Below are 50,380 nucleotides of genomic sequence, written 5' to 3'. Positions count from 1 at the left end.
TCACCACCGTGCCATGGCCGCTCGCCCCTCAGAGCAAGCCCCGTTCTCTCTCCAAAACTTTTTGCAGAACCTTCAGCACACTATCCACTTCGGAATGGTGTCCAACCCGGACCCATAGGTAACAGCATCTCTCATCGCGCCGGTAATGGCTTAAGATCGCGGGCCTATGCAGCCTTCCGCCACAATTGGCTCACGCTCAGCCACACCGCCGAAACAAGGAAGTAGAGGGCGCCTACTGCGGCATAGCCGGCCACGTTGGTGATCGATGGCGGCATCGGCATCCGCGCCTGCGCGATGAAAAACGTGCCTGCCAGTGCTGATTGCCCTCCGCTCAGGACCATCGCCCACTGCGCACCAGAGCTCTTCCAACGGCGGACGGCGGTGCCGAGTTGAAGCAGGCCGGACAGGATCGCCCATAGGCCGAACACGCCCAGCACCCAATTCATGCTCATCTTCAGCGCAACAACGACCGCGAGCGTTGTCGCCACACTGACCACGACGTTGATGGCCTGGGTGCGATTCTGTCCCAATCCTCCGCTGCGCGATGCGTCGACAAAATTGGCCAGGGCATCCCACGCAGGATAAGCCACGAGTAACACCGCCGCGACCACCCCGGAATTCTGTCCCACCGTAAAGGCAGCCGCCACCCAGGCAGCCGAGAACGCCGTCCGAGCGAAGTAATAGAGCTTGAGCCATTGTTCCTGGCTGGCGCGGGAAAGATCGCCATTGTGAACCGTCATTGGATCGTCCTTTCGACTAGTAGGTAGGGACTCTCGACGAACGTCGCAGAGTCGTTACGCCTATGGTTAGTTGAGGTCTTAGGGTCGTATCTGGAGGGAACGCAGAGCGAGCCGCTCCAGGAGCGGGCCTGTCACGACGCCGAATATCTTCGGATCGTCATAGGCCCGTGCTGAAAGCATCGCGCCGTGAACGGTCGCCATGAACGCTTCAGCCTCGGCACGAGGGGTACTCATCAGTCGAAATTGGCCGTGCCGCGCACCGCGCTCCATCACCGATGTCAGCCAAGCCGACAGCGAGCGGAAATGCGCCCGGACCTCAAGGCCAACTTCCTTGGGCAGCACGGGGAGCTCGCTTGCCAACAGCGCGCAGATACAAAACGGGGCGCTGGCGTTCGCGATGCAGGCTTCCCAATACCCGGCATAGATCCGCAACTGTTCGAGCGGATCGGATTCGTGAAGTTCGACATTTGCCATCCCCGCTTCAGTTTCTTCGCGATACCGCGCAACCAGCGTCCGAACCAGATCGACCTTGCTTGGGAAATGGTGATGGATGCTCGCCTTACGGATCCCGACCACTTCAGCAATGTCGGCATAACTGAAACCGTTGTAGCCGCCAGCGACGATCAGTGAGCGTGCACAAGCCAGGATGTCATCAGAGGTGGTAGACAAGTTGCTCATGCTTTTACCTACCTTCTGGTAGGATGGCAGTCAAGCCTCCTTGCAACGCGAGTAGCGTGAAATTGCGTGGCTATGGCGTAGACGTCATTCGATCTTCATTGTTTTCGGCCCGCCATCCATTCAGAAAGCTCCGGGTGTTTGTCGATCGAGGTAGCCATCCCACTTCGAGGACGAGGCAACAGCCTCCGGCCGACCGGACCACCGCTAATCGCCGTGCAGCACTAGGCGTTTGCACCGACTGCGCTATCTCCCCATCGTTAGCTTGTTCTATCGCTGGTTGAAGACTGGGAGGTTTCCATGGATCGGCGACTATTTTTGACAGGAATGTTTGGCATTGCCGGGGCCGCGGCCCTTGCAAGCACAGTTCGGCCAATCAACGCAGTGGCCGGCGTTCCAACTGCCAGAAGCGGCATTCTCGATGAACTCGAGGCGCCGGATGTCGAGACCTTCGACGACGACGAAACTCAAGCAGAGTTGCAACCAGTCTATCATCGCCGGTGGCACCGGCCGCGCCGGCGCCGCCGGCGCGCTTGGAGAAGGGTCTGTCGCGTTTACTGGCGAAATGGCTATCGGCGCAGGCGGTGCTTCCGCAGGCGCGTTTGGGTCTGGTTTCGATTCTAGCAACTGGCCGGCTTGAACCCTGGCCATCGCGGCCGGGGTTTTCGCCTCAGGCGGCCGTTAGCGCCCTTAGGGAGCTTTCCTAAGGGCGCGGAGGAGGCTGACGGTGTTTGCAGGTTTCAGAGCCACCAGCCTACGACTGGACGATACGACGATTTTCGCAAGGGTCGGAGGCACCGGTCCGCCGCTGCTGCTTCTTCACGGTTTTCCAGAAACGCATCTGATGTGGAGGGATATCGCCGCAGCCTTGGCGCCCCGCTTCACGGTGGTCGCCGCCGACCTTCGAGGCTATGGGCAAAGCGGATGTCCGATTTCCTCTGCCGATCATAGCCCATACGCCAAACGCGCCATGGCCGGCGACATGGTTCAGGCCATGAAGCAAGTGGGGTTTGAGCGGTTCATGGTTGCCGGGCATGATCGTGGCGGGCGGGTTGCCTATCGCCTGGCGCTGGACCATCCCGACAAAGTGCTCAAGATCGCCGTCCTCGACATCATCCCCACCGCCGCAACATGGGATCGGGCGGATGCCAGACTGGCGCTTGGCTTCTGGCCCTGGAGCCTTCTTGCCCAGCCGGAGCCCCTGCCGGAGCGTCTGATCGGCGCGGCTCCCGATGCCGTCGTCGACGATGCAATAACGCAGTGGGGATCGTCAGCGAAAATGGTCTCCAAAGAGGTCAGGAACGCCTATGTTGATGCGCTTCGCGATCCCGCGCATATTCATGCCATCTGCGAAGAGTATCGCGCCGCTGCGACGATCGATCGTGAACATGACGCGTTGGACCACGCAAACGGTCGTCACATCGACTGTCCGCTACTGGCGCTATGGAGTGGCGAAGGCGCCCTGGAGAACTGGTATGCGCAAGAAGGCGGGCCGCTGGCCATCTGGAGGAAATGGGCCGACAGAGTGGCAGGACGCGCTGTCCAAGGCGGGCACTTTTTCCCGGAAGAGCACCCCGACAAGACGGCAGCGGCTCTCTCGGAATTCTTTGAAGACAAACAGGTCGGTCAGCACAGAGTATTGTAGAGGTCACATGCTTCAGTTACGCGGAACCTCGGGAGCGCTTCGCGGCCTGAGATCGAGAACCCTCCGGAAATCCGCCTGTCCGGCATCAACGTGCTTGATAAGGGAATGAAGGCGATCTCCACGGCCGCGCCTCTGATATGCAGCCTCATGTTTGTCGGAAGTTGCGCATCGCCTTTGCCGGCATCCTTTGATGCTGCGAAATACGACAAGATGAGTTGCGTCGAGCTCAACGTGGCGATGGGCGCTGTCGCCGACGAAATGTCGGCGACAGCCATCGCTCGTGGCAAAGTCGTCCACACCAACATTCCGGGCTGGCTGTTGGGAGGGCAGCGTGTCGCCTCGACCGTAGCTGCCCGCCAGAGTGCGAAGATCGAGCGCTTGCGGCAGCAGGAGGCTGCGATTGCCGCAGCGAGACGAAGCCGGTGCTAATCGTCTCTTAGCCGTTCGATAAAACGCCTCTTATGGATATGCCGATCGCGGATCGCCTGCAGCCTGCGAGCAAAATCGTGGGTCGTGCCACATTCCTCGGCGATTGCCTTGAGGTCGAGCAGAAGGCTGGCGGCCTCATCGTAGCCGGGAGGGTTGCGGCGTTCGATCTCGCTCTCCACCTCACGCCAGACGCTTTCGCCGCGCCGCGAGAGCGCATCGAGCCGAATACGGCGGGCGCGCGCCTCTTCCGCCGCCTGCCGTTTTCTTTCAGCCTCTCGTTGCTCCTCCTGCGCGCGCTCGCGGGCCTGACGGATCGCCTCGGCACGGGCTCGCAGTTCGCCGGCCGAGCGCGGAACAGTGGCCATGGGGCTTCCAACAGAGACTTTCAACATCGAGCGATTCCGGACGAACGCCCGAAGCTCGTTTTCAACATGCCGATCGCCGTCGACGAGACGAACGAGCAGCGTCGTCTTTTCATGATCGGACAAGGCGCCGACTGAACGCCGGACCATATCCGGCGACAATTCCGTTCTCGTGCCGGCGGGACGCTCGGCCGCCGCAGCGACGAGGTCGGCGTCGAGCTGAAAGAAGCGCGCGAAAGCGTCGAGCGCGGGCGTCATCGGGCCGATCCCCGGCAAAGGCTCCGCCTCGTCCGGCTTGACGGAACCGATCTCGGCCGCCTTCAGCCACAGCAGGTAGAAAAGCCTCAGATCGCCGCCGAGCACGTCGGCGCGCAGCGGCGCCAGTGCTTCGAGCCAGTGCGAGTCGTCGTCCCAATTATCCCAATCGTCCGCAGGTTCCAGTTCTTCGCACAGGATGTCGACGATCAGGTTCTCGCCGGACGTGCTGATCTCGAGGCAATCGCCCGCATGCAGGAATCCCTCGAGACGCTGCCGGTCGATTAATCGCGCTGGAAACCGGATCATCAGCCGGTGGGTGCCCCAATTCGCCAAATAGAGATGAAGATCGAACCAACGCCGCATCAACGCGACCGGATCGCCTTTGAAGTCGCCCCACTCGTAGAAATTCGTGAAGCTCGTGGCCGTAATCCGCGCCCGCGTCGACAAATCGCGCAAGTCCCGGCGATCCGCTTCGCTGAGTGGGCGGTCGACCGCCCGAAACTCGTAGTATTGATATTCGCTCATGGTTGCTTGGCTGCTGGCCGATCCTCGTCCCACAGGTCAGTTCAGGATAGAGCTGTGTCGAGATCGAACTTGCCCCGTCTGGCACTTTCTGCACAGGAATTTGCCGTTTGTGCGGACGAACTGTTGAAAGGCAGCCGGCCTGTCGTAGATTTGGCAAGCGCGAACGGCAGCGAGGATGCCATGAAGAAGGAAGAACTGGACTCCGTCCTTGGCCGGGGCAAGCCCGGCTTCGATCTCGGTCCGATAGAAGATCAACTACATGCCGTGGCAAACGAGCAGCAATTGCCGGATGTCGCAATCATTCACTGCATAGCGAGGATTGAAGAATCGGCTCCCGCGCTGCGTGCCGTCGTCACAAGAGCGGCCGAAGGAGAGGCTCTGTCGCGGGATGATCAGATGCTGCTCTTGCGAGGCATCTACATTCTGGGCGGCGCTCGCGACACTAGAACGTTCGGGCCCTTGTTGCGCCTGCTGCGCCGGCCGGGACGCGACCTCGATGACCTGCTCGGCGACGTGGTGACCGAGAGCATGGCGCGTATCGTCGCCGGCGTATTTGATGGCGACGCCGACGCTTTGTTCAGCTTGATCAGCGACCGCTCCGTCGATGAATTCGTCCGCGATGCAGTTTTGGGCGCAGCGACCTTCCTGACCTGGGAAGGCCGCATCAAGCGTGACCGAATGCGAGATTTTCTCGAGCGATTCCACACCGAGAGGCTGGCCGATGACGACGATTTCGCCTGGATCGCCTGGCTGGGGGCGATCGCCCTGCTTGGCTTGCGCGATCTGGCGTCACTTGTTCACAGCGCATGGAACGACGGCCGCATCCCCGAAGGGGTAATCGACCGCCGCGATTTCGAAGACGATCTCCTGGCCGCCGAGCAAAGCCCAAACGACATCGATCGATTCGAGCGCGCCGCTCTCGGCTATATCGACGACGTGCTTGAAGCGTTGGAATGGACCAGCCACCTTGAGTATTTTGGCGAGGAAGATTGGCAATCGCCCTTGCCGGAACAAACTTGGCTCGACGAGTTGTCGAGATTGACAGCGCCGGTCACAAATCCTTGGCGCCATGTCGGACGCAATGATCCGTGTCCCTGTGGAAGCGGCAAGAAAGCAAAGAAATGCTGCCTGGCAAACTAACCTGTTGCAGTGTCGCGCAATTGCGAGTTTGATTTTTGGCTACCCTCACGCCGATCCACCGGATTGATGCGCAGCGATCGCGCCGAGGAATATCTCGCCGAAATCCTTGAGCTTGGCGGCGCCGACGCCGTTGACCGCGGCGAAGGCGTCCAGATCACGCGGGCAGCGTTCGGCCATATCGATCAGTGTACGATCCGAAAAGATCACGAAGGCCGGCACCTGGCGTTCCCGGGCAAGACGCAGCCGCACAGCCTTGAGCGCGGCCAGCAGCGCCGAATCCAGACCTTCCGTGCCCGCTGCGGCATCCTCAGGACGTATCTTGCCTCGCAATGACTGGCGCGCGTCCACGCGATACCGGAACGAGGCCTCGCCCCGAGCCAGCGCACGGCCCTTCTCGGCAATGGCGAGGCCGCCATGGCCGGCTGGGTCCAATGTCAGGAACCCTCCCGCGACGAGTTGGCGGAGCAGCGACAGCAAGAAACTCTTTTTATGCGCCACACCGGTGCCGAAGCTGGCAAGCCTGTGGTGGTTCCTGGCCAGGACCTTCTCGGTCTCATGGCCGAGCAGGACATCGACGACATGGGCGACGCCGAAGCGCTCGCCGGTCTGTGCGATCGCCGCCAGGATGAGCCGTGCCTCCGCCTCACCATCCGCATGCGGCGCCTGGTCGAGGCAGTTGTCGCAATTGCCGCAAGGCGAAGCACTTTCGCCGAAATAGCCAAGCAGGATCTGACGGCGGCACTGCGTCGTCTCGCAATAACCGATCAGCGTATCGAGTCGGCCATGCGCGCGCCTTTTGTGCTCAGCCGGCGCATCCTCGTCTTCGATGAAAAGCCGGCGCATGCGTATATCGCCGAGACCGAAGAGCATATGTGCCTCGGCCGCCCGCCCGTCGCGGCCCGCCCGCCCGATTTCCTGATAATAGGCCTCCAAGCTGCCCGGCAGGTCGGTGTGGAAGACATAGGCGACGTCCGGCTTGTCGATCCCCATGCCGAAGGCGATGGTCGCCACCATCACCACGCCGGACAAGGTCATGAAAGCATTTTGATTCGCTTCACGCGCGTCCTTGCTCATGCCGGCATGATAGGCGAGCGCGCGTACGCCGTTCCGCTCGAGGAACGCCGCCATCTCTTCGGTCTTTTTGCGTGACAGGCAATAGACGATCCCGCTGCGGCCCGCATGGCGCTGCACGAAGCCGAGCAGTTGGCGCTTGCTGTCCTGCTTGGGCTCAATGCTTAGCTTGATGTTCGGCCGGTCGAAGCCGAGCACCACGGTATCGACGCGCCCGTCGAACAGTTGCGCGGCAATGTCGGTGCGCGTCGTCTCGTCCGCCGTCGCCGTCAACGCAATGATCGGCACTTTCGGGAAGATATCACGTAGTCTCGACAATTCTTCGTATTCGCGCCGGAACGCCGGTCCCCATTGGGAGATGCAATGTGCCTCGTCGATGGCGATCAGCCGGACATCGAGCTTGGTCAACGCCTCGAGCATTCGCACCGTCATTAGCCGCTCCGGTGCAAGATAGAGCAGGCGCGTCTGGCCTGCCGCGACACGGCGCCATGCAGCGACATTGGCGTCGCGGTCGAGCGAGGAATTGATCGTATCGGCCGCCACGCCGGCAAGGCGCAATGCGGCGACCTGATCCTGCATCAGGGCCACCAGCGGCGAAACGACAATGGTGAGCCCGCCCAGCACCAGCGCCGGGACCTGGTAGCAGAGCGATTTGCCGGCGCCGGTCGGCATGACAGCCAGCACATGATGCCCGGCCAGCAGCGCCTCCATCACGGCCGCCTGGCCGAGACGAAAATCATCGAAGCCGAATACATCCTTCAGGACGCGCCGCTTGGAATCCTCTGCCGGGATGCTCGCTGCTACCTGCATTACAGAACTTTCGGGGATACGACCTGCCGAAATTCCCCGGCGAATCGCCAGGTGATTGCCTGGACAGCAGATTCGAACATTTATCGACCCCTCTGGTCCTGTCCGCGGCACCGCCTGAGGCGAACTTCTCTCTCATTGGCCGATATCAGACCGTCGTTCCAGCCCCTATTCGCTTTGGCTGTGAATATCGCACCGCCTCGGAGCGGTTAATCCTATCTTCACTATCATTCGGCAGGTTCAGGTTCTGCGGTGATGTTTTGAGTACCGCGGCGCCACAAGCGCCCAGGCAACACGCCCGCGTCTCTCCGGAGGCGCGGGTTTTTTTCTGAGAACCGGCTGCCTGATCTTCGGGCCCGCAGCTCAGTCGAGGAAATCGGCGCGGTGTGGCGTGAAGCTGTCGACCAGCCGTCCCGCCTGCAGCGCCTTGACGCCATGGACAAGGTTGGAAGGAACGATGAAGCTGCTGCCGGTTTCCAGGACCTCGGTCCTGCCGTCGATGGTGACTTCGAAGCGACCTTCGGCGACGTAGCTCGCCTGGACATGCGGGTGCGAGTGCAATGCACCGACACCACCCTTGTCGAAACCGAATTCGACCATCATCAGTTCATCCGTGTGCAGGAGCACGCGCCTGCGGTTGCCATCCGGCGTCGGCGTCCACGCAGCCTCGCCGGCATGCGAGAAGATTTTGGTTCCGGTCATCGCCAAACTCTCACCTTTTGTTGTTCATCGTGCCAGCCAGCCGCCGTCCACCGGCACCACCGCGCCGTGCATGTAGTTGGACGCTGGCGCCAGCAGGAAGACGGCTGCGTCGCCGATGTCTTCCGGCGCGCCCCAGCGGCCGGCCGGAATGCGCGCCAGGATCGAAGCGCTGCGGTCGGGATCGGTGCGCAGCGCCTCGGTGTTGTTGGTCTCGATATAGCCGGGCGCAATGCCGTTGACGTTGATCCCCTTTGCAGCCCATTCGCACGCCAGCAGCCGTGTGATGCCGAGCACGCCATGTTTGGAGGCGGTGTAGGAGGCGACGCGGATGCCGCCCTGGAAACTCAGCACCGAAGCTATGTTGACGATCTTGCCGCGCCGTCCAGATTCGGCAAGCACGCGCCTGGCAAAACTCTGGCTGAGGAAGAACACCGTCTTCAGATTGACGCCGATGACGTCATCCCAGTCGGCTTCGGTGAGGTCGACCGCATCGGCACGCCGGATGATGCCCGCATTGTTGACCAGGCCGTCGAGCGGCCCGGTGTCGTCCCAGACGCGGTCAAGCATCGCCTGGGCGGCGGCATCGTCGCCAAGGTCGCAGCGGACCGCCTCGAAGCGCCCGCCGGCCGCTTCAATCCTCTCCGCCGTCTCGTCCATCGCCGACCGGCCGACGCCGACCACCGCGCCACCGGCGCGCGCGATCGACACGGCGATGCCCTGGCCGATGCCGGTATTGGCGCCGGTAACGAGGATGCGCTTGCCGGCAAGGCTGAACGCAGAGAGGTCGCTCACTTGAGCTCCTCCATCGCCACCAGGTCGACATCGGTATAGTCGACATTGTCGCCGGCCATCGCCCAGATGAAGGCGTAGTTCGAGGTGCCGGCGCCCGAATGGATCGACCATCCCGGCGACAGCACCGCCTCCTCGTTGCGCATGACGAGATGGCGCGTTTCGTCCGGTTCGCCCATGAAGTGAAACACCCGCGCCGCCTCCGGCAGGTCGAAATAGAGATAGGCCTCCATGCGCCGGTCATGCACATGGCATGGCATGGTGTTCCAGACGGAACCGGGGGCAAGCTGCGTCATGCCGACGACAAGCTGACAGGTCTTTACGCCATCGGCATGGATGAACTGGAAGATCGAGCGCTCGTTGGAAGTCGCCTGGCTGCCGAGATCGAGCCGCTTGGCATCGCCGATGCGGATCAGCCGGTTGGGGTGGCCCTGATGCGCCGGCGCGCTGAGCAGGTAGAACTTAGCCGGCTCAGCCGGATTGGTCGCAGCGAACGACACCTCATCGGTGCCCATGCCGAGATAGAGCATGTCGCGCGCCTGCAGCTCGTAGGATTGGCCGCCGGCTTTCACGACGCCTGCACCGGCGATGTTGACGATGATCATCTCACGGCGGTCGAGAAAATTCTTGGTCCCGGTCGGCTTGATCGCCTGCAGCGGCAGCGGTGCGCCGGCGGGCATGGCGCCGCCGATGATCATGCGGTCGTAATGGGTGTAGGTCAGGCTGATGCTGCCGGGCCGGAACAGGCCTTCGATGAGAAAATTGTGACGGAGCTCGTCCGTGCCCATCGCCGCGGCAGAAACAGGGTCGATGGCGAAGCGGGAGGTGAAATCCGTATGATTGTCAGTGTGATTCATTGCTGTCCCATGGGGCTGCCTCAATTGCTTATTCAGTTGCCGCGGCCTTGACCGAGTCGGCATAAAAAATCTGGCGCGCGTGCAGGCGCTCGCGATAGCGCTGCTGGCTGGCACCGAGATGCGCGCGCATCGCCTCCCGCGCCGCTTCGGCATCGCCTGCCGAGATGGCGTTGAGGATCATCAGGTGTTCGCGCTGCAGGCCGCGCTGGTAGGCGTCGGACTGTGCGAACTCGGTCGACCAGGGCGAGGTCACATCGCAAGGAATGGCGCGCCGGCCGAGCACGTCGAGCATCTCGACATAGAACGGATTGTTGGTGGCGCTGGCGATTGCGCGGTGGAAGGCAAGGTCGGCCGGTCCAGTCGGCTCGCTGTTGAGGAGCAGCCGTTCGAACTCGAAGAAGGCTTCCTGGATTGCCGCTTCCTGCGCGGCGTTGCGCCGGATGGCGGCGAGCCCGGCGGATTCGATCTCGATCGCCAACCTGACTTCGAGCACGTTGAGGGCAATCGAATCCTTGCTGCCCATCTCCGCTGCCAGAGCACCGAACGCTGTCGAGATATGTTCGGTGACGAAAACGCCGGCGCCTTGGCGCGGCTCGACCAGGCCGTCCGCGGCAAGCTTGGCCAGCGCCTCGCGTATCACGGTGCGGCTGACCCCGAAGGTTTCCGTCAGCTGGCCCTCGGTCGGCAGCTTTTGCCCAGGCTGGATCTCGCCCGCCTGCAGCTGCTTGCGGATCGCCGCGACGACGGTTTCCGAAAGCTTCGGTCTTCGTTCGACGCGGAGCCCGACGGCAGTGTCCGATGCCATGTCGCACCCCCTATTTGAAGACGCTCGGCAGCCATAGCGAAATGGCCGGAATGTACGTGACGAGCGCCAGCACCACGAGGCCTGCGCCATAGAATGGCCAGATCGAGCGCATCGATTCCCAGACGGATATCTTGCCCACTGCGCATGCCACGAACTGCACTGCGCCCACCGGCGGCGTGTTCAGCCCAATGCCGAAATTGAGGATCATGATGACGCCGAAATGCACCGGATCGACGCCGTAGGCCTGCGCCACGGGCAGGAAGATAGGCGTGCAAATGATGATCGTCGGCCCCATGTCCATGAACGTGCCGAGGAACAGCATCAAGAGGTTGAGCAGGAGAAGCACAACCAGCGGATCGTCCGAGATCGCGTTCATGGAGGCTATCAACGCTGCCGGCACTTTCAGGAAGGCCATCAGCCACGAGAACGCCGCCGCCATGCCGATGATGAGCAGCACCATGGCCGTGGTGCGCACGGCGCCATGGGTGGCATGAACGAACCCTTCCCAGGTCATCTGCCGGTAAACGAAGACGGTCACGAGCAGCGCATAGATGACGGCGATACAGGAACTCTCGGTGGCGGTGAAGACGCCCGATCGCACGCCGCCGAAGATGATCGCGATCAGCAGCAGGCCGGGCACGGCGACGGCGAAAAGATGCGCGACCGCGGTGAAGCCCGGAAACGCCTCGGTCGGATAGCCGCGGGAGCGCGCCACGATATAGGCGGTGACCATCAGCGACAGGGCCAGTAGCAGGCCCGGGATGATACCGGCCGTGAACAGATCGGCGATGGAGATCTTTCCGCCTGCCGAGATCGAGTAGATGATCATGTTGTGCGACGGCGGCAGCAGCAGCGCGATCAGTGCCGCCATCGACGTGACGTTGACGGCGTAGTCCGCTCCATATCCACGCGCCTTCATCTGCGGGATCATCAGGCCGCCTACCGCCGCTGCCTCCGCAACCGCTGAGCCGGAAATGCCGCCGAACAATGTAGCGGTTGCAATGTTGACCTGGCCGAGGCCGCCGCGCAAATGGCCGACGAGCGAGCCGGCGAAGGCAACGATCTTGCTGGCGATGCCGCCGCGCACCATCAAGTCGCCGGCGTAGATGAAAAACGGAATGGCCAGCAGCGAAAAGACGCTCATGCCGGAATTCAGGCGCTGGAACACGATCAGCGGCGGCAGGCCCATATAGAGGACGGTGGCCAGGCTTGCGACGCCGAGGCAGAAAGCGATCGGCGTGCCGATAAGCATCAGCAGGGTGAAGACGCCGAACAGAATCCACAGTTCCATGGCGTCAGACCTTCACGTTGGCGGTGTCGAGTTCGGCCGCGACTTCGGCCGGCGGCAGTTCATCGAGGGCATCGTCGATCGGCGCGCCGGAGAGGCGAAGCACGATGCGCTCCAGCGTGAAGAGCACGATGAGCGCGCCTCCCGCGACAAGCGGGACATAGTCCCAGCCCCCCGATATGCCGAGTGACGGCAAGACGGAGCCCCAGGTCAATGCGACCAGCTGGCTGCCGTACCAGATCATGCCGATGCCGAAGGCGAGCGCGACAAGATCCGAAATCATCCGCAGCCAGCGCTTGCCGCCTTTCGGCAGCACGTAGAGCAGTACGTCGAAGCCAAGATGGTAGTTCTCGCGCACACCGACGGCAGCGCCGAGGAAAATGAACCAGCTCATCAGCATCACCGAGCCGGGCTCGGTCCAGCTCGGCGAACGGTTCAGAACATAGCGGCCGAACACCTGCCAGGCGACGAAGGCGGTCATCAGCACCAGCCCGATGCCGGCGATCGACAGCGCCGCCGTGCTGACGCGCGACATCACTTGCGCGACGCCGGACAGGAGCGGTGTTGGTCTTGGGCTGGAAGTCACCGGTTTTCTCCCCAGGAGGATGGCGGCACGGAATGTCCGCGCCGCCGCTTGATCACTGCACGGCCTTGATGGCTTCGACCATGGCCTTCAGCTTGTCGTCCTTGACGTGCTTCTCGTAGACCGGCCCCATCGCGTCGATGAAGGGCTGCTTGTCCGGCGTCGTGATCTGCGAACCGGCCGCCTCGACCTTGGCGCGCGATTCCTTGACCTTGGCGGTCCACAGCTCGCGCTGCTTGGCGACGCTTTCCTTGGCGGCCGCCTTGAAGATCGCCTGGTCTTCCGGCGTCAGCTTGTCCCAGCTCGACCTCGCCATGACGAAGGCTTCCGGCACCATCGTGTGCTCGTCGAGCGAATAGTACTTGGCGACTTCCGCATGCTTGGCGGTGTCGTAGCTCGGAAAATTGTTCTCCGCGCCGTCGATGACTCCGGTCTCGATCGCCGAATACACCTCGCCATACGGCATCGGCGTCGCGTTGGCGCCGAGTGCCGCCACCATGTCGACGAAGATGTCGGACTGGATGACGCGGAACTTCATGCCGGCCATGTCGGCTACGGTGTTGATCGGCTTCTTCGAATTGTAGAAGGAGCGCGAGCCGCCGTCGTAAAAGGCGAGCAGCACCAGCCCGACCTGGTCGAACGCCGCCGCGATCTGGTCGCCGATCGCCCCGTCCATGACCTTGTGCATATGCTCTTCCGAACGGAAGATATAGGGCAGCGAGGGCACGGTGGTCTCGGGGATGAGCCCGTTGAACGGCGCCATCGAAACGCGGTTGAGATCGATCACGCCGGTGCGCACCTGCTCGATCGTGTCCTTTTCCTCGCCGAGTTGCGCGGAAGGATAGATCTCGACCACATAGCGGCCGGCCGTGCGCTCCTTCACCAGCTCGCCGAAATATTTGACCGCCTCGACCGTCGGATAGCCATCCGGGTGGGTGTCGGACGAGCGCAGGACCGTCTGGGCGCTTGCCGATCCGGCCAGCAGTGCGGCGGCAAGTAGCGTAGCTCCCGCCAGTCTTGAAAAATGCAGCATTGGTTTCCTCCCGTTTGGACGATGGCGGCAAGCGCCGTTAGAGCCGGTACGCCTTTTTCGCGAGCGTATAGGCAAGTTCCTGCGCCAGCTCGTGCGCCTCGTCTTCGCCGAGCCGATGCTCGGCGACGAGACGCGCCAGAAAAGCGCAATCGACCCGGCGCGCCACATCATGGCGGGCCGGTATGGATGGAAAGGCGCGGGTGTCGTCGTTGAAACCGACGGTGTTGTAGAAACCGGCGGTTTCGGTGGTCATCTCACGGAACCGGCGCATGCCTTCGGGGCTGTCGTGGAACCACCAGGCCGGCCCGAGCTTCAATGCCGGGTAGACGCCGGCGAGCGGCGCCAGCTCGCGCGCATAGCTGGTCTCGTCGAGCGTGAAGAGGATGATGGTGAGGTCGCGCTCCAGCCCGACGCAGTCGAGCAGCGGCTTCAGCGCCGTCACATAGTCGGTTCGGGTCGGAATATCGAAGCCTTTGTCCCTGCCGAACTTGTGAAAGATAGAAGGCGAATGATTGCGCCAGGAGCCGGGATGGATCTGCAGGACCAGCCCGTCGTCGCGGCTCATCTTGGCCATCTCGGTCAGCATCTGGGCGCGGAACAGCTTTCGCTCGCGCTCGTCGTCCGAGCCCCGGCGGATGCGGTTGAACAGCTCCTGCGCGGCGGCATCCGAGAGATTGGCGGTTTCGGCCGTCGGATGGCCGTGATCGGAGGAAGTCGCGCCAAAGCTCTTGAAGAAGGCGCGCCGCTGGCGATGCGCATCGAGATAGCCGGCCCAATTGCCGGTATCGCAGCCGGTGATCTCGCCAAGCCGGTCGAGATTGGCCGAGAACCCTTCGAAGTCGGGATCGACGATCGCATCCGGCCGATAGGCGGTGACGACGCGGCCCTCCCAGCCGCTGTCGCGGATCATCTGGTGCCATCTGAGATCGTCGAGCGCGCCTTCGGTCGTTGCGATGACTTCAATATTGAAGCGCTCGAACAGCGCTCGCGGGCGAAAATTCTCCCACTGCAGCAAGGTCGAGATCATATCGTAATGGCGGTCGGCGGTTGCGGCCGTCAGCGGCTCGTCGATGCCGAACAGATGGGCAAGCACATGGTCGAACCACAGCCGGGTCGGCGTGCCGCGGAACAGGTAATAATGCTCGGCGAAGCACCGCCAGATCGTTCTGCCGTCGGTTTCCACCGGCGAGCCGTCAAGCGTCGGCACACCAAGCTCCTCAAGCCGAACGCCCTGGCTGAACAGCATGCGGAAAATGTAGTGGTCCGGCACGATCAGCAACTGCGCCGGATCGGGAAACGCCTCGTTGAGCGCATACCAGCGCGGATCGGTGTGGCCGTGCGGGCTGACGATCGGCAGGTCCTTGACCGCGGCATAGAGATCGCGGGCCAGCGAACGCGGGCGGGCCTCGGCGGCAAACAGCAAGTCCGGATCCGTCAATGCGGCCACGCAAATCCTCCCAATCCGGACATCGGTACGGTTGGAAAGAAATAATGTCAACATACAAAAACTTGGTTGTTGTATGATGACTTTTCGTCGGCCATTGCCCATTGTGCGTGACGGCATCGGGTGTTACGCCGCCTGCCAGCAGTGACCCAACAATCTCGATCAGACACGTGGCGCAATGACCAATAGACGCCTTTCCAACAGCACGCTGAAGGCACTGCCGGCTTCGGTCGCGGCCCCGCGCTACGACCGCGGCGGCGTCGCACCTGGCATCGTCCATCTCGGCGTCGGTGCCTTCCACCGCGCCCACCAGGCGGCCTATGTCGACGACTGCCTGGCGGCGGGCGAGGCGGACTGGGGCATTGTCGGCGTGTCCTTGCGCAGTCCTGACACGCGCGACGCACTGGCGCCGCAGGATGGCCTCTACACGCTGGCGATCAGGAGCAGCATCGGCGAAGAGCTGCGCGTCGTCGGCTCGATCCTGTCGCTGCTGGTGGCGCCGGAAGATCCGGCTGCGGTGCTCGCCGCCCTGACCGATCAGCGCACCCGCATCGTCACGCTCACGATCACCGAAAAGGCTTATCTGAGAGCAGCCGGCGGCGGTTTGGACAGCACCCATCCGGACATCGTCCATGATTTGGCTAGCCCGCAAATGCCACGGACGGCGCATGGTTTTCTCACCGAAGCGCTGTCGCGCCGCCGTGCCGCCGGCATCCAGCCTTTCACCGTGCTCTGCTGCGACAACCTTCCGGCCAATGGCGCCACGCTGCACCGCCTGCTGGTCGAATTCGCCGCGCTGCGCGATTCCAGGCTCGCCACTTCAGGCGATGCCAGGCTCGCCGCTTCAGGCGATGCCAGGCTCGCCGCACACATTGCCGACGGCGTCGCGTTTCCGTCGAGCATGGTCGACCGTATCGTGCCGGCGACCACCGACGCCGACCGAGCGCGTATCGCCGTCGAGCTCGGCGTCGAGGATGCCTGGCCGGTGATGACCGAGCCGTTCTGCCAATGGGTGGTCGAAGACGATTTCCCGGCTGGCAGGCCGGCCTGGGAAAAGTTCGGCGTCACCATGGTCGGCGACGTCGGGCCCTTCGAGGACATGAAGCTGCGGCTGCTCAACGGCTCGCATTCGGCAATCGCCTATCTCGGCCTGCTCAGCGGCGACGACACGGTCGACCGCGCCTTTGCCGATCCGGCGATCCGGCAATTCGTCGACGGACTATGGGCCGAGGCGATCCCGACGCTGCCGCAGGACGCCGGGCTCGATACGGCCGGCTACACGGCCCAGCTCGCCGAACGCTATTCGAACACGGCGCTCGCCCATCGCACGGCGCAGATCGCCAATGACGGCAGCCAGAAGCTGCCGCAGCGCATCGTCGCCTCGGCCCTCGATCGACTGGGCGCCGGTGACCCGCCCGCGCATCTCATGCTGGTGGTGGCGGCCTGGATCGCCGCTTGCGAGGCGCGCGGCAAAACCTTGCCGGAAGCCCATTTTACCGACCCGATCGACGCTCGGCTTACGGCGCTCGGCAGCCGGCCGGCTGATGAGACGGTGACAGCGATATTCGATCTCGCCGGCTTCGCCAAGGACCATTCCCACCGCATGACACTGATCGATCTGACGGCAGCCCATCTCGAGCGCCTGCGGCGGGGCGGCACTGCCGCAGCTTTGGCGGCGCTTGGCATAGGGAGTGAGAAGCCATGAGACAGACCTGGCGCTGGTTCGGGCCGGACGATCCGGTGACGCTTGCCCATGTCCGTCAGGCCGGCGCCGTCGGCATCGTCAGCGCGCTGCACCACCTCAACGACGGCCGCGCCTGGCCGGCAGACGAGATCGCCAGGCGCAAGGCCGAGATCGAGGCAGCAGGGCTGACCTGGGACGTGGTCGAGAGCATCGTCGTGCATGAGGACATCAAGACCCGCAGCGGCGACTGGCGCAGCCTGATCGACAATTACAAGGCCTCGATCCGCGCCGTCGCCGCCGCCGGTATCAACACCGTCTGCTATAATTTCATGGCGATCACCGACTGGACGCGGACGGACCTCGATTACCCGATGCCGCATGGCGGCACGGCGCTGCGCTTCGATGTCGTCGAGCTCTGCGCCTATGACGTCTTCATCCTTGAGCGAGAAGGGGCGGAGGCCGATCACCCACCGGCCCGCGTCGAGGCCGCGCGTGTGCGACTGCAAGGGATGAGCGACAGCGACAAGGCAAGGCTGGAGCGCAACCTGATCGGCTGGGTCCCGGCGCGCGAATTCATCTTCGATCGGGCAAGCTTCCGCCGCGCCCTCGACCTCTACAAGGACGTCTCCACCGAAGGCCTGCGCGAAAACCTGTTTGCCTTCCTGCGCGAGATCGTGCCGGTGGCCGAAGAGGCCGGCCTCAGGATGGCGATCCACCCCGACGATCCGCCTTTTTCGCTGTTCGGCCTGCCGCGAATCGTTTCCAAGGCAGCCGATGCCCGCGCGCTGCTCGACGCCGTCGCTTCGCCGGCAAACGGGCTGACACTGTGCACCGGCTCCTATGGCGCGGGCGCGCAGAACGATCTGCCGGCAATGGCAAAGGCCTTCGCCGAAAACATCCATTTCGCCCATCTGCGCGACGTCACCAAGGAGCCAGACGGCTCTTTCCACGAAGCCGAGCACCTCGACGGCGACACCGACATGGTGGCGGTCGTGTCGGCGCTGATTGGCGAAGAGCGGCGGCGCAAGGCGGCAGGCAGGGCGGACTGGCAGATGCCGATGCGTCCCGACCATGGCCATGCCATCGTCGACGACATCGGCAAGAAGGTGAACCCCGGCTATTCCTGCATCGGACGGCTGAAGGGCCTCGCCGAACTGCGCGGCGTCATGCGAGCAGTAGAGGCACTGACAGTTTGAGCTATTTGCCTGACGGATCCAATATTTGTCGGGACGAATAGTCGACGCCTTTGGAATTCCAGAACAGCCGCACGGCCTTGCCGACCAGATTTTCATAGGGGACAAACCCGACACTGAACCGGCTGTCGGAGGCATTGTCGCGGTTGTCGCCAAGCACGAAGTAGTGGCCTGCGGGCACCTCAAACACGCGCGTATTGTCGCCGATCGAGTTGTCGGTGAGGTTGAGAACGGAATGGGTGACACCCCCCGGCAAGGTTTCGCTTTGGAGCTTGGCTCTCGAGAACTCGTCGGACGAAAAAGTACCAATATCGTCGAGTCCCACCGCGACATCGTTGATGTGAAGCACCCCGTCGATGATCTGGATCTTCTCGCCGGGAAGGCCGACAATCCGCTGGATGTAGTCCACGCTCGGATCGGGCGGGAACTTGAAGACAACCACATCTCCCCTTTTGGGTTCCGCGCCGAATATACGTCCATCAACGGGAAGCAAGTTGAACGGCACGCTGTAGCGGCTGTAGCCGTATGCCATTTTGGAGACGAAGAGATAGTCGCCTTCCTGCAACGTCGGCACCATGCTGCTGGAGGGAATCGAAAAAGGCTGGAGCAGGAACGCGCGTATTGCGAATGCAGCCGGATACGAGGTCAGAAAGACGAGCACCAGCACCGAAAGCCCACGCGCGTACCATCTGTCCGGCTTGAACCGGTGCGCGAAGGGAACAACGATCGCTGCCCACAGGGCCATCAAACCGATCCCTGAAAAATTGGCCCACCAAGCAAGATCGACGCCAGGCAATACCGGAAAGCCAATGTAAATAAGCGCGAAAACGACGACGCTGATCACCACCAGGCTGGCGACCGCCAGTTTGCCGCTGCCGATCCAGAGGAACCCGCCAAACGGGCCGCCAAAGGCCGAAACCAGGGCCGTCGACCATCTGGATCGCGAGATAGTTTCTTGTTGCACTGCTTGTTCTGTCATCGGCCACCCCCCACGCCAAGGCAGCCAGACTGTCCACCAAACAAAAAAGCGGGGCAAGCCCGCTTTTTCAGTTAGTCATTTGACCGGAACTCACGCCGGCAACAGCGCACCTTCAAGCGTCGTAAGCTGGTTGAGGAACTGCTCGGCCTTGCTGCGGGTCTGGTCGTCCTTGGCGTCGGCGGCGTCTTCCCTGGCCTCCTGGATGCGGCGGGCAAGGTCGGCGCGGTCGATGTCGCCGACGGCTACCGCCGATTCCGCCAGAAGCGTGCAGCCGGCCGGAACGATGTCGGCAAAGCCGCCGAACACCACATAGCGCTCTTCCTTGCCTTGCGCGGTCTTCAGCGTAACGACGCCCGGCTTGATTGTGGTCATGACCGGCGCGTGATGCGCCATGACAGTCATCTCGCCTTCGGCGCCCGGAATGACGACGGATTCGACCTGCTCGGAAACCAAGAGGCGCTCCGGCGAGACCAGTTCGAATTTGAAAGCTTCAGGCATGATCAGTTTAGCGACTGGTGAATGGTGAATGGTGAACGGTCAGAAAGAATGACCTTCACTCAGCCCCGATTTCCTATCCGCTACTCCCCATTCACAATTCACTATTGACCATTCACCATCAGGCCGCTTCGGCGGCCAGGCGCTGTGCCTTCTCGACCGCTTCCTCGATGCCGCCGACCATGTAGAAGGCGGCCTCCGGCAGATGGTCGTAATCGCCGTTGCAAAGGCCCTTGAAGCCCTTGATGGTGTCGGCGAGGTCGACCAGCTTGCCCGGTGCGCCGGTGAACACTTCGGCGACGAAGAAGGGTTGCGACAGGAAGCGCTCGATCTTGCGGGCGCGGGCCACGGTCTGCTTATCCTCTTCCGACAGCTCGTCCATGCCCAGGATGGCGATGATGTCCTGCAGCGACTTGTAACGCTGAAGGATCGACTGCACCTGGCGGGCGACCTGGTAATGCTCTTCGCCGACAACCATCGGGTCGAGCATGCGCGAGGTCGAATCGAGCGGATCGACGGCCGGATAGATGCCCTTTTCCGAAATCGCGCGGTTGAGCACGGTCGTCGCGTCGAGGTGGGCGAACGAGGTCGCCGGTGCCGGGTCGGTCAGGTCGTCGGCCGGCACATAGATCGCCTGCACCGAGGTGATCGAACCCTTGGTCGTCGTGGTGATACGCTCCTGCAGCGCGCCCATGTCGGTAGCCAGCGTCGGCTGGTAGCCCACGGCCGAAGGAATGCGGCCGAGCAGCGCCGACACTTCCGAGCCCGCCTGCGTGAAGCGGAAGATGTTGTCTACGAAGAACAGCACGTCCTGGCCCTGGTCGCGGAAATATTCGGCAACCGTCAGCCCGGTCAGGCCGACGCGGGCACGCGCGCCCGGCGGCTCGTTCATCTGGCCATAGACGAGCGCTGCCTTGGAGCCTTCGCCGCCGCCCTTCTTGTTGACGCCGGACTCGATGAACTCATGATAGAGATCGTTGCCTTCGCGGGTGCGCTCGCCGACGCCGGCGAACACCGAGAAGCCGCCATGCGCCTTGGCGACGTTGTTGATCAGTTCCTGGATCAGCACCGTTTTGCCGACGCCGGCGCCGCCGAACAGGCCGATCTTGCCGCCGCGGGCATAGGGGGCCAGCAGGTCGAGCACCTTGATGCCGGTGACCAGGATCTGCGCTTCCGTCGACTGCTCGACATAAGTCGGCGCCGGCTGGTGGATCGAGCGCATCTCGATGCCGTCGACCGGGCCTGCCTCGTCGACCGGCTCGCCAATGACGTTGATGATGCGGCCGAGCATGCCCGGGCCGACCGGCACGGTAATCGGTGCACCGGTGTCATAGACGTCCTGGCCGCGAACCAGACCTTCGGTCGAGTCCATGGCGATGCAGCGCACCGTGTTCTCGCCGAGATGCTGGGCCACTTCGAGCACGAGGCGATTGCCGACATTGATCGTCTCAAGCGCGTTCAGGATCGCCGGCAGATGTTCGCCGAACTGCACGTCGACAACGGCGCCGATGACCTGGCGAACCTTGCCTGCCAGGCCGGTTTTCTTGATGGTGGCGGCCGGCGTATTCACAGCGGCGGCCTTGGTTGCTGCCGCCTTCTTGGCCGGAGCGGCCTTTGCTGCTGCCGGAGCCTTCGCTGGTGCCGCGGCCTTAGGGGCTGCCGTCTTCGGGGTCGCTGCTTTCGCCATCGTCTTTACCCTTTTCGTCTCTTTGTTTCTCGCACGCTTGAGGTCGATGACCTCCTTGTGGGCGTGCCTAGAGCGCCTCGGCGCCCGAAATGATTTCGATCAATTCCTTGGTGATCTGCGCCTGCCGCTGGCGGTTGTAGGTGATCGACAATTTGTTGATCATGTCGCCGGCGTTGCGCGTCGCATTGTCCATGGCGCTCATCTTGGCGCCCATCTCGCCGGCAGCATTCTCGAGCAGCGCGCGAAAAACCTGCACGGAAATGTTGCGCGGGATGAGATCGGAGAGGATTTCGCCCGGCTCCGGCTCGTATTCGTAGACGGCGCTGCCGCCGTCCTTCACTTCCGCGCCAGCCGCAGGCGCGCCCGCCGGGACAATTTGCTGCGCCGTCGGGATCTGGCTGATCACCGACTTGAACTGCGAATAGAACAGCGTGCAGATGTCGAAGCCGCCTTCGTTGAACAGGTGGATCACCTTCTTGGCGATGGCATCGGCATTGACGAAGCCCAGCGTCTTGACCTCGCGCAGGTCGACACGCTCGATGATCAGCGCCCCGTAGTCGCGGCGCAATATGTCGAACCCCTTCTTGCCGACGCAGATGATCTTGACCTGCTTGTCGTCGGCCAGAAGCTTGCGGATGTGGTCGCGGGCAAAGCGGGCGATCTGCGAATTGAACCCGCCGCACAGACCGCGTTCGGCGGTGCAGACGACAAGCAGATGCACGTCGTCCTTGCCGGTGCCGGTCATCAGCGCCGGGGCATCGCCGCCGCCGCCGATCGCCTGGGTGATATTGGCCAGCACCGCGCCCATGCGCTCCGAATAGGGACGCGCCGCTTCCGCCGCTTCCTGCGCGCGACGCAGCTTCGCCGCGGCGACCATCTGCATCGCCTTGGTGATCTTCTGCGTCGCCTTGACCGAGGCGATACGGTTACGAAGGTCTTTTAACGAAGGCATGCTTCAAACCTGATCCCGTCCGTCCTGCTCAAGCAAAGGTCTTGGCGAAGGCGTCGATTTCTGCCTTCAGCCTGGCGCGCAGATCGTCGGACAGCGCCTTCTCCTTGCGGATGCCGTCGAGCACGTCCTTGCCGGCCGAGCGCATATGCGACAACAGACCATGCTCGAACTTGCCGACCTGGTTGACCGCCAGCTTGTCGAGATAGCCGTTGACGCCGGCGAAGATCACCGCGACCTGCTCCTCGACTTTGAGCGGCGAGAATTGCGGCTGCTTCAACAGCTCGGTCAGACGCGAGCCGCGGTTGAGCAGGCGTTGCGTGGCGGCATCGAGATCGGAGCCGAACTGTGCGAAAGCAGCCATTTCGCGGTACTGCGCAAGCTCGCCCTTGATCGACCCGGCAACCTGCTTCATCGCCTTGATCTGCGCCGAGGAGCCGACGCGCGACACCGAAAGGCCGACATTGACCGCCGGGCGCACGCCCTGGAAGAACAGATTGGTTTCCAGGAAGATCTGGCCGTCGGTGATCGAGATGACGTTGGTCGGGATATAGGCCGAAACGTCGTTGGCCTGCGTTTCGATGATCGGCAGCGCCGTCAGCGACCCACCGCCGTTTTCGTCGTTGAGCTTGGCGGCGCGCTCGAGCAGGCGCGAGTGCAGGTAGAAGACGTCGCCGGGATAGGCCTCGCGGCCCGGAGGACGGCGCAGCAGCAGCGACATCTGGCGATAGGCGACGGCCTGCTTCGACAGGTCGTCGTAGCTGATCAGCGCGTGCATGCCGTTGTCGCGGAAATATTCGCCCATGGTGCAGGCGGTGAACGGCGCCAGGAACTGCATCGGCGCCGGATCGGAGGCGGTCGCAGCGATGATGATCGAATAGTCGAGCGCGCCGCGCTCTTCCAGGACCTTGACGAACTGCGCCACCGTCGAGCGCTTCTGGCCGACGGCGACATAGACGCAGTACAGCTTTTCCTTCTCAGGGCCGTTGTCGTGCACCGATTTCTGGTTGAGCATGGTGTCGAGGATAATCGCGGTCTTGCCGGTCTGGCGGTCGCCGATGACCAGCTCGCGCTGGCCGCGGCCGACCGGGATCAGCGCGTCGATGGCCTTGAGGCCGGTCGACATGGGCTCGTTCACCGATTTGCGCGGGATGATGCCGGGCGCCTTGACGTCGACGCGCTTGCGTTCGGTGGCCTGGATCGGGCCTTTGCCGTCGATCGGGTTGCCGAGCGCGTCGACGACGCGGCCGAGCAGGCCCATGCCGACGGGCGCATCGACGATGGCGCCGGTGCGCTTGACGGTGTCGCCTTCCTTGATGTCGCGGTCGGCGCCGAAGATGACGACGCCGACATTGTCGGCTTCGAGGTTGAGCGCCATGCCGCGGATGCCGCCGGGGAACTCGACCATCTCGCCGGCCTGGACATTGTCGAGGCCGTAGACGCGGGCGATACCGTCACCGACGGACAGCACCTGGCCGACTTCGGAGACCTCGGCCTCCTTGCCGAAATTCTTGATCTGGTCTTTCAGAATTGCGGAAATTTCCGCGGCGCGGATGTCCATCAGCCGACCTCTTTCAGTGCAAGCTTGAGCGAATTGAGTTTGGTTTTGAGCGACGTATCGATCTGGCGCGAGCCGATCTTGACCACCAGTCCGCCGAGCAGCGATGGATCGACGGTGACCGTGATCGCCACGTCCTTGCCGGCGACGCTTTTCAGCGCAGCTTTCAGCTCGGTTTCCTGGGCAGGCGTCAGCGCATGCGCCGAGGTGACCTCGGCCGCGGTCTCGCCGCGGTGTTCGGCGGCGATCTGGCGGAACGCCTTGATCATGCCGGGCACGGCGAACAGCCGGCGATTCTGGGCAACGACGCGCAGGAAATTGCCGGTGAGGCCGGTAATCCCTGCTCTGTCGGCGATCGCGGCGATCGCCTTGGCCTGGTCCTCGCTGGAGAAGACAGGGCTCCTGATCAGCCGCGAAAGGTCAGCGCTGCCTTCGAGCATCGTTTCGAACCTGTTGAGGTCGGCCTCGACGCCGGCGACCGAATTGGCCTGCAGCGCGAGTTCGAACAGCGAACCCGCATAGCGTTCTGCGACACCTGAGATTGGCGATGACGATTGGGCCACGGACCGTCTTTTCTCTTGTCTGACAGGCCGCAGATTGTTGGCGCGAGCAAAAACTCTGGCTAAATCTTTGACCTTACTGCATTTTTCCAAGCACGGAGGCGCGGCTTCCGCTATCCCCGGTCGAAAGTCGATTGCCGTCTAGCACAGGCATTTTCAGACCGCAATGCGTCGTCCGGCATGGTTTTCAGGCACTATTGTCGCATCCGCCGGGCGAGTTCAGCAACCAACCCCGGATTGATCCCTGATTCAGGGCAAAAAGCCGAAGGCGAAGGCAAGCGGCAGCGCCGCCAGCACCAGCTCGACCACGATGGAAGCCCAGTTGAACGGCGTGTTGGCGCCATCCGACATCATCGACAGCAGCCGGCCGAAGGCGGTGAACAGCCAGGAGAAGCCGAGCGCCATATAGAGCAGCGGCTGCGCCAGGAGGATGCAGCACAGGCCGAGGCCGAGATAGAAGCCCGACATCCGGCCGCGCCCCTCGGCGATCGCCGCCGCCTTCTCCGGTCTGACCTGCAGCCGCAGGATGCGGAATGCCAGCTGTGGCGCCAGGAATAGCAATAGGCCGAGCAATACGGTCGCGACCGCGCTCGACCACGCCAGCCACTCGCCCTGGCTCATCGGCCACGGAAACGCAAATTCCATGTTGTCCCCTCGTAAATGGATATTCAAAATTTCGGGCATTCTAACGAAGCAAGAGACATACGCCAGATGGGCATCGGCAATTTACGGAAGCCTGTCCTCTGAGCCCCTTCACAAAAAGCTCTGCGGGTCGATGTCGACCTGGACTCGCACCGAGCCCCTTATCTTCGGTCCCTCGGCCAGCATGGTGCGAATGAACCCTTGCATGTCGGCGCGCCGTTCGCCCTGGATCAGCAGGCGAAAGCGATGGCGGCCGCCGATCAACGACAGCGGCGCCTCGGCCGGGCCGAGCACGAACAGGTCGCTGGCCTGCGGCGCGGCGCGACGCAGGCCACGGGCGTGCCCTTCGGCTTCGGCCCGTGTCGCCGCGCTGACGATGACGCCGGCGAGCCTGCCGAAGGGCGGCAGCCCCGCCCGCTCACGCTCGGCGATCTCGCGCTCGTAGAAGGCCTCGGCATCGCCTGAGACGATCGCGCGCATCACCGGGTGGTCGGGTTGGAAGGTCTGCAGCAGGCCGAGGCTTTTCTTGCCGGTGCGGCCGGCGCGGCCGGTCACCTGGCTGAGCAGTTGGAAGGTGCGCTCGGCGGCGCGCGGGTCGCCATTGGCAAGGCCGAGATCGGCATCGACCACACCGACCAGCGTCATGTTGGGGAAATTATGGCCCTTGGCGACGAGTTGTGTGCCGATGACGATGTCGGCCTCGCCATTGGCGATGGCTTCAAGCTCGAGCCGCAGCCGCCGCACGCCGCCCATCAGGTCGGACGACAAGACGATGGTGCGGGCATCGGGGAAATGCGCGACGACCTCCTCGGCGATGCGCTCGACGCCTGGCCCGCAGGCGACCAGATGATCGAGCGTGCCGCATTCCGGACAGGCTTCGGGCCGGCGTTCATTGTGCCCGCAGTGGTGGCAGACGAGCTGGCCGCGAAAGCGGTGCTCGACCAGCCAGGCCGAGCAGACCGGACAGCCGAAGCGGTGGCCGCAGACCCGGCAGAGCGTCAGCGGCGCATAGCCGCGCCGGTTGAGGAACAGCAGCGACTGTTCCTTTCTTTCCAGCGTCTGCCGTATATGGCCGAGCAGTACAGGCGACAGGAAGCCGCCGCGTGCCGGCGGCGCGCGGCGCATGTCGATCGTCTTGAGATCGGGAAGTGCCGCCTCGGCAAAGCGCGCCGAAAGCACCGCCCTGCTGTAGCGGCCCTGGCTGGCATTGACCCGGCTTTCGACCGACGGTGTCGCCGAGGCGAGCACGACCGGAAAGCCGCCGATATGGCTGCGCACCACGGCCATGTCGCGCGCGTTGTAAAAGACGCGATCCTCCTGCTTGTAGGCGGGATCGTGCTCTTCGTCGACGACGATCAGTCCAAGCTCCCTGAATGGCAGGAACAGCGCCGAGCGCGCGCCTGCGACGACCCGCACGCCGCCTTCCGCTACCTGCCGCCAGACCTTTTCGCGCATCCTTGGCGGCAGGTCCGAGTGCCACTCCGCCGGCTTGGCGCCGAACCGCTCCTGGAAGCGTTCGAGGAAGGCGTGGGTCAGCGCGATTTCCGGCAGCAGGATCAGCACCTGCTTGCCGCGATCGAGCGCGGCCGCGACCGCCTCGAAATAGACCTCCGTCTTGCCGGATCCGGTTACACCGTCGAGCAGGGTGACGCCGAATGTACCGGTCGCGACATTGGCGCGCAGCGTCTCGGCGGCATCGCTCTGGTCGGGCATCAGTGAAGGCACGGCGTAGCCGGGATCGGGTGCTGCGACCACCGGCCGCGGCGGGATCATCACCGTCTGGAATACGCCCTGCACCCGCAGCCCGTCCACCACCGTCGACGACACGCCTGCCGCATGCGCCAGGCCGGATCGCGTCCAGGCAAGTCCGCCTTCGGCCGTCTCCAGCACGCGCGTCCTCGCCTCCGTCATCCGGTCGGGCTTGGCGAACGTGCGCTGCAGCCCTTCGATCCACGGCTCCGGGTCGAACGCCTCCGGCGCCCTGAGCAGCATGCGCGCCACCATGCCGGGCGGCGACAGCGTGTACTGCGCCACCCAATCGACAAAACGCCGCATCGCGCGGTCGATCGGCGGGCAGTCGAAAACCTGCTCGATCGGCCGCAATTTCTTCGCGTCGACCTTTTCGACGGCGCCGTCCCAGACGATGCCGGCGACCTGGCGGGGCCCAAGCGGAACGCGCACGATCGAGCCCGGCACCACGCGCATGCCAGCCGGCACGGCATAGGTGTAGGGGCGCTCGGCGGGCATCGGCACCAGCACCGGTGCGGCCGCGACAAAGGGCGAATCTTCGATCATGAGGCGTGACCTTGCCCCGACTTTGGTCTAGATCAAAGTCCGACCCCAAATGTGCATGACGTGCACATGAAAAATCTTCAGGAGACCGCCATGAAATTTTTTGTCGACACCGCCGATGTCAAGGAAATCCGCGAGCTGAACGATTTGGGGCTGCTCGACGGCGTAACCACCAATCCGTCGCTGATCCTGAAATCCGGCGGCAAGATCGCCGACGTCACAAGAGAGATCTGCGAGATCGTCAAGGGCCCAGTCTCGGCCGAAGTCGTCGCCACCGAATACAAGGACATGATGGCGGAGGCCAAGATCCTGGCCAGGATCGCCGACAATGTCTGCATCAAGGTGCCGCTGACGCTCGACGGCCTGAGAGCCTGCAAGGACATCCGGTCGGACGGCCGCATGGTCAACGTCACGCTGTGCTTCTCGGCCACCCAGGCGCTGCTCGCCGCCAAGGCCGGCGCCTCCTTCATCTCGCCCTTCGTCGGCCGCATCGACGATAGCGGCTGGGACGGCATGGAGCTGATTGCCGATATCCGCACCATCTACGACAATTATGACTTCCAGACTGAAATCCTGACCGCTTCGGTGCGTACCGTGAACCATGTCAAGCAGGCGGCGCTGATCGGTGCCGATGTCATCACCGCGCCGCCGGCGACGCTCAAGGCGCTGGTCAAGCACCCGCTGACCGACAAGGGCCTGGAACTGTTCCTCGCCGACTGGGCAAAGACCGGGCAGAAGATCGGCTGAAGCGACTATCCTACGAACAAAAAAAGCCGAGCAATCGGCCTTTTTTGCAGATTGCGCACTCTGGAAAGACCTAGCTTGCCGCCGGCTTGCCGTGCTTGATCAGATCCTGGGCAATCGACAGCCGCAGCACATCTGCCAGCTCGCGCGCCGCACGGTTCTCGGCGTCGATCTGGGCCCGGTATGACGCGAATTCCTGGCGCGGCCTGTCGTATGACGACGGAATCGAGCGCTTGCCCCTCGCTATGACCGTGCCCGTCTTGGCATCGCTGAGCACATAGTTGGCAGTCAGCGTCACAGTGCCGGCGGTCGGCTCGTCTTCGTCGGTCGTGACCTGCTCGATTGCCGCCGATTCGACGAGTTCGGAGACGCCGAGATCAAGCGAATAGACCGGCGAAGCCGGCTCGCCGGCGCCCTGGCCGAGCGCGAAGATCAAATTGTTGCGGACCTGCTGGGCGTAGCGGGTCTTGACCGGCTTGACCGAGATCGATGCCAGTTCGGCAGCAGCGCCGACCTGCGAGCCGGCGATCAGCGGCGCGCTCGAATAGAGCGGCCGCACCGTGCAGGCGGAAACCAGCGCCACCGAGGCGAGCAGCCCGCAAAGCACAACGCGGCGCAGCGTCAACTCTGTCTTTCGCGGATCAGGCAACGACATTGACGATCCTCTGCGGCACTATGATCACCTTGCGCGGCGCCTTACCTTCGAGCGCTTTCTGCACGAAGTCGAGAGCCAGAACCGCCTTTTCGACCGCACCTTGATCCGCGTCACGGGCAATTGTCAAATCGCCGCGTTTCTTGCCGTTGACCTGGACCGGCAGCACGATCTCGGCGTCGACGACAAGCGAGCGATCGTAATCCGGCCAGGGCCGTTCGGCGACAAGGTCGGTGCCGCCGAGCGTCTGCCAGCACTCCTCGGCCAGATGCGGCATGACCGGCGCGATCAGGTGCACCAGGATCTCGACGGCCTCACGGCAGGCCGCTTGCAGCGCCGGACCGGCCCTGCCCTCTGCCGCCTCGTTGAGCGGTACGGTCAAGGCATTGGCGAGCTCGTAGATGCGGGCGATGGCGCGGTTGAAGGCGAGCTTTTCGATATCCTCGCCGACCGACTTCAAGATCTTGTGCGCGGCCTTGGACACTGTCCCGGCCTCGCCGTCCTTCGCCGCCTCTGGCCGGACTCCGGCGAGCGATTCGGCAGCCGTCGACACCAGGCGCCAGATGCGCTGGATGAAGCGATGCGCGCCGGCCGCACCCTCGTCGGTCCATTCGACATCGCGCTCGGGCGGCGAGTCCGACAGCATGAACCAGCGCGCCGTATCGGCGCCGTAGCCGTCGGTGATCTCTTCCGGACTCACCGTATTCTTCTTCGACTTCGACATTTTTTCGAGCGGACCGATCACCGCCTCTTCGCCGGTGGCGATTTCGAAGGCGCGGCGCTTGCCGTCGGCGTCTTCCAGCCTGACCTCGCTAGGCGCAAGCCAGCGGCCGTTCGAGGCGCCGCCAACCCGATAGGTCTCGTGCACCACCATGCCTTGCGTGAACAGGCCCCTGAACGGCTCGGCGAGATCGACATGGCCGGTCTCGCGCATGGCGCGGGTGAAAAAGCGCGAATAGAGCAAATGCAGGATCGCATGCTCAATGCCGCCAATATACTGGTCGACCGGCAGCCATTCAGTCGCGGCCTTGGGATCGGTCGGATCGTTTGCCCACGGCGCGGTGAAGCGAGCGAAATACCAAGAAGAATCGACAAATGTGTCCATCGTGTCGGTTTCGCGCCGCGCATCCTTGCCGCAACGCGGGCATTTGACGTGCCGCCATGTCGGATGGCGATCGAGCGGATTGCCCGGCCGGTCGAACTCGATGTCGTCCGGCAGCTTGACCGGCAGGTCGGCCTTCGGCACCGGCACCACGCCGCAATCCTCGCAATGGATCATCGGGATCGGGCAGCCCCAATAGCGCTGGCGCGAAATGCCCCAGTCGCGCAGGCGGAAATTCACCTTGCGCTCGGCCATCGGCCGGTTGCCGATGGTCCTTTGTTCCAGCAGCTTCGCCACCTCGTCGAATGCCTGATCCGGCTTCATGCCGTCGAGGAAGCGCGAATTGATCATCGCGCCATCATCGACATAAGCCTCGTCGATGACCTGGAAGCTTCCTTGATTCTCGCCTTCCGGCATCACCACCGGAATGACCGGAAGGCCGTATCTGTTGGCGAAGTCGAGGTCGCGCTGGTCATGTGCCGGGCAGCCGAAGATGGCGCCGGTGCCATAGTCCATCAGCACGAAATTGGCGACGTAGACGGGCAGCGTCCACCTCTCGTCGAACGGATGGACAACGCGAATGCCGGTATCGAAACCCTTCTTCTCGGCCGTCTCCAATGCCGCCGCCGAAGTGCCCATATGGCGGACTTCGTCGATGAACTTTGCCAGCGCCGGATTGTCCTCGGCGGCCTTTTTGGCCAGCGGATGGTCGGCCGCAATCGCCATGAAGGACGCGCCGAAGATGGTGTCGGGCCTGGTCGTATAGACTTCGAGCTCATGCTCGCCGGCGACTGGCTTGGCCAGCGGCCAGCGGATCAGCAGCCCTTCCGAACGGCCGATCCAGTTCGCCTGCATCAGCTTCACTTTTTCCGGCCAGTCGTCGAGTTGGTCGAGCGAATCCAGCAGATCCTGCGCGTAATCGGTGATCTTGAAGAACCACTGCGTCAGCTCGCGCTGTTCCACCAGCGCGCCTGAGCGCCAGCCGCGTCCGTCGATGACCTGCTCGTTGGCAAGCACCGTCATGTCCTCCGGATCCCAGTTGACCTTGGAGGATTTGCGCGTCACCAGCCCCTTCTCGACGAAATCGAGGAACAGCATCTGCTGGCGGTGATAGTAGTCGACGTCGCAGGTGGCGAACTCGCGGGCCCAATCGAGCGACAGGCCCATGACCTTGAGCTGCTCGCGCATGGCGGCGATGTTCTGATAGGTCCAGTCCTTGGGATGGACCTTGTTCTGCATCGCCGCGTTTTCGGCTGGCATGCCAAAGGCGTCCCAGCCCATCGGGTGCAGCACGTTGAAACCCTTGGCCCGCTTGTAGCGCGCCACCACGTCGCCCATCGTATAGTTGCGGGTATGGCCGATATGGATGCGCCCCGACGGATACGGGAACATCTCCAGCACGTAGTATTTCGGGCGCGGGTCGTCATTGTCGGCTTCGAACAGCTTCTTGGCGTCCCAGGCGTTCTGCCATTTGGGCTCTGACGCGCGCGGATTGTATCGTTCGGTTGCCATCGGGTGTTTTTCACTTAAAGCATGCGCGAGCCGCCGGACAATGCCCGGGCGGCTCAGGAAATGTCGTCGCGGTGTTCACCATGGATTGCCGGACCCGTCAACTGCGGCGATCCGGCGAAAAGCCAAACACAGGCAGGATATAGGCATGGCGAGCGCCGTCGAACAGCTTTTCACGGTCAAGGCAAGGATCGCTGCCGCCGAGCGCGAGGCAGGCCGTGAGGCCGGAGCGGTGACGCTGGTCGCAGTCTCGAAAACCTTCGACGCCGCCGATATCCGCCCGATTATCGAGGCCGGCCAGCGCGTCTTCGGCGAAAACCGCGTCCAGGAAGCACAAGCGAAATGGCCGGTGCTGAAGGAGGCATTTTCCGACATCGAGCTGCATCTGATCGGTCCGCTGCAATCGAACAAGGCCAAGGAAGCGGTGGCATTGTTCGATGTCATCGAAACCGTCGACCGTGAAAAGATCGCCGCAGAGCTGGCCAAGGAGATCGCCAGGCAAGGCCGGTCACCAAGGCTCTATGTCCAGGTCAACACCGGCTCCGAGCCGCAAAAGGCCGGCATCGAGCCGCGCGAGGCTGTCGCCTTCGTGGCCCGCTGCCGCTCGGTTCACGCCCTCGCCATCGAAGGGCTGATGTGCATTCCGCCGGCCGACGAGAACCCCGGTCCGCATTTCGCGCTGCTGGAAAAGCTTGGGCTTGAGGCCGGCGTCGACAAGCTCTCCATGGGCATGTCCGGCGACTACGAAACCGCGATCGCCTTCGGCGCGACCAGTGTCAGGGTTGGATCGGCAATTTTCGGCGCCAGATGAGGCGCAGCCGACCTTAGGCCACAGGCTGACATTGACTGCGCCAGCGTATAGAAACGGAACGTTTCGTTCCTATATGGGTCGAGTTATTCTCAACCCGTCGGGAGCCACCCATGCGTTACAATCAACTTGGAAATACGGGGATGTTCGTCTCCGAACTTTGCCTCGGCACGATGACGTTCGGCGCGGCCGGCGAGAATGCCCAATGGGGCCTGATCGCCAGCCTCGACCAGAAGGGCGTCGACGAGATCGTTGCCCGCTCGCTCGCCGCCGGCGTCAATTTCTTCGACACGGCGGATGTCTATTCCTTCGGCGCCTCGGAACGGCTTCTCGGCCAGTCGCTCAGGAATCTTGGCGTCAACCGACAGGACGTGATCATCGCCACCAAGGTCCATGGCGCCATGGGCGGGGGCCCGAACCAGCGTGGTTCCTCGCGCGGCCACATCATGGATTCGGTCGAAGGCAGCCTCGAGCGGCTGCAGCTCGATCACATCGATCTCTACCAGCTGCACGGCACCGACACGGTGACGCCGATCGACGAGACACTGCGGGCGCTCGACGACCTCGTTGCCGCCGGCACGGTCCGCTATGTCGGCGTCTCGAACTGGCAGGCCTGGCGCGTTGCCAAGGCGCTGGGTATTGCCGAGCGCAAGGGATTTGCCGGCTTCGAGACCGTGCAGTCGTACTACTCGATCGCCGGCCGCGATCTCGAGCGCGAAATCGTGCCGCTGCTCAACGAGGAGAAGCTCGGGCTGATGGTCTGGTCGCCGATGGCTGGCGGCCTGCTCTCCGGCAAATACGGACCGGGCGCCCCCGGCAATGGCGAGGGCCGCCGCGCCAGCTTCAATTTCCCGCCGGTCAATGAGGACCGTGCCTGGGCAGCAGTCGCCGTCATGCGCGAGATCGCCGTCAAGCACGGCGTCAGCGTCGCCACGGTGGCGCTCGGCTATGTCCTGGCCAAGCCATTCGTGATGAGCGTCATCATCGGCGCCAGCCGCATGGAGCAGCTGGAACAGAACCTTGCAGCCACCGAGTTGAAGCTCGATGCCGATGATCTCGTTCGCCTCGACGAAGTCAGTGCCCTGCCCGCCGAATACCCCGGCTGGATGCTGGAACGTCAGGCTGCCGGCCGGCGTCCGGCGCCCGTTGTGCCGAAAACGTAACTCAATCTCACCTTCGATTCGATGCTTCGGGAGCCGGCAGGCTCCCGATCTTTTTTGGGCTCAGGTCAGCCGGACCGTCTCGACCAAAAAGTCCAAAAACGCCCGCACCCGCGCCGGCAGATGCTTGCCTTGGCCGACATAGACGGCGTGGGTGAGTTCCTCGTCGCCGGGGTTGAACTCTTCCAGCAGCGGCAGAAGCCGGCCGGCGGCAATGTCGGCCTCCACATGCCAGCGTGCCAGCCGGGCGAGGCCCGCCCCCGAGAGCGCCATCAGCCGCATCGCCTCGCCGTCGCTGACCAGCGTATTTCCGATGATCGACAGGGTGATCGGCTTGCCGGCCGCGTCGATAAAAGGCCAGCCCTCGAGGTGACGTACGAAACGGAAGCCCATCCGGTTGTGACGATCGAGATCGGCGGGCGTCTTGGGCGTGCCACGCGCTTCGAGATACGATGGCGCCGCAACGACGACCACCCGGCTCTGCCCGAGCTTGCGCGCCACCAGCCGTGATTCGCCGAGCGGTCCGGCGCGGATGGCGACGTCAGCGCGCTCCTCCATCAGGTCGATGACATCGTCGGTCAACACCAGATCGACCGAGATTTCGGGGTAGCGTTCTAGGAAACGCGGCAAAAGCGGGATCAGCCGATGCTGCCCGAAAGGCACGTAGCTGTTGATCCGCAGCCGGCCACGCGGCGCGGCACCCGCCGCTGCCTCGCGCTCGGCCGCCGCCATGTCGGCCAGGACGCGCACGCCGCTGTCGAAGAACGCCGCCCCCTCCGGCGTCAGTTGCAGCTTGCGCGTCGAACGGCTGACCAGCCGCGCACCAAGCCGCGCCTCCAGCCGCGCGATCAGCTTGCTCACCGCCGACGGCGTCATCCGCAACGCGCGGGCAGCGGCTGAAAAGCTGCCCGCCTCGACGACGCGGACGAACACTTCGATCTCGCCGGAGCGATTGATGTCGGGCCTGGCCATTGGTGAATCTATTTCACAGACGATGTGCCCGATGCAAGGCTGGTTCACAGCACATCGCGGCACGATCTTCCGGATCGGGGCGTGGGAGGACACGGCGCCCGTCGTCAAAACTGGTCGTCATCGAAGTGGGAACCGCCATGCCCCTTGCTCTTTACGCTCTTGCCGCCGGTGCGTTCGGCATCGGCGTCACCGAATTCGTCATCATGGGCCTGCTGCTCGACGTCAGCACCGATCTCGACGTCTCGATCTCGGCTGCCGGCCAGCTGATTTCCGGCTATGCGCTGGGCGTTGTCATCGGCGCGCCGCTGCTGACGATCGCAACCGGCCGTTGGCCGCGCAAAACCGTGCTTCTGGCGCTGATGGCGATCTTCACGCTGGGCAACCTCGCTTGTGCGCTTGCCCCAGACTACTGGACGCTGATGGGTGCGCGCGTACTGACCGCCTTCGCCCACGGCACCTTCTTCGGCGTCGGCTCGGTCGTGGCGACCGGACTGGTGGCGCCCAACAAGAAAGCCTCGGCGATCGCCCTGATGTTCACCGGCCTGACCATCGCCAACATCCTCGGCGTGCCCTTCGGCACATGGCTCGGCCAAGCCTTCGGCTGGCGCGCGACCTTCTGGGCGGTGACCCTGGTCGGCATCGCCGCCTTTACCATCATTCTGCTGCTGGTGCCGGGCAGCCGAACAGAGCCTGAGAAGAGCAATTTGCGCGCCGATCTCGCCGTGCTCGGCCGCACGCCGGTCCTGCTTGGCTTTGCTACCACCGTGCTTGGCTATGCCGGCGTCTTCGCCGTCTTCACCTACATCGCCCCGTTGCTGACCGAGATCACCGGTTTTGATGAAGCAGCGGTGTCGCCGATCCTGCTGGTCTTCGGCGGCGGCCTCATTGCCGGCAACCTCGCCGGCGGCAAGTTCGCCGACCGCTGGTTGGTACCGTCCGTTCTCGGCAGTCTCGTCGTCCTGGCGATGGTGCTCGGCACCATGACCTTCGCCCTGCACAGCCAGGTCATGGCCGTTATCTATGTCGGCCTGCTCGGCGCCGCCGCCTTCGCCACCGTCGCGCCGCTACAGTTATGGGTGTTGCAGAAGGCACAAGGCGCCGGCCAGAGCCTCGCCTCATCCTTCAACATCGCCGCCTTCAACCTCGGCAATGCTGCCGGCGCCTGGCTCGGCGGCGTGGTCATCGCCCATGGTCCCGGCCTCGATGCCGTCACCTGGGTCGCGGCCCTGTTGCCGCTTTCAGCGCTTGCCGTGGCGGCGTTTGCGCTGCGCCTCGACCGAGATCCTGTCCTCGCCACACCGGAAATCGCGCGGTCATAGAACGGCAAACCTCAACCAATCTTTGAAACAGCCATCCTTCCACAAGGAGCAAACCCATGGATTATCGAAATCTTGGCGCATCAGGCCTGAAGGTCCCGGCGCTCTCGTTCGGCGCTGGAACCTTCGGCGGTTCAGGCCCGCTGTTCGGCGCCTGGGGCAACAGCGATGCGACGGAAGCACGGCGGCTGGTCGACATCTGCCTTGAGGCCGGCGTCAACCTGTTCGACACCGCCGACGTCTATTCGAATGGCGCTTCCGAACAAGTGCTCGGCGCTGCCATCAAGGGCCGCCGCGACGCCGTGCTGATCTCGACCAAGACCTCGCTGCCGATGGGCGACGGTCCCAACGATGCCGGATCGTCACGTTCACGCCTGATCAAGGCCGTCGAAGACGCGCTGGGGCGCCTTGGCACCGACTACATCGACCTGCTGCAACTGCACGCCTTCGACGCAGCAACACCGATCGAGGAGGTGCTGTCGACACTGGACAGTCTCGTGCGCGCCGGCAAACTGCGTTATGTCGGCGTCTCCAATTTTTCCGGCTGGCAAGTGATGAAATCGCTCGGCCTGGCGGGCAGATACGGCTATCCCCGATACGTCGCCCATCAGGTCTATTACTCGCTGGTCGGACGCGACTATGAATGGGAGTTGATGCCGCTCGGCCTCGACCAGGGTGTCGGTGCGCTGGTGTGGAGCCCGCTCGGCTGGGGCCGCCTGACCGGCAAGATCCGCCGTGGCCAGAAGCTGCCTGAGAAAAGCCGGCTGCACGACACGGCAAGCTTCGGACCGCCCGTCGAGGATGAGCATCTCTATCGGGTCGTCGACGCGCTTGATGTTGTCGCCGAGGAAACCGGCAAGACCATACCGCAGATCGCCATCAATTGGCTGCTGCAGCGGCCGACCGTCGCCTCCGTCATCGTCGGCGCGCGCAACGAGGAGCAGTTGCGCCAGAATCTCGGCGCCGTCGGCTGGTCGTTGACAGCCGAGCAGATGAAGAAGCTCGACACGGCAAGTGAGGTCACCGCACCCTATCCGTATTTTCCCTATCGCCGGCAGGAGGGTTTTGCCCGGCTGAACCCGCCCGCAGTCTGACGCTCCAAAAGCTGGGCGGCGGCTCCCAGGCTGCCGCCCGCCCGGCTAATGCAGAACGAACTCGCCGTCGACCTTGCGCCATTCGTTCGGCGCGATCAGCTTCTGGTGCGTGTAGCTGACCGAATGCAGCGGGCCTTCGAGCTTGGCCTTCCAGAACTCGATGAAACGGATCAGCACGGGAAATTTCGGGGCGATGTCGTAATCCTGCCAGATGAAGCTCTGCAGCAGATGCGGATGATCTGGAAAGTGATAAAGAATCTTGGCCGTGGTCAAGCCATAGCCCTTGAGCATCAGGTCCATTTCGGAATGGTCGCGCATTGCGGTCCCCTGGTTGATTCTCCTTCCTCCCAGGCTGAAATTGTGCACCCCATTTGCTTAATCGTCTATTGATATTTCTATGATCGAACCAGATTACTTCCGCAAAAACATGCGCTTAGCAGCCGACTCACGAGAGTGCTGACACCGCCTGGTAAGGCGCCTGCGGCATCCCGCCGCGCGAATCCAACGTCTAATGTTGCCGTCGCGGCCGAACTGTTAATAATGCGCGCGAATTCGCGGCCGCATCGCTGCGATCCTGCCGGCGGTCAAGCCGGCGGTTTGGTTTTGGGGAGGAAGGCGAAGAAATGTCCGATGTTCATGTCCATCGCGTCCAGCCGGCGTGGAAGAAGAACGCGCTGATTGACAATGACACCTACCTGAAATGGTACGCCGACAGCGTCAAGAACCCGGACAAGTTCTGGGGCAAGCACGGCAAGCGCATCGACTGGTTCAAGCCGTACAGCAAGGTCAAGAACACGTCCTTCGACGGCCAGGTCTCAATCAAATGGTTCGAGGATGGCCAGACCAACGTTTCCTGGAACTGCATCGACCGGCATCTGAAGAAGCGCGGCGAACAGACCGCCATCATCTGGGAAGGCGACAATCCCTACGACGACAGGAAGATCACCTATAACGAGCTTTACGCGCATGTCTGCCGCCTCGCCAATGTGATGAAAAAGCACGGCGTCAAGAAGGGCGACCGCGTAACCATCTACATGCCGATGATCCCGGAGGCCGCTTATGCGATGCTCGCCTGCACGCGCATCGGCGCCATTCATTCGGTCGTCTTCGGCGGCTTTTCGCCGGATGCGCTGGCCGGACGCATCGATGACTGCAAGTCGACCTTCGTCATCACCGCCGACGAAGGCTTGCGCGGCGGCAAGCCGATCCCGCTAAAGGAGAACACGGACAAGGCGATCGAGATCGCCGCCAAGGCCGGAACGAAAGTCGAAAAGGTCTTGGTAGTGCGCCGCACTGGCGGCAAGACCGGCTGGGCCGCCGGGCGCGACGTCTGGTACCATGACGAGGTCGCGACGGTTAAGGCCGAATGCAAGCCCGAGAAGATGAACGCCGAGGACCCGTTGTTCATCCTCTACACATCCGGCTCGACCGGCAAGCCGAAAGGTGTGCTGCACACCACCGCCGGCTATCTCGTCTATGTCTCGATGACCCACCAATATGTCTTCGACTATCATGACGGCGATATCTACTGGTGCACCGCCGATGTCGGCTGGGTCACCGGCCACAGCTACATCGTCTACGGGCCGCTCGCCAACGGCGCCACCACGCTGATGTTCGAAGGCGTGCCGAACTACCCGTCGCAGTCGCGTTTCTGGGACGTGATCGACAAGCACAAGGTCAACATCTTCTACACGGCGCCGACGGCGTTGCGCGCGCTGATGGGCGCCGGCGATGCCCATGTCACCAAAACGTCGCGCAAGTCGCTGCGCGTGCTCGGCACCGTCGGTGAGCCGATCAATCCGGAAGCCTGGGAGTGGTATTTCAACGTCGTAGGCAACGGCAAGGTGCCGATCGTCGATACCTGGTGGCAGACCGAGACCGGCGGCATCATGATCACGCCGGTTCCGGGCGCCACCCACCTCAAGGCGGGTTCAGCGACGCGGCCCTTCTTTGGCGTCAAGCCGCAGCTGGTCGATACCGACGGCAAGGTGCTCGAAGGCGAAGCCAGCGGCAATCTTTGTATTGCCGACTCATGGCCGGGCCAGACGCGCACCGTCTATGGCGATCACGACCGCTTCGTGCAGACCTATTTCTCGACCTACAAGGGCAGATACTTCACCGGCGACGGCTGCCGCCGCGATGCTGACGGCTACTACTGGATCACCGGCCGCGTCGACGACGTCATCAACGTCTCCGGCCACCGCATGGGCACCGCCGAGGTCGAATCGGCGCTGGTTTCGCATGAGAAGGTCTCGGAGGCCGCCGTCGTCGGCTACCCGCACGATATCAAGGGCCAGGGCATCTACTGCTATGTCACGCTGATGGCCGGCGAAACGCCAAGCGAGGAATTGCGCCAGGAACTCGTCGCCCATGTCCGCAAGGAGATCGGCGCCATCGCTTCGCCCGACAAGATCCAGTTCGCGCCCGGCCTGCCGAAGACCCGTTCCGGCAAGATCATGCGACGCATCCTGCGCAAGATCGCCGAGGATGATTTTGCCGCGCTCGGCGATACCTCGACGCTGGCCGATCCGGCGGTCGTCGACGACCTTATCGCCAACCGGCAAAACAAGAAGGGCTGATGCAACCCGCATTGGGCGCCGTCACCGAGCTTTGGCGCTATCCCGCGAGCTCGCTCGCCGGCGAGTTTCAGCAGGCGATCTCCGTCGACCGGCATACCGTCGAAGGCGACCGCCTGTTTGGTCTTGTCGATACCTCGACCGATGAAATCGCACGGCCCGACCGCGAAGCGAAATGGCACAAGGTGCCCCGCATCCGCACCCGGCTGTCGCAGGCCGGCAGGCTGGAGGTCGCCATCCCCGACGGACGCTGGCTTTCGGCACCTGGCGCGCAAAGTGATCGCGCCATTTGCGCCTATCTCGGCTTTGCGGCTTCCATCCGGCCGTTCCGTCGGGAAAATGCGGCTCCGGATTACGCCGGCCCTCTGCTGACGGAACGCTACGTCAAAGCCCCTATTCATCTGCTGACCACCGCCTCACTGGCGCGTTTGAAAGTGCTGCATCCAAAGGGCACCGCCGACGCGCGCCGCTTCCGCCCCAACATCGTCGTCGATGTGCCGGAGGTCGAGGGGTCGTTCCCCGAGACGGAATGGATCGGGCGCAAGCTGGCGATCGGCGACCTGCTCCTGACCATCTCCGAGCCGTGCCGCCGCTGCGGCTTCACCATCATTGGCCAGGACGGGTTCGACCACGACCCGGCAATCCTGCGCAGCCTGGTCCGCCACAACGCCCATAACCTCGGCGTCTACTGCACCGTCGATCGACCGGCCCGCGTCGAGATCGGCGCCACGATGCGCCTCCTGTAGCTATCGGTACAAATCCGCCCGCGTCGGCGGCAGGCCGCTCGGCCCACGCGCGCGCCTTGTGGCGACGGTCTGGAAAACCTGCGCCGAGGCGCGTTCGAAGGTAATCGAGCAGCCGGTGAGATAAAGCAGCCAGAGCCGCGCCTTGGCTTCGCCGACCTCGGCGATAGCTTCGTCGAAGCGTGCGTGGAGGCGCTCGGCCCATAGCCTGCAGGTGCGCGCATAGTGCTCGCGCAAATTTTCGACGTCGTAGACGAGGAAGCCGTGGGCCTCGAGATTGCCGAGCGTCATGCCGATCGTGTCGAGTTCGCCGCCCGGAAAAATGTATTTGATCAGCGCCTTGAATTCCGGCCCCTTGCGCAGCGTCTTCTTCAAGCTGCCCTTGTCGCGCCGGGTGATGGCGTGGTGCAGATAGATGCCGCCCGGCTTGAGCAGGCGATGGATCCTCGAGAAATAGGCCGCATGGTTGGCAAGCCCCAGATGCTCGAACATGCCGATCGACGAGATCTTGTCGAAGGAGCCGGACAGCTCGGCATAGGACTTTATCTCGATGGTGATGCGGTCCTCCAGCCCCTCGGCGCGGATGCGTTCACGGGCGAGCTCGGTCTGTGCTTCCGATAGCGAAACGCCGTGGCCGACGACGCCATAATTCTTCACCGCATGGATGAGCATCGCTCCCCAGCCGCAGCCGATGTCGAGCAATCTATCGCCGGGCTTCAGCCGAAGCTTGCGGCAGATATGGTCGAGCTTGTCTCTCTGGGCCTGATCGATATCGTTGGCGAAATCCTTGAAGTAGCCGCAGCTATAGACCATGCGCTCGTCGAGGAAGAGCCGGTAGAATGCGTTGGAAATGTCGTAATGATGCTCGATCGCCTCCTTGCTCGAACCGCTGACGAAAGGATTGCGGCCGGAAAGATCGGTTCGCGTCGTCATCTGTTTTCGCGAAAACAGCACCGCCGGCAGGTCGCGCAGGATCGCCAGCTTCGGCAATGTCTTGAGCTTCGTCCTGAGCTTGCCGTGCGTGGGCAAGGCGTAGAAATCGAACAGCGATCCGTCTTCGACGTCGACCGCCTTGGCAATCCACATCTCGATCAGCGTCGATAAAGAGGGCCGACGTACGATCTGCCAGACGATGTCCTGGTCGTTGATGGTGAGCACCGGGCCGGCAGCCGGGCCGATCCGCTCGCCTGTCCACAGCCTCACCGCAAAACCCGGCTTCAGCGTCTCGATGACCGTCCGAACAATCCGGGCCGCTCTCTCGGCTGCCTCCATCCCGTCCTCCCTTACCCGGCAAAATAGTGGCCCGGAACAATAGCGGCTCGATCTTGCCTGCCCGATCGGCCGGCCGCAAGCCGCCCGAGTGCACAAGCAGGCTTGTTCAGGATTTTCGGGTGCCGCGCCTTGCCATTTGCCGGATGACACCCCATCATGAGGGAGTGTTCAACAAATCGAAAGGAGGTGATCCGATGTCGAGTGATTTCGTTTTCCAGAACGTGGCCTCAGCGGATCGCACTTTCGGGAAGCAGTCTTCCCGCTAAGGCGCGAGATGCGCGGCTGGCGACCAGGGTCGCCGCCAGGAGCCGCGCCATGGACGGAAACACGGAAGGCCGCCGGCTTCGCGAGAAGCGGCGGCCTTTCCTTTTTGGGCTGTTGTCCCCTATTTGGTTACGGTTAACATCTCGACGTTGCGCGCTATATCCTGGAAAGCCTGGTTGAGTTCCGTTCCATTGGCCGCCTGATAAAAGTGCTTGATCTTGGCGGTGTCCGGGCTCGCGCAATCCTGGAGCGTCGCCTTGGCATTCGTTTCGTTTAGGTCAAACCCAATGGTGAAGACCTCGATGCCCTTGTCGCGCATGGCAGCGCAAAGTTTCTTGGCGGCCGTGCGGGTCGGCTCCTTGCCGGCGTCATTGTAGACGTCGCTGACCGTGCTCGCATCGAAGTAGGACAGGTTGAATTCGCCATCGGTCATCAGGATCGCGATCTTGGCAACCTTCTTTGGATCCATCTTGGCCGGCCGTTCCGAGGCTTTCATCACACTGCCCCAGTTTTCCGAAAGCATGTACCAGGTCCACTGCACGCCGATATGGCCGGCGGTGCCGCCGGAGGCGACGAAATTCTTGATGACCGTCTTGAGCGCCGTCGCATCCGCTGTCAGCGGCATCAGCGCGGCGATCGGGCAGGCGGCGGTGCCGGTCTGCCAGGCGAAGGATGACAGCAGGTAGTCGCGATTGACCATGCTGACGTCGGGGCCCGCATCCGAATACTGATAGGTCCCCTTGCGCTCGGTGGCGCAATTATCGGGACGGATAAAGCCCGAGACATACTGCACGGCGTCATTGGCCGGCGCCTGTTTGCGTTGACTGGCGGTGGTTTCCACATAGACGCTGCTGGCGGCAAGTGTACCGGCATTCACCGAATTGGCATAAGGCACGATGGCAACCCGCACACGTGGCTTGGAGGGGTCCTGGCCGCCCAGGAAGCTGTCGACAGCATTCGCCGCGGCCGCCCGCAGATCGATGATTTTCTGGCCGGCCATCGACCCGGTCACGTCCAGCATCATCGCGACTTCGATCTGCTTGTCCGAATAGAGCGCCGTCGTCGATGCGGGGACGCGTTGCATGCCACCCGTGCTGAAAAGCGGGAAATAGTAGTTGACGTTGACATGGACGTCCGCCTGGACAGTCTTGGCTGTCCTGTCGACAACCAGATTGTCGAGGACGATCTGGTTGTCCTGGAGGATACCCGCCGTGCTGTTGGCATCGAGAAAGGCCTGCACCGATTTGCTGGCGTCGGCCTCGCTGATGACGCCGGTTGTCAGGTCGCGGGCCGTCGAGGTGACCGCTGCATCGACCACGCCTTGCAGGCTCGATTTTACATTGTAGAGTTGGGACACGTTGACCGCAAAGCCGACACTCAGTGCCAGCACTGAGCCGATTATCCCAAACAGGACCGCGAAATTTCCGCTGCGATCCCCGGCAAAGCCGCCGATCGTCTGAACAAGACCCCCGAAACGCCGCATTCCTTCCGCCTCCATTCGCTACAGCCTGCAGCTGTCCGAACGCGCATTGCAGGAATCCGGCCGGATCGCGCCGCCAGGCCCGGGAAAGCGACCGGCCCGCGATCAGGTCATTGTTTCCAAACGGTTTCGAGCGGCGGCAGGGTAAACAGAGGGTAAACGAAAGCTGCGCCGGCACGGCTTTGTCGACAAAGCGCTTACCACGAACAGGCTCGCAATTCAGGACGACTGGACTGCGTCCCAATCCGGTACAGACGAGATGTATCGAACCGGTTCAGCACGATCGCGGTGGCGGGAAATGGAAACACGGACTGTGAATGTGTCCCGAAAGACTAGGCCAGCATCCGTGCGCTGACCGTCTTGTCGACGCCACGACAAGGCGGCTTGAACAGATTACCTTCCTGCTCGTGCGTCCAGACCTTGAACAGGGTGAGCCGATGCGGGCCAAAACTGTGCAGCAGCGGCACGTCGGTGGCGTCGCGGCCGCGGGCGATGACGACGCGGCCGATCCTCGGCACATTGTGGCGAGGATCGAAAGTGTACCACCTGCCGTCGAGGAACACTTCCACCCACGCCGAGAAATCCATCGGCGCCGGATCGGCGGGCACGCCGATATCGCCGAGATAGCCGTTCACGTAGCGGGCCGGGATGTTCATGCAGCGGCAGAGCGTGATCGCCAGATGGGCAAAGTCGCGGCAGACGCCGACGCGTTCCTCATGCGCCTGCGCCGCCGTGCGGGTCGAGCGCGCATAGCCGTAGCCGAAGGACAGGCGGTTGTGGACATAGTCGACGATGGCCTGCACCCGCGCCCAGCCCGGTGGAAGCTGGCCGAAAAGTTGCCAGGCCAGGTCGCCGAGATGGTCGGTCTCGCAGTAACGGCTGCCGAGCAGATAGCCGAGCACCTCGTCCGGCAATTCGGCAACCGGGACTTCTCTCGCCAGCGTGTTGACTTCGTCCGTCTCGCCGCTGTCCTCGACCACCGCGTCATAAAGGATGCGAAAGCTTCCGGCCGGCGCCGTGAAGCGGCGGCAGCTATTGCCGAAAAGGTCGTGGTAGACCCTGGTCGGGACCGACGGCGAGGTCAGCACGCGCGTCTGCCGCTTGATGTCGGCCTGGCGATCCCCGTGGATATCGAGCAATGAAACGACCGGCGTTGCTGCAACGCATTCAATGGCAATTTCATAGCCGAGCCGAATCAGCATCGCCCTCCCCTGCGATCGTCATGGAAGATAGTGCCGATCAACGCGGGACAGTGCGTGGCGGTTCCTTGTGGTCGTCAAAAACGACGCCTCGCGGCTTCCCATACGGACGCGGCAACGTTACGGTCGATTGACACGCGTCTTTCGAAATAATCCCTCCAAGATGACCCCGGGAAACCGATGTTTGCAGGCAGAAAATTCGCGGCCTTCCTGTTCGATATGGACGGCACGATTCTCAATTCGATCGCCGCAGCGGAAAGGGTCTGGGCAGCGTGGGCGCATCGGCAAGGTCTTGACGTCGCCGCATTCCTGCCGACCATCCACGGCGTGCGGGCGATCGAGACCGTCGGCCGGCTGGCGCTCCCAGGCGTCGATCCTGCCCGCGAAGCCGATTCGCTTTTGCAGGCCGAGGCGGCCGATGTCGAGGGCATTCGCCCGATTGCCGGCGCCGCGGCCTTCCTGGCGTCGCTGCCGCCTGGAAGCTGGGCGATCGCCACTTCGGCACCGCGCGAGCTCGCCCTGCTGCGCCTGCAGGCCGCGGGTATTCCGGCTCCCGCCGTGATTGTTGCGGCGGAGGATGTATCGCGCGGCAAGCCGGCGCCCGACTGCTTCCGGCTGGCGGCCGAACGGCTCGGCGTCGATGTGGGCGACTGCCTCGTCTTCGAGGACGCGCCGGCCGGCATAGCGGCGGCCGAAGCCGCGGGCGCTGCGGTCGTGGTGATCAGCGCCACGCACCGGCATCCGTTGGAGACGCCGCATGCCACCATCGCCGGCTATGACGCGATCGGCATCGCCGTCGATTCCAGCGGCTGGATTGCCATCGGAGTGGAGCGGGCCGCGCTGCCTGTTTGACTAGCACCCTGCCTGGGCTAAAAGTCGCTGGTCAGGCCCTTGACCTCCCAGTCGCCATAGCGGCCAGGCTCCTTGCCGCCGCGCCCGCCCATCTCCCTCGGCAGCGTGGCTTCCTGCTCGCGATATTTCTCCCGCCGGGCCTCGGCCTCGACCAAGGCGCGCCTGGCTGCCGGGGTCAGCGGCTTTTGCGGCGAGCCGTTAGCATGCGTTTGGCTGGTTTTGTCGATCATGCGATCTTCCGCTAGATTGAAACAGGCCCCGATTGAAACGGGAACCGCTGTTTCCCATCATATAGCGATGGGCCCACAAGGATCGACCCCTTTGTTGGGCCAGAACGGAGCAGACGATGAACACCCTTCGCACCGCCATGCTTTTGGCCGCAATGACGGCCCTGTTCATGGGTGTCGGCTATCTCATCGGCGGATCCGGCGGCATGATGATCGCGTTGCTGATCGCCGCCGGCACCAATTTGTTCAGCTATTGGAACGCCGACAAGATGGTGCTGTCGATGCACCGTGCGATCGAAGTCGACGAACGCAACGCGCCTGAATATTACGCCATCGTGAAGGGTCTCGCGCAACGTGCCGGCCTGCCGATGCCGAGAACCTATCTCATCGACAATCCGCAGCCCAATGCCTTCGCCACCGGCCGCAATCCGCAAAATGCCGCTGTCGCCGCCAGCACCGGCCTGCTCGAGCGGCTATCGCATGAAGAAGTCGCGGCGGTGATGGCACACGAGCTCGCCCATGTGCAGCACCGCGATACGCTGACCATGACGATCGTCGCCACCTTTGCCGGCGCAATTTCGATGCTCGGCAATTTCGCCTTCTTTTTCGGCGGCAACCGCGACAATAACAATTCCTTTGGCATCGTCGGCGTGCTGGTGGCGATGATAGTCGCGCCCCTGGCCGCCATGATCGTGCAGATGGCGGTGAGCCGCACCCGCGAATATGAGGCCGACCGGCGCGGTGCCGAAATCTGTGGACACCCGCTGTGGCTCGCCTCGGCACTTGACAAGATCGCGCGGGGCGCCGAACGCATCCGCAACCCGGATGCCGAGCGCAATCCGGCAACCGCCCATCTCTTCATCATCAATCCTCTTTCCGGCGAGCGCATGGACAGTTTGTTTTCCACTCACCCGAGCACAGAAAACCGCATCGCCGCGTTGCAGAGGATGGCGAGCGAAATGGCCGGCGCACCCGAAGCGGCCGCGACGCCAAGGCCGGCGCCGGAAGGGACCGGGCAGCAGCCGTCTGGTCCGTGGGACAGGGCCGCGCGGCCCGAGAGGCCGGCTGAGCCGGCCAAGCCGAGACCCAATCCCTGGGGACGCAATCCGACCGGCCCCAAAGGTCCGTGGTCGTGAGTTCAGCGAAGCGCCGGCACGGAATTTCAGGCGATCGTGAACACAATTCGAGCGGCGTGGCCGTAGCGGGCCGCGCCGCGCGCAAGGCAGCCGCGCGCCTGCTTGCCGCGGTTATAGACGCGAGGACGCCGCTCGACGGGCTGACCGACCAAGAGAACGGCCATCCGCAGTACAAGGCGCTCGACCTGCGCGACCGCGCCTTGGTGCGCGCCATTCTGGTCACCGCCCTGCGCTACCGCATGACCATATCAGGCCTTTTGGCCCGTCGCCTGGAAAAGCCGCTGCCGCCCAACGCCACGGCGCTTTCGCACATTTTGCATGTGGCGGCAGCGCAGATCCTGTTCCTCGATGTTCCCGACAGCGCCGCCGTCGACCTCGCCGTGACACACGCCAAGTCCGATCCGCGCACGGCGCGCTTTTCCGGCCTCGTCAACGGCGTGCTGCGCACGCTGGCGCGGGCCAAGCAGGACGAGCTCGCCGCAGCACGTGCCGCTACCGACGAGGCGCCAAAATGGTTTTCCGACCGTTTGAAAACGGTCTACGGCCTCGACAAGGCCAGGCAGATACTGCTCGCCCATCGCCATGAGGCACCGGTCGATTTCTCGGTCAAGTCGGACCCGGCGCTGTGGGCCGAACGGCTCGGCGGCTTTGTCTTGCCGACCGGCACGGTGCGGGTGGAAAAGCTCAGCGCTTCCGTGACCGAACTGCCCGGCTTTGGGGAAGGCGCCTGGTGGGTTCAGGATGCAGCGGCCAGCCTGCCGGCCCGGCTGTTCGGCGACATCAATGGTTTGCGAATCGCCGACCTCTGTGCCGCGCCGGGCGGCAAGACCGCCCAGCTGATCCTCGCCGGCGCCCACGTCACCGCGCTCGACATGTCCAAAACGCGGCTGGCACGGCTGACGCAGAACCTCGAACGGCTCGGTCTGGCCGCCGAGATCGTCCAGGCCGATCTGCTCAAATACGAGCCGAAGGACCTCTTCGACGCCGTCCTCCTCGACCCACCATGCTCTTCGACCGGGACGGTGCGGCGGCATCCCGACGTTCCCTGGACGAAGACGGCGGCCGACGTCGAAAAACTGGCCGACCTGCAACGCCGGCTGCTTGCCCGCGCCGTCACCCTGGTCAAGCCTGGTGGACGCATCGTCTTTTCCAACTGTTCGCTCGATCCGCTGGAAGGCGAAGAGCTCTATCGCGACTTTCTCGCCGGCAATGCGGAGATTGTCGACGACCCGCTTCGGCCGGGTGAGATCGCCGGCATCGACCCGTTTCTGACGCCGCAAGGCACGTTGCGCACCACGCCTGCCGATCTGGAGCTAGGCTCGCCGGGCCGCTCCGGGCTGGACAGTTTCTTCGCCGCCCGCATGCGCAGAGCCGGCTAAGGGACGATCTTGAAGTGCCGTCCGGCTTCATGGGGCGAGGAGGCATGGAAAACAGGCTGAACGGCCCCACCGCCGCGGAATTCGCCTTCGCACAAGTTCTTGAATCATATAAACTTGTGCTTGGGTGAGGACGATCAGGAGGGGTTTTGGCAATCGCTGCCGGTAACACGACGCGTCTGTGGACGCTTGTCGCGAGGGAGTTCTGGCGCAAGACGCGCCGGCGCTTGCGCGCCGGGCCACTCTATCGCTGGCGCTACTCAGGCCGCACGCCGGAGCGCGTCCTGATCGCCCCACCGGACCTGCGGCTCGCCGATCCTCAGATCGCGCTCGAGATCTATTACGGCCGCTATCCGCTTTCGGGGCATCTGGTCGAGACCGGCGGCAAATCGCCCTTCCAGATCGACGTGCCCAATCCCGGCTGGCAAAAAACGCTGCATGGCTTTCGCTGGCTGCGCCATATGCGTGCCGCCGGTACCGAGCTCGCCGCCGCCAACGCGCGGGCGTTGGTTTCCGACTGGATTGCAATCCATGGCAGCCATATTTCCGGCGTCGCCTGGGAGCCCGGCACGACGGCCAAGCGTGTCATTGCCTGGCTGCAGCATTCCTCGATCGTGTTGCAGGGCGCCGAATTTCCGTTCTACCGCGCGTTCTTGAAATCGCTCGCCGTCCAGATCCGCTATCTGCGCGCCATGGTGCGCGAGATGCCGGACGGCAAGGACAGGCTGCGCGCCCGCATTGCGCTGGCCTTTGCCGCTTTGTCGCTGCCGGCGCCGGCCTCGGCGCTACGCGGTGCTACCCGCAATCTCGCCGAGGAGCTCGACCGCCAGATCCTGCCTGACGGCGGCCATATCTCGCGTAATCCGATGACCGTGCTTGAAATCCTCGCCGACCTTCTGCCGTTGCGCCAGACATACGCCAATCAGGCCGAGACGCCGCCGGCCGCCCTGATCGGCGCCATCGACCGGATGCTGCCGGCACTGCGCTTCTTTCGCCATCAGGACGGCAGCCTTGCCCGCTTCAACGGCATGGGCGCCACCATTCACGACCGTATCGCCAGCATCCTGCATCACGACGACACCGCCGGCGCACCGTTGCTGCACGCGCCGCATTCGGGTTATGAGCGCCTGTCGATGGGCGGTGTCACTGTGATCGCCGATACCGGCCCGCCGCCCCCCGTCGACGTATCCAATGCCGCTCACGCCGGATGCCTCGCCTTCGAATTGTCGTCGGGCCGCCAGCACTATATCGTCAACGCCGGAATAGATACTTATGGCGCCGCCGAGTTCCGGCCGCTTGCCCGCGCCACCGCCGCCCACTCGACCGCCACCATCAACGACACGTCGTCGGCGCGCTTCAATCACTCCTTGCGCGTCAACGACCTGCTCGGCACGCCTTTGATCGGCGGACCGCAGCATGTACCTTGCAAGCGCACCGACCAGAAGGGCAGCCAGGGCTTCATCGCCCGCCATGACGGCTATGTGGCGCGCTTCGGCTTCCTGCATGAGCGCGAGCTGAAATTATCGACCGAAGGCAATGTGTTTGCCGGCAGGGACCGTTTCCTGCGCCCGGGCGGCGCTTCTATCCGCAACAATGGACGTGACTTCGTCACGGTGCGTTTCCATGTCCATCCCGATATAAGCCTGCTCCAGGATGAGCATGACCGTCTGGTGCTGGCCGCCGACCATGCCGACACCTGGGTGTTTACCTCTACCGAAGTGGTGCCAGAGGTCGAGGAATCGATCTATTTCGCAGGGCTTGGCGGCCCGCGCCGCAGCCGCCAGATCGTGCTTGCGTTCAAGGCCTCGGAAATTGCCGAGGTCCACTGGCAATTGACGCGCACCATCATCGCCGGCCGTCCGGAAAAAGCTGAAGCCGGTGGCAACGGCAGACACTGATCAAGTCTTGCGGCTTGATTTCCGGGCCTCATATGCTACGGCCCGCGGACGCTCTCCAACCAGAACTGGAAAGGCCGCCAGGCCATGGCCGTCGCCGCCAAGAACATTCCCGCGCCCGACCTTGTACCCATCCGTCGCGCGCTCCTTTCCGTCTTTGATAAGACCGGCCTGATCGATTTCGCCAGGGCGCTGGCTTCGGCCGGCGTCGAGCTAGTCTCGACCGGCGGCACCGCAAGGGCCCTTGCCGAGGCGGGCATGGCGGTGCGCGACGTGTCCGAGCTCACCGGCTTTCCCGAGATCATGGACGGCCGCGTCAAGACGCTGCACCCGTCGGTGCATGGCGCACTGCTTGGCGTGCGCGACGATCCCGAGCACGCCGCAGCGATGCGCGACCACGGCATCGAGCCGATCGATCTCGTCGTCTCCAATCTCTATCCGTTCGAAGAGGTGCGTCGCTCCGGCGCCGACTACGCGGCGATCGTCGAGAACATCGACATCGGCGGCCCGGCGATGATCCGTGCCTCGGCCAAGAACCACGCCTATGTCGGCATCGTCACCGATCCCGATGACTATGCCTCGGTGCTCAACGCGCTGGAGATGAATTTCGGGTCGTTGTCGCTGGATTTCCGCAAGAAGCTGGCAGCCAAGGCCTTTGCCCGCACCGCCACCTACGATGCGGCGATCTCGGGATGGTTCGCCGAGGCGCTTGAGATCGAGCATCCGACATGGCGCGCCTTCGGCGGCAAGCTGCAGTCGGTGATGCGCTATGGCGAAAACCCGCATCAGGGCGCCGGCTTCTATGTCAACG

At 63.4% G+C, this 50,380-nt stretch carries 45 protein-coding genes (1 of these 45 only partly in view); 17 read left to right on the top strand and 28 right to left on the bottom strand.

All coding sequences use genetic code 11. The features are described 5' to 3' along the window. Positions 1-164: 164 nt before the first annotated feature. Together NKI67_RS05590 and NKI67_RS05585 are read right to left on the bottom strand one after the other, a co-directional pair. The gene (locus NKI67_RS05590) at positions 165-740 is read right to left on the bottom strand and encodes a DUF308 domain-containing protein (RefSeq protein WP_352644671.1); all 576 of its coding nucleotides are present in this window, start codon (positions 738-740) and stop codon (positions 165-167) included. 78 nt (positions 741-818) lie between these two features. Then, on the bottom strand, positions 819-1,418 hold the full coding sequence (locus tag NKI67_RS05585; RefSeq protein WP_352594355.1) for a TetR/AcrR family transcriptional regulator: 600 nt from the start codon (positions 1,416-1,418) through the stop codon (positions 819-821). A gap of 724 nt (positions 1,419-2,142) precedes the next feature. Here NKI67_RS05585 and NKI67_RS05580 point away from each other — a divergent pair. After that, positions 2,143-3,060 (top strand): alpha/beta fold hydrolase, encoded by a 918-nt coding sequence (locus tag NKI67_RS05580; protein WP_352644669.1) that lies wholly within the window; start codon positions 2,143-2,145, stop codon positions 3,058-3,060. A 210-nt stretch (positions 3,061-3,270) separates the two neighbouring features. Beyond that, positions 3,271-3,489 carry a hypothetical protein gene (locus NKI67_RS05575; protein ID WP_245274746.1) on the top strand — a complete coding sequence of 73 codons (219 nt, stop codon included), beginning with the start codon at positions 3,271-3,273 and terminating at the stop codon, positions 3,487-3,489. Here the strand turns inward: NKI67_RS05575 and NKI67_RS05570 are convergent. Further along, positions 3,486-4,634 carry a hypothetical protein gene (locus NKI67_RS05570; protein ID WP_352644667.1) on the bottom strand — a complete coding sequence of 383 codons (1,149 nt, stop codon included), beginning with the start codon at positions 4,632-4,634 and terminating at the stop codon, positions 3,486-3,488. The genes NKI67_RS05575 and NKI67_RS05570 overlap by 4 nt on opposite strands. A 69-nt stretch (positions 4,635-4,703) precedes the next feature. Here NKI67_RS05570 and NKI67_RS05565 point away from each other — a divergent pair, with 69 nt between their 5' ends. Next, positions 4,704-5,774 carry a DUF1186 domain-containing protein gene (locus NKI67_RS05565; RefSeq protein WP_352644665.1) on the top strand — a complete coding sequence of 357 codons (1,071 nt, stop codon included), beginning with the start codon at positions 4,704-4,706 and terminating at the stop codon, positions 5,772-5,774. A 45-nt stretch (positions 5,775-5,819) separates the two neighbouring features. Here NKI67_RS05565 and recQ read toward each other — a convergent pair whose 3' ends face one another. The 9 genes from recQ to uxaC all read right to left on the bottom strand — a co-directional run bounded on the left by recQ (position 5,820) and on the right by uxaC (position 15,156). After that, entirely contained in the window at positions 5,820-7,655 is a 1,836-nt protein-coding gene (recQ, locus tag NKI67_RS05560; RefSeq protein ID WP_352644663.1) for a DNA helicase RecQ, read from the bottom strand. A 360-nt stretch (positions 7,656-8,015) separates the two neighbouring features. Then, on the bottom strand, positions 8,016-8,354 hold the full coding sequence (locus NKI67_RS05555) for a cupin domain-containing protein (protein ID WP_352636897.1): 339 nt from the start codon (positions 8,352-8,354) through the stop codon (positions 8,016-8,018). A 24-nt stretch (positions 8,355-8,378) separates the two neighbouring features. After that, the gene (gene kduD, locus NKI67_RS05550) at positions 8,379-9,146 is read right to left on the bottom strand and encodes a 2-dehydro-3-deoxy-D-gluconate 5-dehydrogenase KduD (RefSeq protein WP_352644661.1); all 768 of its coding nucleotides are present in this window, start codon (positions 9,144-9,146) and stop codon (positions 8,379-8,381) included. Beyond that, the gene (kduI, locus tag NKI67_RS05545; RefSeq protein WP_352644659.1) at positions 9,143-10,000 is read right to left on the bottom strand and encodes a 5-dehydro-4-deoxy-D-glucuronate isomerase; all 858 of its coding nucleotides are present in this window, start codon (positions 9,998-10,000) and stop codon (positions 9,143-9,145) included. The genes kduD and kduI overlap by 4 nt, the downstream gene beginning before the upstream one ends. A gap of 28 nt (positions 10,001-10,028) precedes the next feature. Beyond that, positions 10,029-10,805, bottom strand: coding sequence for a FadR/GntR family transcriptional regulator (locus tag NKI67_RS05540; protein ID WP_352618125.1), 777 nt, complete (start codon positions 10,803-10,805; stop codon positions 10,029-10,031). Between the two features lie 10 nt (positions 10,806-10,815). After that, entirely contained in the window at positions 10,816-12,096 is a 1,281-nt protein-coding gene (locus NKI67_RS05535; RefSeq protein WP_023678089.1) for a TRAP transporter large permease, read from the bottom strand. A gap of 4 nt (positions 12,097-12,100) precedes the next feature. Continuing rightward, the gene (locus NKI67_RS05530; RefSeq protein ID WP_023719697.1) at positions 12,101-12,628 is read right to left on the bottom strand and encodes a TRAP transporter small permease; all 528 of its coding nucleotides are present in this window, start codon (positions 12,626-12,628) and stop codon (positions 12,101-12,103) included. A 103-nt stretch (positions 12,629-12,731) separates the two neighbouring features. Next, positions 12,732-13,709 carry a TRAP transporter substrate-binding protein gene (locus tag NKI67_RS05525; protein ID WP_352594362.1) on the bottom strand — a complete coding sequence of 326 codons (978 nt, stop codon included), beginning with the start codon at positions 13,707-13,709 and terminating at the stop codon, positions 12,732-12,734. A gap of 37 nt (positions 13,710-13,746) precedes the next feature. Then, a complete protein-coding gene (uxaC, locus tag NKI67_RS05520; protein WP_352594363.1) occupies positions 13,747-15,156 on the bottom strand; it encodes a glucuronate isomerase in 1,410 nt (469 codons plus the stop codon). Between the two features lie 175 nt (positions 15,157-15,331). On the opposite strand from uxaC, the gene NKI67_RS05515 reads away from it, so the two are divergent. Continuing rightward, complete coding sequence (locus tag NKI67_RS05515) at positions 15,332-16,858, top strand: mannitol dehydrogenase family protein (RefSeq protein WP_352644657.1); 1,527 nt, start codon at positions 15,332-15,334, stop codon at positions 16,856-16,858. Continuing rightward, a complete protein-coding gene (uxuA, locus tag NKI67_RS05510) occupies positions 16,855-18,033 on the top strand; it encodes a mannonate dehydratase (RefSeq protein WP_352644655.1) in 1,179 nt (392 codons plus the stop codon). Before NKI67_RS05515 ends, uxuA begins: the two co-directional genes overlap by 4 nt. Before the next feature lies 1 nt (position 18,034). Here uxuA and lepB read toward each other — a convergent pair whose 3' ends face one another. The 8 genes from lepB to NKI67_RS05470 form a co-directional block, all read right to left on the bottom strand. Beyond that, complete coding sequence (gene lepB / locus NKI67_RS05505; RefSeq protein WP_502909321.1) at positions 18,035-19,009, bottom strand: signal peptidase I; 975 nt, start codon at positions 19,007-19,009, stop codon at positions 18,035-18,037. A 90-nt stretch (positions 19,010-19,099) separates the two neighbouring features. Then, on the bottom strand, positions 19,100-19,507 hold the full coding sequence (locus NKI67_RS05500; protein ID WP_023678096.1) for a F0F1 ATP synthase subunit epsilon: 408 nt from the start codon (positions 19,505-19,507) through the stop codon (positions 19,100-19,102). A 118-nt stretch (positions 19,508-19,625) separates the two neighbouring features. Then, a complete protein-coding gene (gene atpD, locus NKI67_RS05495) occupies positions 19,626-21,191 on the bottom strand; it encodes a F0F1 ATP synthase subunit beta (RefSeq protein ID WP_023678097.1) in 1,566 nt (521 codons plus the stop codon). 67 nt (positions 21,192-21,258) lie between these two features. Next, positions 21,259-22,143: a F0F1 ATP synthase subunit gamma gene (locus NKI67_RS05490; protein WP_352644653.1), complete on the bottom strand. Its 885-nt coding sequence runs from the start codon at positions 22,141-22,143 to the stop codon at positions 21,259-21,261. 28 nt (positions 22,144-22,171) lie between these two features. Next, entirely contained in the window at positions 22,172-23,701 is a 1,530-nt protein-coding gene (gene atpA, locus NKI67_RS05485) for a F0F1 ATP synthase subunit alpha (RefSeq protein ID WP_352450899.1), read from the bottom strand. Further along, positions 23,701-24,261 carry a F0F1 ATP synthase subunit delta gene (locus NKI67_RS05480; RefSeq protein ID WP_352504886.1) on the bottom strand — a complete coding sequence of 187 codons (561 nt, stop codon included), beginning with the start codon at positions 24,259-24,261 and terminating at the stop codon, positions 23,701-23,703. Before NKI67_RS05480 ends, atpA begins: the two co-directional genes overlap by 1 nt. A 246-nt stretch (positions 24,262-24,507) precedes the next feature. Beyond that, complete coding sequence (locus NKI67_RS05475) at positions 24,508-24,903, bottom strand: AGROH133_08824 family phage infection protein (protein WP_352644650.1); 396 nt, start codon at positions 24,901-24,903, stop codon at positions 24,508-24,510. A gap of 108 nt (positions 24,904-25,011) precedes the next feature. Next, positions 25,012-27,195, bottom strand: coding sequence for a primosomal protein N' (locus NKI67_RS05470; RefSeq protein WP_023678102.1), 2,184 nt, complete (start codon positions 27,193-27,195; stop codon positions 25,012-25,014). 90 nt (positions 27,196-27,285) lie between these two features. Here NKI67_RS05470 and fsa point away from each other — a divergent pair, with 90 nt between their 5' ends. Then, positions 27,286-27,939, top strand: a complete 654-nt coding sequence (fsa, locus tag NKI67_RS05465; RefSeq protein WP_023678103.1) for a fructose-6-phosphate aldolase — start codon at positions 27,286-27,288, stop codon at positions 27,937-27,939. Between the two features lie 70 nt (positions 27,940-28,009). Here the strand turns inward: fsa and NKI67_RS05460 are convergent, their stop codons facing one another. Beyond that, on the bottom strand, positions 28,010-28,591 hold the full coding sequence (locus NKI67_RS05460; protein WP_023678104.1) for an LPS assembly lipoprotein LptE: 582 nt from the start codon (positions 28,589-28,591) through the stop codon (positions 28,010-28,012). Continuing rightward, entirely contained in the window at positions 28,578-31,202 is a 2,625-nt protein-coding gene (leuS, locus tag NKI67_RS05455) for a leucine--tRNA ligase (RefSeq protein WP_023678105.1), read from the bottom strand. The genes NKI67_RS05460 and leuS overlap by 14 nt, the downstream gene beginning before the upstream one ends. A gap of 145 nt (positions 31,203-31,347) precedes the next feature. Here leuS and NKI67_RS05450 point away from each other — a divergent pair, with 145 nt between their 5' ends. Both NKI67_RS05450 and NKI67_RS05445 read left to right on the top strand, forming a co-directional pair. Continuing rightward, entirely contained in the window at positions 31,348-32,010 is a 663-nt protein-coding gene (locus tag NKI67_RS05450; protein ID WP_023678106.1) for a YggS family pyridoxal phosphate-dependent enzyme, read from the top strand. A gap of 110 nt (positions 32,011-32,120) precedes the next feature. Further along, complete coding sequence (locus tag NKI67_RS05445; RefSeq protein WP_352644646.1) at positions 32,121-33,170, top strand: aldo/keto reductase; 1,050 nt, start codon at positions 32,121-32,123, stop codon at positions 33,168-33,170. Between the two features lie 60 nt (positions 33,171-33,230). Here NKI67_RS05445 and NKI67_RS05440 read toward each other — a convergent pair whose 3' ends face one another. Further along, positions 33,231-34,139, bottom strand: a complete 909-nt coding sequence (locus NKI67_RS05440) for a LysR family transcriptional regulator (RefSeq protein ID WP_023678108.1) — start codon at positions 34,137-34,139, stop codon at positions 33,231-33,233. 137 nt (positions 34,140-34,276) lie between these two features. On the opposite strand from NKI67_RS05440, the gene NKI67_RS05435 reads away from it, so the two are divergent. Next, the gene (locus NKI67_RS05435) at positions 34,277-35,458 is read left to right on the top strand and encodes an MFS transporter (RefSeq protein ID WP_352569514.1); all 1,182 of its coding nucleotides are present in this window, start codon (positions 34,277-34,279) and stop codon (positions 35,456-35,458) included. Positions 35,459-35,514: 56 nt separating this feature from the next. Next, positions 35,515-36,549, top strand: coding sequence for an aldo/keto reductase (locus tag NKI67_RS05430; protein WP_352574608.1), 1,035 nt, complete (start codon positions 35,515-35,517; stop codon positions 36,547-36,549). 45 nt (positions 36,550-36,594) lie between these two features. Here NKI67_RS05430 and NKI67_RS05425 read toward each other — a convergent pair whose 3' ends face one another. Next, entirely contained in the window at positions 36,595-36,867 is a 273-nt protein-coding gene (locus tag NKI67_RS05425; RefSeq protein ID WP_023678111.1) for an usg protein, read from the bottom strand. A gap of 305 nt (positions 36,868-37,172) precedes the next feature. Here NKI67_RS05425 and acs point away from each other — a divergent pair, with 305 nt between their 5' ends. Both acs and NKI67_RS05415 read left to right on the top strand, forming a co-directional pair. Continuing rightward, complete coding sequence (gene acs, locus NKI67_RS05420) at positions 37,173-39,128, top strand: acetate--CoA ligase (RefSeq protein WP_023678112.1); 1,956 nt, start codon at positions 37,173-37,175, stop codon at positions 39,126-39,128. Continuing rightward, positions 39,128-39,871 (top strand): MOSC domain-containing protein, encoded by a 744-nt coding sequence (locus NKI67_RS05415; protein WP_023678113.1) that lies wholly within the window; start codon positions 39,128-39,130, stop codon positions 39,869-39,871. Before acs ends, NKI67_RS05415 begins: the two co-directional genes overlap by 1 nt. Here the strand turns inward: NKI67_RS05415 and NKI67_RS05410 are convergent, their stop codons facing one another. The 3 genes from NKI67_RS05410 to NKI67_RS05400 all read right to left on the bottom strand — a co-directional run bounded on the left by NKI67_RS05410 (position 39,872) and on the right by NKI67_RS05400 (position 44,086). Then, complete coding sequence (locus NKI67_RS05410; protein WP_023678114.1) at positions 39,872-41,140, bottom strand: class I SAM-dependent methyltransferase; 1,269 nt, start codon at positions 41,138-41,140, stop codon at positions 39,872-39,874. A gap of 385 nt (positions 41,141-41,525) precedes the next feature. Further along, the gene (locus tag NKI67_RS05405; RefSeq protein WP_023678115.1) at positions 41,526-42,887 is read right to left on the bottom strand and encodes a pilus assembly protein; all 1,362 of its coding nucleotides are present in this window, start codon (positions 42,885-42,887) and stop codon (positions 41,526-41,528) included. Positions 42,888-43,216: 329 nt separating this feature from the next. Beyond that, the gene (locus tag NKI67_RS05400; protein WP_023678116.1) at positions 43,217-44,086 is read right to left on the bottom strand and encodes a transglutaminase-like domain-containing protein; all 870 of its coding nucleotides are present in this window, start codon (positions 44,084-44,086) and stop codon (positions 43,217-43,219) included. Positions 44,087-44,263: 177 nt separating this feature from the next. Here NKI67_RS05400 and NKI67_RS05395 point away from each other — a divergent pair, with 177 nt between their 5' ends. Continuing rightward, the gene (locus NKI67_RS05395) at positions 44,264-44,935 is read left to right on the top strand and encodes an HAD-IA family hydrolase (RefSeq protein ID WP_352644643.1); all 672 of its coding nucleotides are present in this window, start codon (positions 44,264-44,266) and stop codon (positions 44,933-44,935) included. Positions 44,936-44,952: 17 nt separating this feature from the next. Here NKI67_RS05395 and NKI67_RS05390 read toward each other — a convergent pair whose 3' ends face one another. Next, entirely contained in the window at positions 44,953-45,165 is a 213-nt protein-coding gene (locus NKI67_RS05390; RefSeq protein WP_023678118.1) for a DUF1674 domain-containing protein, read from the bottom strand. 116 nt (positions 45,166-45,281) lie between these two features. Here NKI67_RS05390 and htpX point away from each other — a divergent pair, with 116 nt between their 5' ends. The 4 genes from htpX to purH all read left to right on the top strand — a co-directional run. Next, complete coding sequence (htpX, locus tag NKI67_RS05385; protein WP_023678119.1) at positions 45,282-46,298, top strand: zinc metalloprotease HtpX; 1,017 nt, start codon at positions 45,282-45,284, stop codon at positions 46,296-46,298. Then, positions 46,289-47,677: an RsmB/NOP family class I SAM-dependent RNA methyltransferase gene (locus tag NKI67_RS05380; protein WP_352644641.1), complete on the top strand. Its 1,389-nt coding sequence runs from the start codon at positions 46,289-46,291 to the stop codon at positions 47,675-47,677. Before htpX ends, NKI67_RS05380 begins: the two co-directional genes overlap by 10 nt. Before the next feature lie 146 nt (positions 47,678-47,823). Further along, the gene (locus NKI67_RS05375) at positions 47,824-49,572 is read left to right on the top strand and encodes a heparinase II/III family protein (protein WP_023678121.1); all 1,749 of its coding nucleotides are present in this window, start codon (positions 47,824-47,826) and stop codon (positions 49,570-49,572) included. Between the two features lie 84 nt (positions 49,573-49,656). Further along, on the top strand, positions 49,657-50,380 hold the start of the coding sequence (gene purH / locus NKI67_RS05370) for a bifunctional phosphoribosylaminoimidazolecarboxamide formyltransferase/IMP cyclohydrolase (protein ID WP_023678122.1). The gene runs 893 nt beyond the window's last position; the window shows 724 of its 1,617 coding nt (coding positions 1-724); the start codon lies at positions 49,657-49,659; the stop codon falls past the right edge of the window.

The organism is Mesorhizobium sp. M0408 (genome assembly GCF_040321495.1).
Taxonomy (GTDB): Bacteria; Pseudomonadota; Alphaproteobacteria; order Rhizobiales; family Rhizobiaceae; genus Mesorhizobium.
The sequence above is the reverse complement of the archived record's forward strand: the minus strand, read 5'-3'. Positions and strand labels throughout refer to the sequence as shown.

What these genes read in the sequence shown, in the direction of transcription:
- NKI67_RS05490 (WP_352644653.1), bottom strand. Translation starts at nt 22,143, where the DNA reads ATGCCTTCGTTAAAAGACCTTCGTAACCGTATCGCCTCGGTCAAGGCG.
- uxuA (WP_352644655.1), top strand. Translation starts at nt 16,855, where the DNA reads ATGAGACAGACCTGGCGCTGGTTCGGGCCGGACGATCCGGTGACGCTT.
- NKI67_RS05395 (WP_352644643.1), top strand. Translation starts at nt 44,264, where the DNA reads ATGTTTGCAGGCAGAAAATTCGCGGCCTTCCTGTTCGATATGGACGGC.
- kduI (WP_352644659.1), bottom strand. Translation starts at nt 10,000, where the DNA reads ATGAATCACACTGACAATCATACGGATTTCACCTCCCGCTTCGCCATC.
- NKI67_RS05540 (WP_352618125.1), bottom strand. Translation starts at nt 10,805, where the DNA reads ATGGCATCGGACACTGCCGTCGGGCTCCGCGTCGAACGAAGACCGAAG.
- NKI67_RS05415 (WP_023678113.1), top strand. Translation starts at nt 39,128, where the DNA reads ATGCAACCCGCATTGGGCGCCGTCACCGAGCTTTGGCGCTATCCCGCG.
- NKI67_RS05535 (WP_023678089.1), bottom strand. Translation starts at nt 12,096, where the DNA reads ATGGAACTGTGGATTCTGTTCGGCGTCTTCACCCTGCTGATGCTTATC.
- NKI67_RS05425 (WP_023678111.1), bottom strand. Translation starts at nt 36,867, where the DNA reads ATGCGCGACCATTCCGAAATGGACCTGATGCTCAAGGGCTATGGCTTG.
- acs (WP_023678112.1), top strand. Translation starts at nt 37,173, where the DNA reads ATGTCCGATGTTCATGTCCATCGCGTCCAGCCGGCGTGGAAGAAGAAC.
- NKI67_RS05575 (WP_245274746.1), top strand. Translation starts at nt 3,271, where the DNA reads ATGAGTTGCGTCGAGCTCAACGTGGCGATGGGCGCTGTCGCCGACGAA.
- NKI67_RS05530 (WP_023719697.1), bottom strand. Translation starts at nt 12,628, where the DNA reads ATGTCGCGCGTCAGCACGGCGGCGCTGTCGATCGCCGGCATCGGGCTG.
- NKI67_RS05390 (WP_023678118.1), bottom strand. Translation starts at nt 45,165, where the DNA reads ATGATCGACAAAACCAGCCAAACGCATGCTAACGGCTCGCCGCAAAAG.
- atpA (WP_352450899.1), bottom strand. Translation starts at nt 23,701, where the DNA reads ATGGACATCCGCGCCGCGGAAATTTCCGCAATTCTGAAAGACCAGATC.
- recQ (WP_352644663.1), bottom strand. Translation starts at nt 7,655, where the DNA reads ATGCAGGTAGCAGCGAGCATCCCGGCAGAGGATTCCAAGCGGCGCGTC.
- fsa (WP_023678103.1), top strand. Translation starts at nt 27,286, where the DNA reads ATGAAATTTTTTGTCGACACCGCCGATGTCAAGGAAATCCGCGAGCTG.
- NKI67_RS05475 (WP_352644650.1), bottom strand. Translation starts at nt 24,903, where the DNA reads ATGGAATTTGCGTTTCCGTGGCCGATGAGCCAGGGCGAGTGGCTGGCG.
- lepB (WP_502909321.1), bottom strand. Translation starts at nt 19,009, where the DNA reads ATGACAGAACAAGCAGTGCAACAAGAAACTATCTCGCGATCCAGATGG.
- NKI67_RS05460 (WP_023678104.1), bottom strand. Translation starts at nt 28,591, where the DNA reads ATGTCGTTGCCTGATCCGCGAAAGACAGAGTTGACGCTGCGCCGCGTT.
- NKI67_RS05430 (WP_352574608.1), top strand. Translation starts at nt 35,515, where the DNA reads ATGGATTATCGAAATCTTGGCGCATCAGGCCTGAAGGTCCCGGCGCTC.
- NKI67_RS05435 (WP_352569514.1), top strand. Translation starts at nt 34,277, where the DNA reads ATGCCCCTTGCTCTTTACGCTCTTGCCGCCGGTGCGTTCGGCATCGGC.
- NKI67_RS05450 (WP_023678106.1), top strand. Translation starts at nt 31,348, where the DNA reads ATGGCGAGCGCCGTCGAACAGCTTTTCACGGTCAAGGCAAGGATCGCT.
- NKI67_RS05570 (WP_352644667.1), bottom strand. Translation starts at nt 4,634, where the DNA reads ATGAGCGAATATCAATACTACGAGTTTCGGGCGGTCGACCGCCCACTC.
- NKI67_RS05585 (WP_352594355.1), bottom strand. Translation starts at nt 1,418, where the DNA reads ATGAGCAACTTGTCTACCACCTCTGATGACATCCTGGCTTGTGCACGC.
- leuS (WP_023678105.1), bottom strand. Translation starts at nt 31,202, where the DNA reads ATGGCAACCGAACGATACAATCCGCGCGCGTCAGAGCCCAAATGGCAG.
- NKI67_RS05590 (WP_352644671.1), bottom strand. Translation starts at nt 740, where the DNA reads ATGACGGTTCACAATGGCGATCTTTCCCGCGCCAGCCAGGAACAATGG.
- NKI67_RS05555 (WP_352636897.1), bottom strand. Translation starts at nt 8,354, where the DNA reads ATGACCGGAACCAAAATCTTCTCGCATGCCGGCGAGGCTGCGTGGACG.
- NKI67_RS05515 (WP_352644657.1), top strand. Translation starts at nt 15,332, where the DNA reads ATGACCAATAGACGCCTTTCCAACAGCACGCTGAAGGCACTGCCGGCT.
- NKI67_RS05405 (WP_023678115.1), bottom strand. Translation starts at nt 42,887, where the DNA reads ATGCGGCGTTTCGGGGGTCTTGTTCAGACGATCGGCGGCTTTGCCGGG.
- NKI67_RS05470 (WP_023678102.1), bottom strand. Translation starts at nt 27,195, where the DNA reads ATGATCGAAGATTCGCCCTTTGTCGCGGCCGCACCGGTGCTGGTGCCG.
- NKI67_RS05500 (WP_023678096.1), bottom strand. Translation starts at nt 19,507, where the DNA reads ATGCCTGAAGCTTTCAAATTCGAACTGGTCTCGCCGGAGCGCCTCTTG.
- NKI67_RS05440 (WP_023678108.1), bottom strand. Translation starts at nt 34,139, where the DNA reads ATGGCCAGGCCCGACATCAATCGCTCCGGCGAGATCGAAGTGTTCGTC.
- NKI67_RS05525 (WP_352594362.1), bottom strand. Translation starts at nt 13,709, where the DNA reads ATGCTGCATTTTTCAAGACTGGCGGGAGCTACGCTACTTGCCGCCGCA.
- NKI67_RS05445 (WP_352644646.1), top strand. Translation starts at nt 32,121, where the DNA reads ATGCGTTACAATCAACTTGGAAATACGGGGATGTTCGTCTCCGAACTT.
- NKI67_RS05410 (WP_023678114.1), bottom strand. Translation starts at nt 41,140, where the DNA reads ATGGAGGCAGCCGAGAGAGCGGCCCGGATTGTTCGGACGGTCATCGAG.
- atpD (WP_023678097.1), bottom strand. Translation starts at nt 21,191, where the DNA reads ATGGCGAAAGCAGCGACCCCGAAGACGGCAGCCCCTAAGGCCGCGGCA.
- htpX (WP_023678119.1), top strand. Translation starts at nt 45,282, where the DNA reads ATGAACACCCTTCGCACCGCCATGCTTTTGGCCGCAATGACGGCCCTG.
- NKI67_RS05400 (WP_023678116.1), bottom strand. Translation starts at nt 44,086, where the DNA reads ATGCTGATTCGGCTCGGCTATGAAATTGCCATTGAATGCGTTGCAGCA.